The 57671-nt window shown below is 40.0% G+C and carries 38 protein-coding genes (1 of these 38 running past the window's edge); 25 read left to right on the top strand and 13 right to left on the bottom strand.

Annotated features, from left to right (window positions below):
- The 7 genes from HCZ11_RS11550 to HCZ11_RS11520 all read left to right on the top strand — a co-directional run.
- Positions 1-733: the final stretch of a poly-gamma-glutamate biosynthesis protein PgsC/CapC gene (locus HCZ11_RS11550; RefSeq protein ID WP_167658473.1), read on the top strand. Its footprint begins 2381 nt before the window's first position; the window shows 733 of its 3114 coding nt (coding positions 2382-3114); its start codon lies beyond the left edge, outside the window; it ends in the stop codon at positions 731-733.
- Positions 720-2987, top strand: coding sequence for a hypothetical protein (locus HCZ11_RS11545; RefSeq protein ID WP_130051931.1), 2268 nt, complete (start codon positions 720-722; stop codon positions 2985-2987). Before HCZ11_RS11550 ends, HCZ11_RS11545 begins: the two co-directional genes overlap by 14 nt.
- A complete protein-coding gene (locus HCZ11_RS11540) occupies positions 2977-3720 on the top strand; it encodes a hypothetical protein (RefSeq protein WP_167658472.1) in 744 nt (247 codons plus the stop codon). Before HCZ11_RS11545 ends, HCZ11_RS11540 begins: the two co-directional genes overlap by 11 nt.
- Positions 3705-7979 (top strand): TonB-dependent receptor, encoded by a 4275-nt coding sequence (locus HCZ11_RS11535; RefSeq protein ID WP_167658471.1) that lies wholly within the window; start codon positions 3705-3707, stop codon positions 7977-7979. Before HCZ11_RS11540 ends, HCZ11_RS11535 begins: the two co-directional genes overlap by 16 nt.
- Positions 7972-12066 carry a poly-gamma-glutamate synthase PgsB gene (locus HCZ11_RS11530; RefSeq protein ID WP_167658470.1) on the top strand — a complete coding sequence of 1365 codons (4095 nt, stop codon included), beginning with the start codon at positions 7972-7974 and terminating at the stop codon, positions 12064-12066. The genes HCZ11_RS11535 and HCZ11_RS11530 overlap by 8 nt, the downstream gene beginning before the upstream one ends.
- 252 nt (positions 12067-12318) lie before the next feature.
- Positions 12319-13560: a DUF642 domain-containing protein gene (locus HCZ11_RS11525; RefSeq protein WP_130051935.1), complete on the top strand. Its 1242-nt coding sequence runs from the start codon at positions 12319-12321 to the stop codon at positions 13558-13560.
- A 318-nt stretch (positions 13561-13878) separates the two neighbouring features.
- Entirely contained in the window at positions 13879-15123 is a 1245-nt protein-coding gene (locus HCZ11_RS11520) for a DUF642 domain-containing protein (protein WP_167658469.1), read from the top strand.
- A 59-nt stretch (positions 15124-15182) separates the two neighbouring features.
- On the opposite strand, the gene HCZ11_RS11515 is transcribed toward HCZ11_RS11520, so the two are convergent.
- Positions 15183-15713 carry a thioesterase family protein gene (locus HCZ11_RS11515; RefSeq protein WP_130051937.1) on the bottom strand — a complete coding sequence of 177 codons (531 nt, stop codon included), beginning with the start codon at positions 15711-15713 and terminating at the stop codon, positions 15183-15185.
- A gap of 109 nt (positions 15714-15822) precedes the next feature.
- Between HCZ11_RS11515 and HCZ11_RS11510 the strand changes: the two genes are divergently transcribed.
- A complete protein-coding gene (locus HCZ11_RS11510; RefSeq protein WP_167658468.1) occupies positions 15823-16311 on the top strand; it encodes a hypothetical protein in 489 nt (162 codons plus the stop codon).
- A gap of 229 nt (positions 16312-16540) precedes the next feature.
- On the opposite strand, the gene tyrR is transcribed toward HCZ11_RS11510, so the two are convergent.
- The 3 genes from tyrR to bcsE all read right to left on the bottom strand — a co-directional run bounded on the left by tyrR (position 16541) and on the right by bcsE (position 21567).
- The gene (tyrR, locus tag HCZ11_RS11505; RefSeq protein WP_130051939.1) at positions 16541-18097 is read right to left on the bottom strand and encodes a transcriptional regulator TyrR; all 1557 of its coding nucleotides are present in this window, start codon (positions 18095-18097) and stop codon (positions 16541-16543) included.
- Between the two features lie 94 nt (positions 18098-18191).
- The gene (bcsG, locus tag HCZ11_RS11500; protein ID WP_167658467.1) at positions 18192-19772 is read right to left on the bottom strand and encodes a cellulose biosynthesis protein BcsG; all 1581 of its coding nucleotides are present in this window, start codon (positions 19770-19772) and stop codon (positions 18192-18194) included.
- A gap of 169 nt (positions 19773-19941) precedes the next feature.
- Positions 19942-21567: a cellulose biosynthesis protein BcsE gene (gene bcsE, locus HCZ11_RS11495; protein ID WP_167658466.1), complete on the bottom strand. Its 1626-nt coding sequence runs from the start codon at positions 21565-21567 to the stop codon at positions 19942-19944.
- Between the two features lie 121 nt (positions 21568-21688).
- On the opposite strand from bcsE, the gene bcsR reads away from it, so the two are divergent.
- From bcsR to HCZ11_RS11435, 12 genes are all read left to right on the top strand, one after another.
- Positions 21689-21916 (top strand): BcsR/BcsP family cellulose biosynthesis protein, encoded by a 228-nt coding sequence (bcsR, locus tag HCZ11_RS11490; RefSeq protein WP_130051942.1) that lies wholly within the window; start codon positions 21689-21691, stop codon positions 21914-21916.
- Entirely contained in the window at positions 21913-22635 is a 723-nt protein-coding gene (bcsQ, locus tag HCZ11_RS11485) for a cellulose biosynthesis protein BcsQ (protein WP_167658465.1), read from the top strand. Before bcsR ends, bcsQ begins: the two co-directional genes overlap by 4 nt.
- The gene (gene bcsA / locus HCZ11_RS11480; RefSeq protein ID WP_167658464.1) at positions 22625-25291 is read left to right on the top strand and encodes a UDP-forming cellulose synthase catalytic subunit; all 2667 of its coding nucleotides are present in this window, start codon (positions 22625-22627) and stop codon (positions 25289-25291) included. The genes bcsQ and bcsA overlap by 11 nt, the downstream gene beginning before the upstream one ends.
- Positions 25288-27537, top strand: a complete 2250-nt coding sequence (bcsB, locus tag HCZ11_RS11475) for a cellulose biosynthesis cyclic di-GMP-binding regulatory protein BcsB (RefSeq protein WP_167658463.1) — start codon at positions 25288-25290, stop codon at positions 27535-27537. The genes bcsA and bcsB overlap by 4 nt, the downstream gene beginning before the upstream one ends.
- Positions 27537-28652: a cellulose synthase complex periplasmic endoglucanase BcsZ gene (gene bcsZ, locus HCZ11_RS11470; protein WP_167658462.1), complete on the top strand. Its 1116-nt coding sequence runs from the start codon at positions 27537-27539 to the stop codon at positions 28650-28652. The genes bcsB and bcsZ overlap by 1 nt, the downstream gene beginning before the upstream one ends.
- The gene (locus HCZ11_RS11465; protein ID WP_167658461.1) at positions 28643-32455 is read left to right on the top strand and encodes a cellulose synthase subunit BcsC-related outer membrane protein; all 3813 of its coding nucleotides are present in this window, start codon (positions 28643-28645) and stop codon (positions 32453-32455) included. Before bcsZ ends, HCZ11_RS11465 begins: the two co-directional genes overlap by 10 nt.
- Positions 32456-32699: 244 nt before the next feature.
- Positions 32700-34130, top strand: coding sequence for a peptide MFS transporter (locus HCZ11_RS11460; RefSeq protein WP_130051948.1), 1431 nt, complete (start codon positions 32700-32702; stop codon positions 34128-34130).
- 116 nt (positions 34131-34246) lie between these two features.
- Positions 34247-36970: a metallophosphoesterase gene (locus HCZ11_RS11455; protein ID WP_167658460.1), complete on the top strand. Its 2724-nt coding sequence runs from the start codon at positions 34247-34249 to the stop codon at positions 36968-36970.
- Between the two features lie 315 nt (positions 36971-37285).
- On the top strand, positions 37286-38332 hold the full coding sequence (gene hppD / locus HCZ11_RS11450; RefSeq protein WP_130051950.1) for a 4-hydroxyphenylpyruvate dioxygenase: 1047 nt from the start codon (positions 37286-37288) through the stop codon (positions 38330-38332).
- Between the two features lie 155 nt (positions 38333-38487).
- Positions 38488-39801: a fumarylacetoacetase gene (gene fahA, locus HCZ11_RS11445; protein ID WP_167658459.1), complete on the top strand. Its 1314-nt coding sequence runs from the start codon at positions 38488-38490 to the stop codon at positions 39799-39801.
- A gap of 152 nt (positions 39802-39953) precedes the next feature.
- On the top strand, positions 39954-41105 hold the full coding sequence (locus tag HCZ11_RS11440) for a M23 family metallopeptidase (protein WP_167658458.1): 1152 nt from the start codon (positions 39954-39956) through the stop codon (positions 41103-41105).
- The gene (locus HCZ11_RS11435) at positions 41095-41574 is read left to right on the top strand and encodes a polymer-forming cytoskeletal protein (protein ID WP_167658457.1); all 480 of its coding nucleotides are present in this window, start codon (positions 41095-41097) and stop codon (positions 41572-41574) included. Before HCZ11_RS11440 ends, HCZ11_RS11435 begins: the two co-directional genes overlap by 11 nt.
- Here HCZ11_RS11435 and HCZ11_RS11430 read toward each other — a convergent pair.
- Positions 41571-42047, bottom strand: coding sequence for a hotdog fold domain-containing protein (locus HCZ11_RS11430; protein WP_167658456.1), 477 nt, complete (start codon positions 42045-42047; stop codon positions 41571-41573). The two genes, HCZ11_RS11435 and HCZ11_RS11430, sit on opposite strands and share 4 nt — an antisense overlap.
- Positions 42048-42213: 166 nt before the next feature.
- Between HCZ11_RS11430 and HCZ11_RS11425 the strand changes: the two genes are divergently transcribed.
- The 4 genes from HCZ11_RS11425 to HCZ11_RS11410 all read left to right on the top strand — a co-directional run bounded on the left by HCZ11_RS11425 (position 42214) and on the right by HCZ11_RS11410 (position 46652).
- Positions 42214-43386, top strand: coding sequence for a multidrug effflux MFS transporter (locus HCZ11_RS11425; protein ID WP_167658455.1), 1173 nt, complete (start codon positions 42214-42216; stop codon positions 43384-43386).
- A gap of 223 nt (positions 43387-43609) precedes the next feature.
- A complete protein-coding gene (locus HCZ11_RS11420; protein WP_130051956.1) occupies positions 43610-45448 on the top strand; it encodes a S8 family serine peptidase in 1839 nt (612 codons plus the stop codon).
- A gap of 98 nt (positions 45449-45546) precedes the next feature.
- Positions 45547-46179 carry a LysE family translocator gene (locus tag HCZ11_RS11415; protein WP_130051957.1) on the top strand — a complete coding sequence of 211 codons (633 nt, stop codon included), beginning with the start codon at positions 45547-45549 and terminating at the stop codon, positions 46177-46179.
- Positions 46180-46187: 8 nt separating this feature from the next.
- Entirely contained in the window at positions 46188-46652 is a 465-nt protein-coding gene (locus tag HCZ11_RS11410; RefSeq protein WP_130051958.1) for a methylglyoxal synthase, read from the top strand.
- 30 nt (positions 46653-46682) lie between these two features.
- Here HCZ11_RS11410 and yegD read toward each other — a convergent pair whose 3' ends face one another.
- The 6 genes from yegD to HCZ11_RS11380 form a co-directional block, all read right to left on the bottom strand.
- Positions 46683-48050 carry a molecular chaperone gene (gene yegD, locus HCZ11_RS11405; protein WP_167658454.1) on the bottom strand — a complete coding sequence of 456 codons (1368 nt, stop codon included), beginning with the start codon at positions 48048-48050 and terminating at the stop codon, positions 46683-46685.
- 67 nt (positions 48051-48117) lie between these two features.
- Positions 48118-48957: a DNA ligase gene (locus tag HCZ11_RS11400; protein WP_175580445.1), complete on the bottom strand. Its 840-nt coding sequence runs from the start codon at positions 48955-48957 to the stop codon at positions 48118-48120.
- A gap of 77 nt (positions 48958-49034) precedes the next feature.
- Entirely contained in the window at positions 49035-49691 is a 657-nt protein-coding gene (locus HCZ11_RS11395; RefSeq protein ID WP_130051960.1) for an HAD family phosphatase, read from the bottom strand.
- A gap of 65 nt (positions 49692-49756) precedes the next feature.
- Positions 49757-50056 (bottom strand): hypothetical protein, encoded by a 300-nt coding sequence (locus HCZ11_RS11390; RefSeq protein ID WP_054561952.1) that lies wholly within the window; start codon positions 50054-50056, stop codon positions 49757-49759.
- A 110-nt stretch (positions 50057-50166) separates the two neighbouring features.
- Complete coding sequence (locus HCZ11_RS11385) at positions 50167-52428, bottom strand: TonB-dependent receptor (RefSeq protein WP_167658453.1); 2262 nt, start codon at positions 52426-52428, stop codon at positions 50167-50169.
- Between the two features lie 368 nt (positions 52429-52796).
- A complete protein-coding gene (locus tag HCZ11_RS11380; protein WP_368484048.1) occupies positions 52797-54491 on the bottom strand; it encodes a mechanosensitive ion channel family protein in 1695 nt (564 codons plus the stop codon).
- A gap of 156 nt (positions 54492-54647) precedes the next feature.
- Between HCZ11_RS11380 and HCZ11_RS11375 the strand changes: the two genes are divergently transcribed.
- Positions 54648-55199, top strand: coding sequence for an HdeD family acid-resistance protein (locus HCZ11_RS11375; protein ID WP_130051962.1), 552 nt, complete (start codon positions 54648-54650; stop codon positions 55197-55199).
- A 53-nt stretch (positions 55200-55252) separates the two neighbouring features.
- Here HCZ11_RS11375 and purF read toward each other — a convergent pair whose 3' ends face one another.
- Both purF and HCZ11_RS11365 read right to left on the bottom strand, forming a co-directional pair.
- Positions 55253-56779, bottom strand: a complete 1527-nt coding sequence (purF, locus tag HCZ11_RS11370; protein ID WP_130051963.1) for an amidophosphoribosyltransferase — start codon at positions 56777-56779, stop codon at positions 55253-55255.
- Between the two features lie 18 nt (positions 56780-56797).
- Positions 56798-57292 carry a CvpA family protein gene (locus HCZ11_RS11365; protein ID WP_130051964.1) on the bottom strand — a complete coding sequence of 165 codons (495 nt, stop codon included), beginning with the start codon at positions 57290-57292 and terminating at the stop codon, positions 56798-56800.
- Positions 57293-57671 lie beyond the last annotated feature (379 nt).

Below are 57671 nucleotides of genomic sequence, written 5' to 3'. Positions count from 1 at the left end.
GGCAAATGTTCTTGCAGCAAATAATGTCGGTTCATTATTCAATGTTGTTCATCAAAGCTATTCACGTTTTAAAGCACAACAACCAAGCTTAAATATTCAGATCCGTAGCCACAGTGCGCCATCATGGATCCGCCCTAACGCAATTGCATTTTCAAATACCCAAGTAAGGGATATTGCAACTCCTCTAATGGAAAAGCTCACTAAAGACTTAAGCAGTCTAGGAGTCAGCTATCAAGTAGTAGAAGGTCAAAAAGCCACTAGGGGCCTCGAAATTGGTAGTTCGCCACAATATGGATATCAACAGTTTAATTCAAACAGTGAACTGGCAACCTTATGGATTGCATCTGACTTTAAAGAACAGTTTTCAATTGATCAAAACAGCCTTCTGATGCGCCTTCTCGCTATCTCGAATAACCCGACTGTAACCACAATAAATCTAGCTACTTTGTCGCCTTCAAACTGGGCAGCGCTCACTAGCCATGATAAACAAATAATCCAACGAAAAATTAATAAATATACTGCTGATAAACAAACTGCGGCCTTAAAGACGATATGTTCTGAACTAAATGAGTGTGTATTACAGACAATAAAATTAGAACAGTTGAATAAATTCGTACTGATGATCAAAAAGCAAAATAACCTCATCGCCATCTATAACCCAGCTAGCAATCAACTGATTGATATAGATGTTTTTAACAACATGATGGTTGGAGGCTTTAATGTATCTAATTAAACGCTTCCTAGCTATCTTAGCTATTATCACTGTTTTATTAATCGCCTTATTTACTTGGAATAGCTTTTTGATTTGGCTGGATTCAGCAGAACCGGTAAACCCAAAAACCAGTAAAGAGACTCGCTCAAAAGTTCAATGGTTAAGTACTAAAAAGCCACTGACTTATACATTTTCTAATCAGCGGACTCACTCACTGCGTATACTTTCAAATGCTGTATTTGATCAATCGGTTACTCTTGATAAACCAGTTAATTATGCCATCAAATATACTCTTTATAATGATAAAAAAGAGGTGATCTTAGATGAAACTTACCACCACGCTTCAAAGCTAGTTAACCAAAGTGAAGAGCAACAGATCAAACAAATCATTGAGAATAAACAATCGCTTAATGTTGCGTCTGGGCAATCATTTTACCTGCCAATAGCTCATTACCCTACGGCAAAAAGCGTAGCGTTATTACTTATCCCTGAAGAAAAATCAATTCAAGGCGTGGTAGTTCGAGTTCATGCGAAAACCCCCGTTCAAAACGTTGATCCACTTAATAGTTGGTTAAAACGGCCTCTAGATAGACGTAAGCGCGCAACTGATTACCTTACCATGGGTGAAAATACTCTAACAAATACTGAAATAACGAATGCAATGGCATTTTGGTGGCAAAAAATTGCACCACAAGGTATTCCTGAAATCGACTTTAAGTCAGACATCCTATACGAAAGCTTACCGTATAATGTAATTAGTTATGACTTCAGTCAGCAGCAGTATAGCCTTGCAGCTTATTATACTAGAGGTAGTTTGTGTGCCAGTGTCAAGTTAGATGAAAGTGATAGCTTAATTTTCACTGTCAGTGATAACCAAAAACCCCCTTCATTGATCTGGTATGACAAACTTCAGTTTGAAGCGCCAAAAAAAATAAACTTTACTCAAACTGATGAAGTAAACACGTACAAAACCCCATTACTTAATGCGGGGTTAATTACAATCTGCAGTGAAAAAGAATTGTTAACTCAATGGCGAACAGAGTCTGGGGCAGTTATTTTAACAAGTTATGCTGGCAGTTATTTGATAAACCCAAAAGTGTCAGTTGAATTTGATATCGTCCCTGAAAGCCATCTAAATTTAGAACTTAGAACATTAAATAGCAGCCAAATATACGTAACTTTATACGACAATAATAAAAAACAAATCGAACGATATGCCGTCACTATAAAAGGTGAAGCATCTAAATTTGACCGGTTAATTGCTAGCAATACCCAGAGACAAGCGGTAGGCATGCTCACATCGTATTACCTACGTACACCGCAACAAGCACGCTATATTAAAGTTGAATCTAGCGACGATGTATACCTGCGTGTAAAGTCAAGACTCGCTAACTTTCATTATCAACGCCGCACTGCACATCAACCGCTTACGACTGAATCAACAGATGGCTTTTATGATATTGCAGCCTGGTATGAGCAAAAAGCAAGTAACCATTACGACTTGGCGCAGCGAGAACATTTCGTAAATATTCGTACTTTCACTCCACCTAGAGATATTGAGGAAACAACAACATACTACCAATCTAAGGAATTATTTAATGTTTTGCCATTATCAAATGTGGCACTTGGTTTAAGTCCAAAACGATATTATGAAAAGCCAGAGCCATCACAAGAATTTAATTTTGGGATCTATAATAACAATCACTACTTCCCCTCTTCTGGCGAAAACGATAACCGACTGATATTAAAAATAAATAACAATAGTGCTAATGAAGTCAAAACCGGTGATATCTCTTTGTCAGAAAAAATGAAATTAATTGATGAAGCAAATACTGTTTATCAAAATTGGTACGGTCATCGCCCTTGGGTAAAACAACGCCTTTACCAATTAGATAAAAATAAGCCAATTAAGCTGCTTTATTCGAAGAACAAACACCCAATAAGCATTGTCTTTAAAGCATTTCGTACTCAAAGTAATAAACCTATTACATTGAGTCTTGAACATACTGCTAATTACAAACTTGGCCTGACTAGTGAGTACAGTATTGCAAAGCAAAGTTATCAGCTACATAACTCTGAGCTATTAGAATCATTTTTAATTCACCCTAAAAAGAGCCAATTAGCTAGCTATCCTAGCGTTACATTCAAAGTCGCTAATGATATAGATTCTTTGCAGTCCGTGACTTTAACCTCTTCCGAAACGATTTGGCTATCAATACTTGAAGAGTATCTTGTAAAGGATCAGAAAGTAAGGTGGTGGAATAATGAACAATAAAATTATCGTTACTGTTCTTATATTATTTACCGCTGCATGTTGTGAGGCCGCTCAGCTAGAAAAACTCACTTCCAGCCTACGAGTTTGGTTGAATAACCAACAACGTGTACCAGAGCACTTTTCCATTAAGAATGGGGCTTTAGTAGCCAATAAGTCTCTTTTTTCGGGTGGTGAAATACATTTTAAAGCAAAAGGGAACACCTGTATTTCTTATGCTCCACATAGATATTTTGATAAACACACATTGCAAATTGCTAAAGCCTTATTTAGTGAGTGCCAAGTGTTATTGACTAATACGAAACACCGAAATAGCCGTGATTCCGATGGCAAAATAATCGATTTTAGCAAATATAAAAATAGCAGTAGTAACGCATTTATACTTGCGTACAGCAGTTCAGTTAAATCATTTTCGATTTATCAAATCCATGGATTTGCAAAGGAAAAGCGAACCACAGAGCAAGGACGAAAAGCAGATATTATTTTAAGCGAAGGCCATGTATTCGCCTCTAAACGAACTTTAGACATTGCTCAATGCCTCATTAATAAGCTAGGTATTAATGCATTGGTTTATGGGCGCGATGTGCATGAGTTGGGTGGAACACACAATGTTCTTAATTCGCTGGCTCCTGTTAATAGTCAGTTTTTCCATATCGAGTTAAGTCGCGAGCTGCGAGAGCAGTTAATTATTAACAACCAACTTTTAAAGCAGTTTAGCCTATGCCTTACTTCATAATAGCCTTTATAACATTAACGCTGCTAGCCTATAAACCAGCTCTTGCCGTACAACAAGAACATGCTGTTCTGCAGCCTCCTATCTGGTTAAAAACCTCTCCAAAGCTAGACGTGCTCGCAACCACACAAGAGATGCAATTTGATTCGTATGAGCATCAATATTTATGGCTACCCGAAGGGCACTGGTTAGAGTTCAACCCTGAGTTATTCGACAAGTTCATTATGAGTGTGGGTAACACACAATATATACAGCAACGAGTTCAAATGGATCGTGACTTATTATGTTTAGAAAAACGGTGTCAACTTCCTGCTCTTGGGCATAACCGTGTTGTAGCGATTCAAAACCGTCAAAATGAGCGGGCTGAATTTTCTGCGCAAGTCGGTCACTATCAAACCACTGTTGATAGCTTTAAACGAGCCCTAAAACTTGCTAAGCCATCAGTATTACTTTCTTCAAGAAAAGGCAGCGAACGGTTTTATAAGTTCGATAAAGGTGATGAGGTCACTCTATATTTTCCTGATGCAAAAAAAATTAAGCTTTCGGTCAGAAAGAATATGGACTCTTTAGATAGCCATGGTGCTGTCTATGCCTACACAGATGAAGTTCTTACTGCAAAAGTTAACATCATCAATAACCCGGCCCTTGAATACCAAAACCAAAATGTTGGCTTGGTGAATAGTGACTATTTAGCTATTGATGCGGGCCAATATTTAACCATTAAAAGCTATGCCGATTCGTATGTAAAAATATCGCAAAGCCACAGAGCCATATACGATGATTCGACAGCCATAAAAGTTGAAGAAAAACTACTACTCCCCTACTGGTTAAAAACTGCCAATGATGCAATGGAATCAGTTTACAATGAGTATTCACTGAATGTTTTTAGTGACAGTGTATTTACAAAAAATAACTCCCTCGCAGTTAAGCGCTACTATGATTTGCTTGGCTTAATGTCCACACAAACTTTACTAGAAGGGAGCAGCGTAGTTCATGCTTCGAGCCAATCAAAAAAACGGCTAATTACTGAACTTGAAGAGCAAAGATTAGTTGATGATCAATTTTATCCACGCATTAATAAACAGGTCAGACATATTACGTCGCTTTCACAGATGGCTTTGAATTTTGACTTATTAAGCCAAAAACGAGTCACGCCGTGGCTTACCTTTGTTGCCCGTAGTAATAAAGACAGTCAATTTAAACTTATTGTTGGTGATAAAAGCTGGTTGGTTAATGTTAAAGCTACAAAAGAATACCAAACAATTCACGTCTCAGTGCCATTAAACAGCAAAACGATGACAATTCAGAAAACCACTGATGATGTGCCTGGTATTGATTTTGCTGTTTATGCCAGGACACTTACAGATTTTCCAAGTAATGAAGTACTTTATTTACAACCGGGAATCCTTTCTGAAAAAAGCCCTATTACAGCAGAGCTAATAACTGAGCACTTAAGGAAATTATATAGTGACTATTTAGCGCTAATTGAGCCTTATGCCCCAGCAAGAAGAAAAATTAAATTAGTTAATTGGCAGCAATCTTTGCTAACAGCTAAAGACTTAGCTAAGTCTGCACCTTTAGATGCGCTTGCCTTTTTAAAACCATTAACTCAAAACCCAAATCCACAGGTTGCTATTGAAGCATGGCAAATTAAAATAAATATTTTGCGTGAACAACAACAGTTTCATCTTGCAACAAGTTACTTAGAAGGACTATACAAGAGTACTCAACAAAGGGAATTACAGGAGTTTGCTTTAAAGTCTCTATTAAAAACCTACCAAGATGAGCACCAAGAAATAAAGTTGTTTGCTCTGTGCGCAGGAAACCAAAGCTTATTGGAAGAATGTAATAGTATTCTCACTAAGCTTGCAACTAAACAACAGAAAAATAGACTCGCAATATGGCTTTTAAACAAAAAGGATGAAACTCACACAATTAAGCAAGCTTATATGGCACTTGACTACCACAGTTTAAGTCCTGGATTTAAAGCTGAAGATAAGCAATATGAATTACTTTCTGGAGCCCAAGAAACATTAATAAACTCTCAAGGAAAATTGCAAAACACTGTGCTTTCACAGCATATGCCCTGGAAGTACACTGCGATAGAAGCGGTTAATTTAAGTATAAAAGCGCGCACAGAAGCCAAACAAAATGGCGAGTATCAAACTGCTTGGTTAAAGGCTGATAGTCAATACCAACATAAATTAATGCCAATATACAGCGATATTCCATCAACAACACTCATTGTTGAAAGCCAAAAAGCGGCTTCTGTTGCATCAACAATGATTGTGAGTCTGAAAGCAGGAGAGACACTCACTCTATCAGCTGATCAGAAAGCCTTTATAGAGTTTAAAAATATACCTGACGCATTATATGAAGCTTTTGATTACCGCTCTGATGCTGCAAACCAGCTTGCTACAGACGATATTATGTCATTAGTTTATGCCTATGATGCCACACAAAACGACCTTTTAATTAATGGCTTATATCTATTATCTAAAAAGCGTTTAAACAATAATGAATATACGCAACTATTACAGCGAATAGCTACAATTCCTGCGAGTGCCGCATCGACCTTTTTACAAAATAGAATAGAAAGTTTTGGCCACTGGCAACCCTTAGATAGCCTAATCGATTATGCAGGTACGCGTCTTTTTAATATTCAAAGTGCAGCACAAACTAGCTTTGCTGATAGGTTTAACCAATTCAAGACGCATCTAAAAAATAATGATGGTTTATTGATTCGCCCATTTCATACCCTTTATATAGATTTGGCCGAAACAGAGGCAGAACAAATTCGCTTTGTATTTAATTTTTCTACCGCAGAGCTTGCCCAAGCTAATGTGGCAAACTTATCCATACAACTGGCTAACAGTTTAAAAATATGGTCTGTTACGGAGCAGCAAAGCATTCCCTTTACATTTAATAAACGGGAGTTAGATAATAATGTCATTGCCCTACACTGGCTTAACCCCTATTTATCTCAACAACTAAAAGTTGAAGTACAGCAATATATTGCGGGTCGGTGGAGAAAGATAGAATTACCTACAACGCTACTATTTTATTCTGTTATTCCCACTACCCCTTTGCTTGCGACTTTAAATGCAGATCGTTTAATCAAGTTAGAAAAGATAAATAGCTATAGTCGAAGTGAACGCCAATTTTTCCATCCTGCAGGCAAAATTGAAGTCAAATCATCGGAACTTGAACATGTTCGCCTGTATACTTGGGAGCTTAGTGATCTCAATAATAAGATTTCAGAATTTACACAAGCACAAATTCCTTTGCCTGATTTAGTAACTTATCGAGTACCAGAAAAGCAAACAATTGTAAGTGATCAAAAGTCATTTCAAAGTGATGATCTTAATTGGCAAGGTTTTATACAATTTGACCAACAAGAAATATTTCAAACCGCTGAAAATATCCCAACCCAACAGAGCATTGATATTGGCGCTCGTTTACGTATTAACGACGACAATGATTGGTACCAATTAGAAGGTTACTACTCATTTAGTAAAGAACAAACGGATCTAATTGCACTCAATGGTTACTATTCATGGCAAGATGATACAACTCCTTGGTATGTTGATGCGCAAATTCAAAGCCGTTGGCAACCAAGTCATAATGGATTTGATCTTCAATATGCCCTTGATAGTAGTTTCAGTGTAGGACAAAAATGGCAACGTGATTCTTCGCATCGTCACCAATGGCAGCTAACTCCATTTATTCGTTACAGTAGTGCTGATTTAAATGATTACCTCAGTGACGACCTACTTAATTCAAATGTATTTAATTTTTACCGTGAAAACCATGCCTCGGGATGGCAAGGGTTTTATCAATATCGTTATCATCCTTGGGTCGATAATTATTTAAATTTTGGTGTGTCATCAAGCTCAAACGATGATTGGACGAGCTTAGACTATCTGCACTTCAACACCAGTTGGAATCAATATTATCAAGATCACATTTTCCAACTTGGCATTGATAGCTATTACCGCTTTAAAGATGACAACCGTGCCACAGCTACGTGGCAATACATCACACAGTTTGCTTGGCAAACACAAATTAGTTTAGGTGATTTTTCACATGGTTGGCTAAAGGTGCGACTACAACAGGATTGGGTATGGGACAACCACAATATTAGCATCGAGTTTTCATCTGGTAACAACCAACATACCGGATTTACCCCTTTTGCCCATGATGAAATCATTTTCCCAGCACTTCAATTAAATCATTTGCTAGAGCACACTGACTATGAGTAACCACTTACTTACAAAACGCCTTGAAAACTTGCTTTTCGCAGACATTGCCAGTTTTTGGTTAGACTTATATCGCCAAAAATACCGCGAACTAGTTGATGAATTAAGTGAATGGGAATTAATAAAAAATCAGCCTGATGACTATGAGGAAGATGATTGGTTACTACTGCAAACTATTTCATTTTTAACTCATAAAATTGATACCCTACAAAGTCAATTAATCAAAATTGATGCCGATCACAGGCGCTTTATCGAGCGTTTAAATCATGCCGAATTAAAAGCTGAGCGTGAGTTTCATATTCTCGATTACGCGTATACTTTAGGTGCAAACCGAGAACAATTAAAAAAAGATCAAGATGCTTTTCAACGCTGGTTTGATGAGGGAGCTATCATCAACAGATACCAAGATAAACTCTCTGAACTTGAGCAATCTCTTAAGTTTTTAATAGGTAAACTGGGTGATTTAACTAATCGCTATTTACGGATCCACTCGGGGGAAATAACCAAATCATGGTTAACACTCAATTTAGAAAGCTTCTTTTTGGGGCTACTAGAAAAAAGTGAGAACGAAGCTATTCGTAACTCTATTTTTCGCGCCCTTGCCAACCAGGTAAACTTAATTAGCGAATATGTAAGTGAAACTCAATTCGATTCTGATCTTGTTGAGCTGTTATTACTATCTCTTGAAAAACAATCAACCCCACATGCTGCAAAAGTAGATATTTTAGAAATTCTGATCAATTTAAGACCCACTTTTACTCACTATTTTATGCGCTCTCAAATTGATTTAGATGTTTTACCAAATGAAAAAATCGAAGCTCAGCACCTGTTTTTATTGGCGTCATTTTCAAAAATTATATGTAAACAGCCTAAATTAAGTGAGGCTAATTATAAGCTTCTCATTTTACTTGCTAAGCATACTTACCCTCGAGTAAGGCAAAGTGTCATTGAACAATGCGCATTATTACCCAGGGCATTTGCTCTCAAACTATTAACAGTTCGGCTCCAAAAAGAAACCCATGAAGCGGTACGACTAACACTCATTAAGCAATTAACAGATCCTCGTTTAACCAAAGAGTTGCAAGTTTTTCACATATGGCGAAAACAACTGAAAATTGCACAAAGCTTTGCCCAGAAGCGTTTATTACTCGAGTTAACGCCAAGGATAATGTTCAACTTACAAGTTGATTATGATCAGCAAAGCCAAGCAGATATATTGTTTAAGTCTTTTATCAATGTCTTAAATACGCAGCTTGAAAATGAGAAAGATACTGCCGTAAAGCGAATTATTAGCCGTGTCAGAGAGCAGCTTGTCAGCTTTGTGTACCAGCAACAAGTCGCTGAGCTCGAGTTTAACTTAAACTCAAACTTTACCATTAATTTAAACTCTGAATGGGTTGAGCAAGATTTATTAGGCCGACTTTTGAGTAAGCAAGCGCAGAATAATGAAGCCTTTAATGTAGCAATGAAAAATAAAGGCTGGCAAATACAACGAGGTTACAGGCGGGGCTTTCGTTTTTGGCGGCTATGGCATGAATTTAAAAATCCAAGTACAGGTAAACGCCAAAGCTTTAATCATGTAAAAGCCAGAAAACCAAGTGCATTTATGCATGTGCCGAGCTGCACCGTCGCGGAGATTAGCCAAACGGAGGTACCTGGAGAGCCCCGGTTTGATGCTAAACAGTTTAGTGCTCGACCTCATTTACCTATGTTAGATTTTCTACTGAGTACATTGTCACAAGACAATCTGAAAACGCCAGCTAAATCGTTCACTCCTGATGGTATTTTAATCGTCACCCCTCCCTGTAACGTACTCCAACGCATGTTTGCGTATAGCTGGATTTCTTTCAACTTTGAAAAATTAGATGATTTACGAAATGGTTCTGACCACGAACAACAAGACTTTCTAGAGTTAATAAAAGCAAGAGGCTTCACACTTGATTTCCAACAATATGGATCAGTGCTTAATGCCGAATTCCCTGTTGAGCCGAGTATTGCCAACTTATATCAAAAACTATCCCTCACGCCCTTCTTGTTTAATATGTGGTCAAGCTTTAAAGAATATGCCTATTCGCTTTATCAAAATAGTATTGGTCAACTGATCTTTTTCGTTATGGCTTTCGCAGCCTACTTTTGGGCTCGCCACATAAAAATAAGTAGGCAAATAAAGTCAGATAGAGCCAAAATTCCCGTTTCAATCGGGGGTTGGGGAACACGAGGAAAGTCAGGAACTGAACGATTAAAAGCAGCATTATTTAGTAGTTTAACTCTTAAAGTGATTAGTAAAACAACAGGTTGTGAAGCAACTCTTATTTATGCAAGAGCAAGTGGAGAGCAATTCGAAATTCCATTATTCAGACCTTTTGATAAAGCGAGTATTTGGGAACAAAGCGATGTTTTGCATTTTGCAACAAAAGTAAAAGCCGATGTATTTCTTTGGGAATGTATGGGATTGACCCCGCGCTATGTAAAAATATTAAGGAATTGGATGGATGATAACTTTTCAACTATTACCAATGCTTACCCAGACCATGAGGATACATTAGGTCCAACAGGAATTGATGTTGCAAATGAAACAAGCCATTTTATCGGTGAGAATAGTTTAGTGTTCACCAGCGAACAAAATATGAACCCAATTCTTGAATTAAATGCAAAACAAAAAAACGCTAACTTAATTCAAGTTCACTGGGCCGATGGTTTGCAAATAACTGATGACATTCGCTCTTTATACCCCTACCAGGAACATCCATCCAATATAGCACTCGTGTGCAAAATGGCGGAACATATCGGCTTAAATAAAGATTATGTATTCAAAGAAACATCCGCACGAATAGTGCCTGATATTGGCGTATTAAAGCACTTTACTGAAGCGCCTATCGGAAAAATTAGTCAATCGTTCGTCAATAGCATGTCTGCAAACGAACGCTTAGCTACATTAGAAAACTGGCAGCGCCTTAAGCTTGAAAGATTAAATAACGACCCAAAAAACCAGGTAATCGCGCTTATAAATAATCGTAACGACCGTGTCGCGCGCTCAAAAGTTTTTGCTGCGATGCTCAGTAATGACCTACGTTTTGACCGTGTTGTGGTAATAGGAAGTAATGTAGAGGGATTCTACAGTTACTTTCTCGATGCATTTATAGAAAGAGTAGAAAAGTTAATTGAAATTAATGATCTCGAAAGCCTAGATAAGCTTCTAGAGCAATTTAATTTACTCACCAGAGCTGAAGTTAGAGCAAGGTTTAGAATTGCATATGGCAGTGTAGCAGCTGAGAATTTACTTACACTTAGCGAGGGGGTTGTTAATAAATCTTACATAAAAGAGATCACAGGAGAGATCCCTGATCAAGAACTAACCACAATTCTCTATACCCTGCGTATTTATTATCAGCGTATGCACCTGGATTACCTAAAAAGTGATATCGCAAAGAATAGTAAAGAAATAAAAGAACGCTTGATTTCCATCCTCCAATCTAAAGTCACATTACTTGACGATAGCAATATATCTGCAGATGAAATAACCAATTCGATTGCGGATTTAGCTTTGCCCAATACTCATCAGGTCGTTGTTGGTATGCAAAACATTAAAGGGGCAGGGTTAAATTACGTTTATGCCTGGCAGCAATGGCAAAAAATATCACAAACTATTACGAATATGCTGAGTAAGCACTGCACAGCTAAAGAGTTCAGAACGGCATTAACTAGTTTAAATATGATAGTGTCATTTAACTTACTTGAAACTGACTACTTAAAACAAAAGTTAGATATATTGAAGAAAAGTCAGCTTGCTCAAAATGAGTTCTGCCAAGCAGAAATAACGACTCTTCAAGAAAAAGTTAATGAGGAGTATTTAAAAGTAGACGAAGAAAATTCGCAATCTCGCCCTACTCGTTACTTTAACCAAGTGATCGAATCATTTTTAGATGCAGGTGCTGCTGTAAAACGTAAAAAACGTGCTATTCAAATATACAATGATATAGCAGAACAGCGCATAACATTAGAAAAAGCAATTAAATTACTTAGCGAGATGAACCGTAACCAAAAGTCAGGTTGGTTCACAAATAAACGAAAACTTTACGACAAAAAATAAGAGAACTTTATTATCAATAAAAATAAAAATAATAATGAAAAATAATAAAAATAAATTCAAAAAAGAAAACACAAATAAAACAAAAACAAAAATAAGAAATTTCCTACAAACAAAAATAACCAGCCTCATCAATATATTATGTGCAAATTAAAAATAAAACAAAATAAAACAGCGTACCTAAATTGAAAATAACTTTATAAAAGATAAAAATATAACTGATAAAACATTTTATCTAATACAAAGGATAGTTATATGAAAAGTTTATTTTATAAGTTAGCTGTATTACCACTTGCTATTACCTCTGCACTTGCCGTGGCTAACACAAATTTGATCGAAAATGGATCATTCGAAGCCGAGGTTGTCACTGATCATAATGGCCAATGGCAATTATTCAATGAAATCACTGGTTGGACACGCAGCGAAAACGCACCTTTTGAAATACAAACGAGTAGTCTAGGAATTCTCAAAGCGAAAGAAGGCCAAAAATATTTAGAACTTGGCTCTACGCAGCAATATAGCGTGTCTCAAGCCGTAGCTACAACAGCTGGTAAAATGTATGAAATTAGCTTCTATTACTCAGCACGTGTGTCTGGTGATGATACAGCGAGTACAGTTGAAGTGCTGTGGAATGGTGAATCCTTAGGTGTTGTTAATGCTAAATTTAAAGGTTGGACTAAGTACAGCTTTACTGTAGAGGCAACTGGCACAAGTTCAGAGATTACATTAGCTGGCGTTGGTAGCAGAAGTAGTGTGGGTGGCTTCATCGATAATGTTTCTGTAAGTGAAGCTACAGAATACTGCTCAGTCCAAGCGGGTTTGTATGCAATTAATAAATATGGTTCTGATTCAGAAGGCTATATTTACCACTTAGACCCTGAAACATCAGCTGTAACAAAAGTTGCTGGTGTTACTAATACAGCTGCAAACATAGCAGGTATGGACGGTAAGCTATACTTTATGGAAAAGCTAGATAGTGAGACTAGAGACTCAAAAATTTACAGTCTAGATTTAGCATCAAATACGCAAAGCGAAGTCGCAGATACTAACTCTTATACTATTATTCGTTCTACAGTTTCTCCTGATGGTCTTAACTTACGTGCAACAAGCAAAACCTACATGTATGACTTCAACCTTGAAACTGGTGAAAAGACAGTTCTAGGAAAACTAAGCTACGAAGGTGAAGAGTTCATAGGTGGTGATATTGCATACTCAAGTGACAATAACGTACTTTATGCATTAACTGAACAAGCACTATACACAGTTGATCAAGATACTTTAGAACTTACGTTAGTAGGTGAGCATGGAGTTAACTGGGCATCAGGCCTTGCAGTTGCCGATGATGGTACGATCTATGTTACTGGAAGAAAGAGTGGTCAAAGCGCGAAGCTTTATACGCTAGATCAAAACACTGCTGAAGCAACATATATAATGCGAGGTCCAGCTAATCTAAATGATCTAACATTTATTAGTGGGTCAACTTGCTCAACACAGTAAACTTTTAATATTATAAATGCCAGTTAAATACTGGCATTTATAACTATAAAAACTTCAACACGAAACACTCACCTAACGCCCTCAAAAAAATAAAAACAAAATATCAATAAAAAACCTTAAAGCAATAAAAAAATATCAGACAAAAAATCATAAAAAAACAGGAAAGTAAAATAAGAAATTTCCCACCCCAAAAAACAACATTAAGATTCAAACACTTAAACACAAAAAACAATTAAAATAAAAAATACAAAATATAAATATTTGATATTTAAATTAATAACATTAAAATTTTAATATTAAAAAATAATGGAGAAATTCATGAAAAACTTTGTTACTAAACTAGCTGTTTTACCTCTAACTATTGTATCGGGTATTGCAATGGCTGGCACAAATTTAGTAGAAAACGGATCATTCGAAAACACAGATACAGTGACCGAACACAATGGTCAATGGCAGTTATTTAACGAGATTCCTGGCTGGACAAGAAGTACTCATGCTAAATTCGAAATTCAAACAAATAAACTAGGGATCGTGACTGCACAAGAAGGTAACCAATATCTAGAGCTTGACTCAACAGCCAATTACAGTATTTCTCAAAATATTACTACACAACCAGGCAAACAGTACGAGTTAACCTTTTACTATTCTGCCCGTAAGGAAGGTAATGAAACAACAAATAAAGCTGAAGTTTTTTGGAATGGTAGCTCTTTAGCTGTTGTTAATAGCTCAAGTAAAGGCTGGACAAAATATAGCTTCATCGTTGAAGCTGATAGCACAAGCTCGGTATTAAGCTTTGCAGGTACTGGTACATCTGATTCAGTAGGTGCATTCATCGATAACGTAGTAGTCACTGAAGTTGCTGAACCATGTGCTGTTGCAACAGGTTTATATGGTATTAATAACTTTGGCTCTGAGACTGAAGGCTATGTATACCACTTTAACCCAGAATCAAGCGCTGTAACTGTTGTTGCAGGCCTTAACAATACAGCATCAAATATTGCCAACAAAGACGGTATGCTGTATTTCATGGAGCAACTTGATAAGAATAGCAAAGCATCAAAAATCTATAGCCTAAATTTAGCCACTAACACACAAGCTGAAGTTGTAGATGCGACATCATTCCCTATTTACCGCTCAACGGTAACTGCAGATGGCCTGTTTTTACGTGCGACAAGCAAAACGTATTTGTATGACTTTGATCTAACTACAGGTGAGAAAACAGTATTAGGTAAGCTTTCGTATGAAGGTGACACATTTGCAGACGGCGACATCGCATACTCAAGTGACTACAACGTACTTTACGTGTTAACAGGAAAGGCGCTATATACTCTAGATGAAGGTAGCCTAGAGTTAACACTAATCGGTGAGCACGGTATAAACTGGGCATCAGGCCTTGCAATTGCTGATAACGGGACAATTTATATCTCAGGTAGAGAAAGCGGCGAAAATGCAAAAATCTACACCTTAGATCAAAACACCGCTGAAGCGACATTCGTAATGGATGGCCCAGCACACGTAAACGACTTAACGTTTGTTAGTGAAGCAGTTTGCGCAGCAGAGTAAACTGTGTTTAAAGCCATAAAATGCCAGCTTAGCTGGCATTTTTTTACTGACCTTTGGCATCACTTATTTGTGAGTTTCTTTTGTTCTAACATTTCTTTCCAGTGCATTACTTCTGCAGGCAGAATAGGTGCTACACCATTAAAACCAGCAACCTCAAGCATCTCTTCGACACTTACAACGCCTTTTTTGCGTTTAAAAACACCGCGCACATAAGCAATCGCGTGCAGGCCACGATCAGAGTGAAACTTTTGCTCAATATAAAAGTATTTATGATCCCAGCCAACCAAACGTGTACTAACCGTGTACCTTTGCATTGGTTTAATATCGCGAATATAGGTAATTGCAGTTGCGTTAACGATTGGAAACCAACGGCGTTTCATAATGTGCTTTAATAAACCTACTCGCTCAGTCATCCAGGTACGGGCAAGATCCATCATCGCTAAATAACGAGAATTAGTCAGATGGAAATTAATATCGCAATCCGTTGGTAACGCTTTGAATTCAATATCAATTGTGTCTAACAGTTGTTGATAATCACGATTACGTTTAATTTTAAAAAACAGTAGTATTAGTCGAAAATAGAGGTTCACGGCAAAGGTCTAACCAGTTGATGATGCACAAAGTGTATCACAGCATATTGCTAAGGCGAATATTCTGCTCTAATCTGTGCATATATTAGTATAAAAAAAGAATAACCTAATGAAATTTTTTAGTTTGGTAACTTTATTTAGTGCGAGTTTATTCACCACTTCAGCATTTGCTGACTTTAACTTTCCTGGTGAAGGTACTTTAAAATACCCAACGGGTGTAGAAAAGGCCTTTAATTTTGGCTTTGCGTGGCAACAAGATGCTGAAAAATTCTCGATTGGTGATAAAAGCTATGACATGTCTCTGCCAGAGTCATATTCAGTGGCAATTACACTTAGCAAAGACGAGGAACAAGTATGGGTGCAGGAGTTTAATAATGGCTTTATTGAGGGATTCACTTGGCAAATTGCCGATCACACCCTAAAACTCGAAAAGCGCAAATTTAGCGATACTGTAAAAGGCGATTATGTTATTAGCTTGGATAACCGAGATTACTTTTTTTCTCGCAATAACATCAGTATTGTTATTAAATTCGACAATGATGGTATTAAGAATATCGCCATTGATGGTGTCACCAAAGATATGGGTACCAAACAGTAATACCATTCGCTTAATTAATTGGTCTATTTTTAGGCAATAAAACCTCGTTGATTTCAAAAAATTTGTTATTTAGTAGTTCTAAATCAGAAATTTTTAACGCAGGTAGCGACAGCTATAATACCTCAAAATGGTTAAGTATTATTGCGGATTGGTATGATATTGAACAACAAAGAAAAAGGCTTGAGTTTTCACCCAAGCCTTTTTTATTTAATAAATTAAGTTAGTATCATTAAACCTTTACAGTCTTACGATTAATCCCATAATCTCGAAGCTTATTTGCTACTGCTGTATGACTTAAACCTAACCGCTTTGCAAGCTGACGAGAGCTTGGATAAGCAGGGTAAAGCTTGCGAAGTAAAGTCGCTTCAAAGCGTTTTACCGCTTGGTCTAAGGTTCCTTCAAAGTCAGACTCTAGATAACCTAAATCATGGGTAAACGTTGGTAACTGCAGATGCTCAATGCGCAATTCATTATCATCTAACAACGACACAGCACGATAAATCGCATTTTCTAATTGGCGCACGTTACCTGGCCATGGGTAATCTTGTAAAAAACGTAAACAATCTTCAGACATTACAGGCACAGAATGACCATTTTGCTGGGCATACTTTTGAATAAAATGCTCAGCCAAAGGGCCAATATCTGCTTTTCTATCACGTAATGGCGCAATTTCAAGGGTTAACACGTTAATTCGATAGTAAAGATCTTCTCGAAATGTTCCTTCTTGGACCATTGCAGGTAAGTCTTTTTGTGTTGCTGCAATAATCCTCACATTAACTTTAACTTCGTTTTCATCACCGACCTTACGGAAGGTACCGTCTTGTAAAAAACGTAGTAACTTAGTTTGCAGCTGAGTCGACATTTCACCGACTTCATCTAAAAACACTGTACCACCATCAGCTTGCTCTAGCACACCACGTTTAGGTGCTGCATTCTCTTCATAGCCTGCATAACCAAATAATTCTGACTCAGCGACATCATCTGGCAAAGAAGCACATGATAAAGCGATAAATGGTTTTACTGAACGGTTTGATGCGTAGTGGCAAGCACGGGCGAGTAACTCTTTACCTGTGCCTGTTTCACCAGTAATGAGGATCGGCGCTTCAAGCTGTGCCATTTTGCGTGCTTCACGAACAACACGACGCATTGCAGTACTAAAATTATGTATAGTTGCAAAGCTTTCTTGGCCATAACGGCGAAACGCACTTACTTGCTGACCTAGTCTACTTTGTGATTTGATATTGATAACTGCACCAGCTAACACATCCCCTTCTGCACCTTGTGGTACTGAAATTGGCAGAATATCAGCAATAAAGTCTTCGCCAGCTACTTCGACACGTGTTGTTTGGCCAAGTACTTCTTTACCTTCTAACCAGCGAGTAAAGTTAAAGCCTTTAAGCAAGTTATTTATATTAGCGCCAATAACTTCGCTCTCAGATAATTGCAAGTCGCGACACGCGGCATCATTACATAAACGCACCCAGCCTTTAGCGTCAATAGATATAACACCATCAGGTAATGCACGCAGTAATGTATTTAACTCATTATGCTCTCGCTCAGAAGGTAAGAATGCAGTCGTACGAACGTCTTTCACACCATCTATCAAGCGGATAGATGGCATAATTTTTTGGAATTGTTCAAATTCAATAGGCGGAAAGCTGACATACATTCGACAATTAACCGAATCTACTTCGATGCCTTTTAAATCAACTTGGTAACTCACCAAGATATTGAGAATCTCTTGTGCGATACCAATTCGGTCAGCACAGTGGATATCTAAACGCATTACATCCTCAAAAAACGGGAACCTATAGTATGAGAATGATACGCTAACTCCCTGCAACTGGGTAGTCTATTGTAAACAATTTAGGACAAATAACTTAATTAGTCGGGTACCTGGTCCATTCCCCTCCATCTAATTGAATGTAGGGCTGCCCTTTTATGTACATCATGACCGTATCTTCATTCTCTGCGACCTTGGCTGAAGTTGGTAAATTATCAAGCACTCGGTTAATTGGTACCGTCCCTGTGAACAAGTCAAGCTTCATCGTATTGTTGATTAACTCTGACAGTGAAAAATAACTCATTGTTTCATCGACGACATTCAGCCCCCCATGCTTTATATCAGGGCCGATGAATTTAACCGCAGTTGGCACTGAAACAATTGAAGGGCTCGGAATTTCGCGCAAACCAGAGAATTGTAGTTTATCACCCTGTAAGGCAGCCCCATGCTCTGGTACAACCACCAGCATTACATTTCGACCTTGTGCTTCTAACTCAGTTATAAACTTATCGATATCATTAAATAAGCGCTGTTGTCTAAGCGGATAGCTTTCAAAGCTATTCATACGTTCACGACCAGCAAGTTGATTACCATCGTGTAAGCTAATGGTGTTGTAATAAAGAGCCCTAGGCTGCTGACTTGTACCTTGTTTATTCAACCAGTTAGTGAGTATATCCGCATCAGAATAAATGGGTTTGCCATCAAACCCATATTGCGCAGCACTAAATTGACTAAAATCCAGTTTCGGCACAGAGACACCACCGTATTGTCTGATCAAACCAATAAAGTCATCAAAGTGACCATCGTGGTTAAGAGCAACGCTAGTCTTATAACCAAGTTTTGCAAGATTAGTGAATAACTGACATTGCTCGTCAACAGGTTTAAATAGTTGCTCTTGACTTGTTTGCCCACAACTTGCTCGTAACAAACGAATTGCCGCAGGACCACTGTACGACGTTGCTGAATTAAATTGGCTAAACAAGATATCAAAATCAGCAAATAAGTTACGTGGCTCAACACCTATCGCTTTTAAATCGGCCGTCGCTAAAGAGCATATATTAAGCACAACAACATCAAATGGTTGACCATTAAATACATCTGGAAACTGGCTTTGTAGTAAATTCTGTTGCTGGTAAAAGTCTTGTAACTGTTGATCTGGTGTCTTTTGTTTTGCTGTATCAGAAACTAAAACGGGTACTTGTTTTTTTGTAGTTTGGTTATTGCTTGCAACTTGAGTTGTAACCTCATCACTCGTAACAGCCCCACCTAACCAAAACGCATACATAAAGCCAATTATTGAAATACTGGTGTAACGCAACCACTTCACAGTAAACCAATAAAAAACCACTAAAGCAAAGAGCGCAAAAATCATATCGAGGCTAACAACGCGCGCTGTGATCTCAAAAAAGTAGCCGATGCTAAAGTCTTGTACATTGCCAGCTTGCTTGGTGAGCCTAGAAATCGGGGGCAACCACGAATCGTAATATAACAAGGCCGCACCTACCACCACACTCACAGCGTGTTTAAAACGAGACAACCATATATGTTGAAAAGAGATAGCTAGAAAAGCAAAAAATGCTAAGTTTGCAATTAAATCAAAAGAAATGTCACCTCGGCTATACAGAACAAACTTAACTAAAAAGTATAAATTCCAAACACCTAATCCTGAAAGCCTCACTTGTTATCCTTCTTGTGTCGTTTTGGCGTATAAGGGGTTAATAATACATGCCTAAATGTTAGTTTTCGGTAGAGCACTACGGCTTTATTAAACAATGCCTTACCTATATTACTCAATAAAATACCGATAAGCATTGCAACAATAAAAGTGATAAAAAACTGATTTAAGCTCATGATAGATCACCTTTTAAGGTCACTTTTACTGGCTCGGATATTGGTCGAATCACTTTTTTGAATTCCGGTGTCTCTGTATTTAAAGTCGCTATATCTGAACCTTTTGCATCAAAAATATAACTCACATTTTCTTGTAATTGTTGAGTAAAATCAGTTATTTCAACATTTGCAAAATTACGTTGTATACGGCGACATTCTTGCTGAATATAAAAATGATCGGCGATGACATTTTTAGACATAAAAAAGTCACTCACCTGTAATTTAAATAAATGCTTAATCGCACTTTCTACATCATGCTCTCGACAAGCATGCAGATATAGATAAATCGTGCCATCTGCAAAACTAAAAATATCTCCTTCACGTTTCACATGAAATAAATGCAATGGGTGTATAGCATCAATGCGAGGTAAAAGCTCTAGCATAACAAGCACCCCACTTACACCAAGATTTGCCGCAGAATCGCTATGTTTGGTAACCTGCTGTGCAAACTTGGTGATTGGTAGATAGCCTTTTGCTAAGGTATTTTCACTGTATTTCAGAACATCATCAATTGATTTAGGGAGTGGTCTTGAAAATTGAAATCCTTGAATTGACTGAATTTGTGATAGCAAACGCGAAGGCTCAGAATAACTATATAAAATAAGGTTAACCCCTAAAGTTAAAAATAAGCACTCGTCCTGATGACGAATTATGCCATCAACATTTTGAATTACTAATTTCAGTCGGCGACCACATTTCTTTCGAAGAGAGAAACAATCTTTGGCTAACGCTTTTAAATCAGTATATCGGGTAACTGCAAAAACTAACGTCGCTGATTTTTTGGTAAGCCCTTTAGAAAAAAGAGCATCATTATCATCAATTATTTTATAAAACACGGGTAGCTTTGTACCCTCAGGTACAGCACTCTGAGTTAGCCATACCTCGTCTTCATCAAAGTCTTGCTCCGTTGCTTGCGACTTATCATCAGCCTCTTGCTCTACCTCAACTAATGCAAGTTGACCATCATGAAGCTGTAAATTAACCGAACGCCCAGCGATAACTCCTTCTTTATGACACCAATAATCATACTCAAGAGTGCGAATTGATGCCTCTTGAGTTATATAAATAAGGCCATCAAAGAAACGGTTTAAGGCTAATAACTGACGTCTCAATTCACTGACATAAGCACCTGACATTAAAAACACTAAAGTGACATTTTTTGATTGTGACAAAGCAACATAGAGCTTGAGTTTTTCACCAAGCTGCTGTTCGTTCAAAGAGACTAAATGTTCTGAATCGACATGCACGATAACCGTACTGTTTTTCAGTTGCTCATACTGTTTTATTTCGTTAATAACACCACGGGAAAAATGCAAACTTTTTGATACATTCTCATTATGATGTAAATGGAATGGGTGAAGCACCTTTTGTTCGAACAGGGTAAATAATAACTCGCTTCCCTCTCCTTCGAAAAATAATTCGACTTGTTCAGAAAGCAAAAAAACCGAGTCTTTATGATTGGTTAAAAGATGCCTTGTTAACTCTAATAGCTGATTATCTAGCGGGGCAAGTAAAGCATAGTTTGCGCCTCGCTTTAGCTCAGAGAAAGCTCCGTTTAGTCCTGTAATATTTAAATGAGGCACCAACAAACCCTTAAAAAAGATACTTTAGTACTAGTTTTAAACGCTATTCTATATATAATGCAGATTATGTCCATGGATCGTGAACATTTTTAAGCTAATTTTTCTCATAACGGTTTTTTAGATGAATGACTTTGCAGTAAAAAATTCACACACCTTAACTCAATACGATATTGAAAAGTTGTTACGACAATTTGGCGGCAAGGAAACGGATTATGTTGAAATTGTTGATGTTGAAAAAAATCGCAAAACGATTGAAAAGTACCCTTTGCTTAACGATATCGCATTAGCAACAACACAAACACAGAGCACGAAAAAAGTTAACAAAAACGCAATAAAGAATCATAAATGAAGCGAATTTTTATAAAAGGAATTAAAGGTGGCACTGGTACAACATCTATTGTGGCCAACCTTGCTTGTGCTTTGAGAAAATCAAATGTGCCTGTGTATGCCATCGATTTAGATCCAAAAGGCGACTTAGGCCTACATCTTGGTCTTGCGTGGGAGCATCAGCTAGGCTGGAGTGATTACCCAAACTTTGCCTCTGCATGTGAGCAGTTTCACCAAGATAACGATGGCGTAAAGTTTTTACCCTATGGCAGCCGTTCGAACTTAGGGTTAGACTTTTCATGTATTATAGAGAGTTGTCAGCAGCTTAATGACAGCGATGACAGCTGGTTTTTATTTGACTGCCCAGCCCATGTTGATGTGCACCGCTATTCGCTAAATGAAGACGATATATTCCTTGAGATTATTAATTGTGATGCAATTTGTCACAGCTTTGCTTTCAAACGTTTAAACACTCTAAAGCAGGCTGAATCATCATGGCAGCATTATTTTTTAACCAATAAATATAATTCAGCCTCTGAGCTTGAATCAGATTTATTGCAGCTTTGGCAAACTGAATTACCATTAATTGCACCTTTATATATCAACAAAGATGAAGTTATCAAAGAAGCAACTGCATTTAGAAATGTGGCAATTAACTGTGCTCCATACAGTGTTGCTAATGATGACTTTGAAACGCTAGCCGGTTGGCTTGTAAGCCGCGCGAGTCAGAATGACCAATAGCACCCATTCACTCGGTGTCACACACCGACTACTTAAAGGTATTTTAGGGTTGTTTTTAACGAAGCAACTTGTCCGCTTCGTATTTATAAAATTTTATAGTTATTACAACCAACACAAAATGAGCCTATTGGGAGCGATTTTACTCCCCTTCTTTGTGCTTTTTTTGTCATTGTTTATTAAATTAGATAACAATAAAAAACGTGAGTTAAAGCTTAAACTTAAACGCTTGTATCCTCATGTTTCTCAACCAGTACTTACACCAAGCAATTGCATTCGGATTGCATTGCAAAGTGTGTACCTTGCGCTATTCAATACCACCACAACCTCACAGCAACATATCGCCGTTGAGCAGCGTAAATCTTGGCGTAAAATCACGCGATCAGCTCGCTTATTGAGACTGGCAGACAGTAAACTAGTACGCTCTTTTAAAGGGCTTTGGTTAGTTGCTAGAAAGCAAACAAAAACTAAATCATATAAAGCAGTGAGTCGCTCTCCACTTTGGAGAAACAGCACCTTGAAGGTCGCTTTTTTCACTCTCATTATTTTTGCGGTGGCTATATTTGTAACCGTGCCATTTAGTATTGAAGCGCAAGCAGTGTTCATTAGTTTAATTTTGGTTGTTGCTTATTCTCTAAGGCGGGTTGAAGGGAAAATGGCCACTATTGTGATGATCACCCTTTCTGTGACAACCTCTACACGTTATCTATGGTGGCGCTACACTGACACTCTTAACTGGGGTGACCCTTTAGCCCTTACCCTAGGGATTGGTTTACTGCTTGCTGAAAGTTACGCTTGGTTAGTACTAATATTAGGCTTTTTCCAAACCATCAATCCATTAAACCGTAAACCAATCGCGTTAGGAAAAGACACAGCAAACTGGCCAACAGTTGATATTTATATTCCTACTTATAATGAGCCGCTTGATGTTGTGAAGCCAACAACAATCGCCGCGCAAAGTATTGATTGGCCTGCAGATAAGCTTAACATTTATATTTTAGATGATGGTAAGCGCCCTGAATTTGCCGAATTCGCAAAGCAAATTGGTGTTGGTTATTTAACTCGCCCTGATAACAACCATGCCAAAGCCGGTAACATGAACCATGCGATGAAAGTAACTAATGGCGACTACATTGCTATTTTTGACTGTGACCATATCCCTGCTCGCTCATTCTTACAAATGACAATGGGACAATTCATCAATGACAGTAAAGTGTGTTTAGTACAAACACCTCACCACTTTTTTTCTGCCGATCCATTTGAGCGCAACCTCAAAAACCATCGTAAAATCCCAAATGAAAATATGTTGTTCTATGGCTTAATTCAAGATGGCAACGATATGTGGGATGCGACCTTCTTTTGTGGTTCGTGTGCTGTTTTAAGGCGCAGTGCCCTTGAAGAAATTGGTGGTTTTGCCGTAGAAACCGTCACTGAAGATGCCCACACTGCTTTGAGAATGCAGCGCGCTGGCTACAAAACAACATATATTAATATTCCACAAGCCGCCGGCCTAGCTACAGATAGTTTATCTGCCCACGTTGGTCAACGTATTCGCTGGGCACGCGGCATGGCACAAATATTCCGATTAGATAACCCGCTGTTTGGTAAGGGCCTAAATATCGCGCAGCGCTTGTGCTATTTAAACGCTATGTTGCACTTTTTATCAGGCATTCCTCGAATTGTATTCTTAACAGCGCCACTGGCATTAATTTATTTTAATGCGCAAATTATCTATGCACCGTTTGTTGCCATCTTTCTTTATATTGTGCCAACCCTGTTACAGGTAAAAATAACCAACTCTCGAATTCAAGGTAAATACCGCTATTCATTTTGGGGCGAAGTTTATGAGTCAGTACTTGCTTGGTATATTTTAAAACCCACGACAGTTGCGCTTATAAACCCGAATAAGGGTAAATTTAACGTGACTGAAAAAGGCGGTTTAAACAAACAAGATCACTACGACTGGACGATTTCAAAGCCCTATATCATCTTGTTACTTGTTAACGTGTTGGGTATGGCCTATGGCGTGTTCAGATTGTTCTTTGGTGACAGCTCACAAATAGGTGTACTGGTCATTAGCATGTTATGGGCAAGCTATAACGTGATAATTCTAGGTGCAGCTGTGGCCGTTGCCGCTGAAGCAAAACAAGTGCGCAGCTCACATCGTATAAAAGCAAACTTCCCTGCAGCCATTCGTCTGGCTAATGGCCGTACCATTAAAGTTAAAATTACTGATTACTCAAACAATGGTGTTGGTCTGGAAACTGAACATACCCATCTTTGCCGTGTAAACGATAAGGTAGAGCTGTTAATGAGTCGTGGCTTAAAGCAGTTTTCATTTCCAACTTATATCTGTAACACCCGCGATAAACAACTGGGTCTTACCCTCAGGGATTTAGATTTAGAAAAACAAAAAGCCTTTATTCAATGCACTTTCTCACGTGCTGATGCTTGGCTTGATTGGCAAGAAAACTTTAAACACGACAAGCCTTCATACAGCTTTTCTCACGTTTTTTATACCAGTCTAAGAGGCTTTAAGAACTTGATTTTCCATGCCCCAAATGAATTAAGACCCGCGATTGCGTTTGCATCAAGAGTCTTGTACTTTGTGGCGTCGTTATTACCTAAAAAACCAACAAAAGTACTAAAAACATCATGATAAAAACTTTTTTAACCTTGTTATTAGCTTTTGGCACACTCGGCATATCTGGCTGGGCGATAAGTGCTGAGCCTCTCTCTAATAAAGCGATTTTTGATGATGGTTACCCAGAACAAGCACCAATTGAAAGCATGACGCTAAGCTTTGAAAAGCTTGGTTTAAGCAAGTTCAAGCTTGATGGAGTGAGTAATAGTACCCGTGTTGATTTTACAAACCGCCTCGATAAATTAGGGAAAAAACTGACTCTAGACTTTTCATACACAACTTCACCATCACTTATTGGTCGTGTCTCACATTTGAAAATTTTCTTAAATGAAAACCTTGTCACTGTGCTACCTATTGATGATAAGACAACGCCAATTGGCACAGTCTCTGAGCGCAGCATTGTTCTTAACCCTAAGCTAATTAAAGACTTTAACCAAATTCGCTTCGAACTAGTCGGTTTTTACGATCTGGTTTGTCAGGATGACTATAGTAAAACAATATGGGCCGAGCTTAGTAAAAGCAGCCGTATTTCTATTGACCGTCAGTCACTTGCTCTTGAAAGCTTACTTGAGTATTTCCCTGCACCATTTTTTGACTCACGTGACTACAATAAGGTCACTTTACCATTCGTTTTTGCATCACAACCTGATGAAAACGCACTCGAAGCAGCGGCTGCACTATCAAGCTTTTTTGGCGCACAGGCAAAATGGCGCAAAGCGCAATTCCCAGTGCAAATTAATGCAACACCAACAGAACATAGTGTCGTATTCGCAACAAACGACAACAAACCTGATTTTTTATTGAATTACCCTGATGTTGAAAAGCCTACCGTAGAAATCATCAGCAGCCCGACTCAGCGTTACGCCAAAATACTTCTGGTTTTAGGTAAAGACACCGCGCAATTGAAAGAAGCCGTTGTTGGTTTAGTCTTTGGCTATAAAGTAATGACAGGTCGCAGTGCAATCATCGAAGCAATTAGCAACTTACCACTTAGAGAAGCTTATGATGCGCCACTGTGGGTGCGTTCTGATCGCGCAGTGAGCTTTGATGAGTTTATTGAATACCCAACCCAACTTCAGTCAGAGGGTTATCGCGGTCTGCCAGTTCGTTTAGATTTACGCTTTGCACCAGATTTATTCACTTGGCGTGAAAACGGTATTCCTATTACTTTGAATTACCGCAACACACCAGTTGAGAAAAACATGTTGTCGCGTTTAAATATGCTGATAAACGATAAATTTGTGGATGGCTTTATTCTTGATAATGAAGGTGGTAAGACTATTACAACCAATACCTTATTGCCTCTACTTTCAGATTACAACCCAACAAAAACTCGCCAAGATTTTGAATTAACAGGCCTTGATTTAACAACTAAGAATCAACTAACTTATGATTTTAATTTTGCAGTAGTAAAAACAGGTGAGTGTAGTGCCATTCCTGCCGGTGGTGAGTTTGGTGCAATTGATGGCAGCTCAACGATTGATGTAAGTGACTTCCATCACTACATTGCCATGCCAAACTTACGCGCTTTTGCAAATGGTGGTTTTCCATTCACCAAATATGCCGATTTACACCAAAGTACTTTAGTAATGGAAGCTAACAGCTCAGTTAATGCGATTAGCTTATTACTTAACTTCACAGGTCATTTAGGCGCTATTACTGGCTATCCTGCGCACCGTTTAGACATTCAATTTCCAAGCAACCAATTTGCGCTAAAAGATAAAGACATTATTATCATTGGTAAGCCTGATTCTTTCTTAACATCGCTTGCCGAAGACAGCGCGTTAAGTGTGCTGTTCAACAACAACCAACGCATTGTCGATCAAGCTATCTACAATGGTGCATATGACACCAAAGGCGCTGAAAAAATTAAAGTAAACATAAGTAGCATTGGTCGTTTAGCCGTGATGTCAGGATTCCAGTCACCGTTCGATTCAGACCGCTCAGTAGTTTCTTTGATTGCCAGTAATGAAAGTGCTTATGCACTACTAACTGATGCCCTATTAAATGAAGAAAAAACGGTTCAAATTACAGGTAGTTCAGCAATTATTAATAGCCAAGGCATCAAAACGATTAAAACCGATGAGCAGTATTTTGTCGGTCACGTGCCTATTCATACGCTCATTTGGTTTCACTTTTCAGACCGTCCAGTACTGTTAGCGATTTTATCGCTACTAACACTATTACTTATTTCATTTATGTTGTGGCGAGTGCTCGCACTACTAACCAAAAAACGTTTATCTGAAGGAGATAAAGCATAATGAAAACTATCGCTTCTTTATTATTCGTTTTTATTTATTCTACCAATGCATTGGCTCAGTTAAGTTGTAGTACATGGCCGCAGTGGAATAACTTTAAAACTCACTTCATTACACCAGAAGGACGAGTGATTGATTTAGGCAGTGAATACAGCATTACCACTTCAGAGGGGCAATCTTATGCGCTATTCTTTGCTTTACTTGCAAATGATAAAGCCAGCTTTGATAAATTACTTGAATGGACCGAAGTGCACCTTTCTGAAGGTGATTTAAGCACCCGTTTACCAGCATGGCAATGGGGAATAAAGCAAAACCAAGGACAAATCCTTGATTCAAATCCAGCGTCTGATTCAGATTTATGGATTGCTTATAGCCTTTCACAAGCTGCAATATTATGGAATGAAAGACGCTATGCAGTGCTCAGCTCAGTACTTGCTGAGCGCATCATTCGCGAAGAAACAGCGCAGATACCAAACCTTGGTCTGACTCTATTACCTGGGCCAACAGGCTTTAAAAAAGACAGTCACTGGAAGTTAAACCCAAGCTATGCACCGCTATTTATATTTGCGCAATTTGCGCACCTATACCCGCATTCACCTTGGCAAACATTACACGATAACTCTGCGCAGTTATTAATAGATACAGCACCTAAAGGTGTTAGCCCTGACTGGGTTAATTACAGTGTTGAAAAAGGCTTTTATCATGATAAAAAAGCTCCAGCAACCGGCAGTTATAATGCGATTCGTGTCTACCTTTGGGCTAGCATGATGGCTAATAATGCTGCATATAAAAAAAACCTCACTGAACAGTTTAAACCTTTTGTTGATAGCATCGTCTCTTCAGGCAAAGTGCCACTTGAAACCAATGCGCTAACGGGAAAAACATCAGGCAACGCCCCAAGTGGCTTTATTGCGGCATTACTACCACTGCTTGCAGAAGATAATGCTTCACAAACTGTCACTGCGCTACAGCAGCAAATCATGATGGATAAACGCTTTACCAACAGCCGCTATTACGACAGCGTATTGTATTTATTTGCTAATAGCGCCCTGAATAAGCGTTTTAGTATTGATAAAAACGGGGCTTTAACAACTAACTGGAGCAATGAATGCCGATAAAGTGGCTACTTGCTGCAGTTTTAGCAAGCTCCAGTGCATCCGCAGCAAATAACAAGGACCTTAATAGTCAATCAATTGATTGGTTAATTAGCCAAGTACAACTTGGTGAAATTGAGCGTGATAATCAGTTAATGGCCGACAGCTTAGAAAAGCTGCAAAGCATTGCACCTAAAAATACTCAAGTGCAATGCGCCGAGGTGCGTGTGTTATATAGCCTCAAAGAAACCGACAAAGCCAATGTGCGCTTAGCAGAGCTTAGTAATCTGTCGCATCCGTGCGTAACAAGCTTAACCCTACTTGCACGCGTCAATAATCAAGACAAAGAAGCGGTTCAACAAGCCAGACTTCGTGCCAGGGCCGGACAATACAGTGACGCGGTAAAAATCTACAATCGGCTATTTAAATCCGCCTACCCTAATATTGAATATGAGCTGGAGCACATAAACTGGCTTGCTCAAGATCCAAATCAATATCAGCAAGCATTACGTGGTTATCGTTCTTTACTAAAACGCTACCCAAATAGCGGCCGTTTTGAGCTTGCCTATGCACGTCACTTATTAAAGCAAAACCCAACAAATAAAGAAGCCATTGCATTACTGAGCCATTATGCACACAGTAACCAATACGGTGTTGAAGCTGAATTTGCTTGGCTTGCGGCACTTGAAAATATGCCGCTTAATAAACAAACTGAACGCGAATATCAGCGTTACTTTGCTGCTTACCCAAAAAGCAGTAAAGGTCAGTTGCAATTTAGTGACTTTAAAAAAGCACATTTAGCTGAGCAAAAGAAACAAGCCGATCCAGCTTACCAAACATGGCTTAAAGGCAGCACAGAGCTTGAAAAACGCCATTTTAATACAGCTGAAAAACTATTTAAAAAAGCTCTACAAGGCCGACCTCAAGACCCTGAAATATACAATAGTCTTGGGTTATTAAATCTTAGACAAGGTAGAAATGCCAAAGCGTACCAGTACTTTAAAAAAGCCCAACAATATAGTATCGATACAAATCGTATTACTGTATTTATAGGTTTGGCCAATACCGCACGTTTTTGGCAATACATAGATGAAGCTAAATCGGCCATAAATAGCAATGAATTGAAACGTGCAGATCTCAAACTTGATTTAGCTGATACCTTAAATGAAGACCCGAATACCGTGCTGTTTTACCGCGCAGAACTTGCTAAGCAAGCTGGGCAATACCAAAACGCGATGAATTTCTATAAGCAAGTGCTAAAAGACGATCCCTTGCAACAGGCTACCTTGAGCGCCATGCTCGAATTAACTGCCTCAGATGGTAATTATGCTCGTAGTCATCGTTTTTATAACCGCTTAAATCAACAACAACGGGCATTGATTACTGAAGATTACACGCTATTACAAACACAACAATTGCGAGCCCGCGCTGATGACCTTACTGCCAAAGGTAAGCTAGATGAAGCAGTTGATGTGTTACTTTTGGCAATCAAACAAAGCCCTCGTCAAAGTTGGCTCTATTATGACCTTGCAAATTTATACCAACAACAAGGTTTGGTTGATCATGCCAAAGCTCTTTATAAAAAAACCTTGTGGCAATTTCCGTTAGATGCAGAGCTACGCTATAGCCATGCTTTATTTTTACGTTCGTTGAATGATTTTCAAGGAGCATTGGCAACCTTAGATTACATTCCAAATAACGCGCGTACTGAACAAATCAATGTACTCACAGAGCAATTGAGCATTAATACCAAGCTTGAAAGACTCTCTGCCAATAATACAGCCACTAATAAGGCCACGGTGATTTATAAGCTCACCGAGTTAGAAGCACAACCATTAACGCCTTTAATGCAAGCAGAGCTTGCCAGCCAATGGCAACAAATTAATGAGCAACAATATGCGATTAGGCAGCTGAAAAAAGCCCTAATTCGTGATCCAAGCTTGAGTCCTTATTGGCATATGACCTATGCAGCTTGGCTTATTGAAAGCGACGATAAAAATGCCTCTGATATCTGGTTTGCTAACTATCAACTGCCGAGTAACGCAACCGATGCTGAGCAGTCACAATGGCTAGCACTGCAAATAAACTATATTAATCGCTTTAGCGATAGTAACCAAAGAGTTACCAAGCTGTCTGCCCTTGCATCACAATACCCTGATAACTCAGAACTGTCAGAAGCATTAATCAATGCTCATATCGAGCAAAGCAATAGTAACGAAGCTATTACTCGCTTTGAGCAGCACATCGCTAAAGGTCAAACAGTGTCAACGGATACCGCTTTGGCTATTGCAACACTTGCTCGTCAGCAGCAAAGAGATGATCTAGCTGATCGCATCATTGCTGGGCAAATTAATCAAGTTTCGAGCGAGCAAAGCTATCGTCAGCAGCAATTAATGGCTGCACTTGAACCATTTGAAGATACTCAGAGCGCAATAAATCTAGCTGAGCAATTGCTGGCTAAATCCAACAATAACCAAGAGCTCTATTATCAAGCTGCTGCGGTTGCACAAGCTAAGCACCAGAATAAGCTTGCTCAAAGCTGGTACCGTGCGGCAGTTGACCCATACGCTGCTACGAGCAACTTAAGTGATGAGCAGAACTATGAGCTTTATGCCCTTGATGAAAATGAAGCGTGGTATGTCAATAATGCTAAGCGCCAATTGCAAGGCATCGAGCGAGATGAGCAAGCGTATATTACCGCCGCAATCAACTTAAGTAGCCAAACCAGTACGCAAAATGAGTCAACCCTCGGCGCTGGTGCAAGCCCTATTGAAGCAGGTTTCCCTTTGTGGGGTGGCACAGGGATTGTGAAATTAGACCCGATGACAATATCAAGCCAAGAAACCCGCTTTGATGAAACCTTTGCTGGTAGTCGCTATGGTCAAGGGGCCCTCTGTATTTTTGATTGCCCACTTTTAAGTATAAAACCAAAGCAACAAGGTATGGATATTGGCCTTGCTTGGCAAAACGAGCAATGGCGCATTGATGTTGGTACTACTCCACTTGGCTTTCTAGTCGAAGATATCGTGTGGGGCGTTAATTACAAAGGTGATTTAGGCGACTTTGGTTATGGCGTCACGTTTAATAAACGCCCAGTAACTAGCTCTGTATTATCTTACGCCGGACTTGAAGATGTCTTTACCAACCAAGTATGGGGTGGCGTTAGAGCAACGCAATTACAACTTAGCCTATCCCATGACCTAGGCCTAGACTGGGGTTTTTGGGGCAGCACCAACTATCAAATCTTGCAAGGTAAAAATGTAAAAGACAACCAAAGCTACAGCCTAATGGGTGGTAGTTACTATCGCTATATTCGCGAAAGAAACGCCGAATTAAGCCTAGGTCTTAACTTATTACACTGGTCATATAAGTATAATTTAAGTGAAGAAACCTGGGGACATGGTGGCTATTACAGTCCGCAAAACTACTTGGGTGCTTCTTTACCTGTTATTTTTGATAAACGGGTTGGTCATAATTTTATTTATAGGCTTCGTGCTGGGGTATCTTGGTCTACCACTACCACTGACGACATCGCATTTTTCCCGAACGACCCTATTTTGCAAGGCCAAGCAGAAGCTCAAACAGCCGTAACAGGTGTTGTGCCATACTTTGAGGGCGATACCAGCAGCGGCTTATCGTATAACTTAGGGGCAAGTTTTGAGTATCGATTCACTCCTCATTGGTTCTTTGGTGGTTACTTCAACCTAGATAGAGCCGATTTTTACGAACCGAATTACGCTCAGCTGTACTTCCGTTATTACTTTAATCCGGTGTATAGCGAGCTGGCATTCCCTGGGAAACCTGTTGTGCCTTATGCAAGCTACTAACCATCGCATCCCAAGGGGCAAGTGTCGCAAGATCTTCCCCTCACCATAAGGTCTATGTATACTGTAGCGCACTTGTAGCTAGGATAAGGGTGTGTCTCTTACCTTCAAGTATAAAACTTGAGCAACAAACCATTATCTTAGCTGCATCAAAAAACATGGCCGCCCGTTCACTAAATAAATACATAGAACGACCAAAGCAAAAACAATAAGGCCTCAAATAAAAACTTAGAGTTAGGAAGTAAATATGAGTTCATTACCAAAAGCAGGTGACTTTTTAGGGCATCCTAAAGGGTTGTTCCTGTTGTTCGGCACAGAAATGTGGGAACGTTTCGGTTATTACGGCATGCGCGCCATCTTAGTTTTATACTTAGTAGCGCTTGTTCAAGAAGGTGGTTTTGGTTGGTCAAATGCAGATGCATTAAGCCTTTATGGTACCTTCACAATGGCTGTATACATTACACCACTGTTTGGTGGTTGGTTAGCCGATAACGTATTGGGGCAACGTAAAGCAATTATCCTTGGTGGTTTATTAATGGCTGCTGGCCACTTCACTATGGGTATTCCGCACAGCTACTTAGCTGGCCAAGAAGAAAACGTATTCTATATTGGTTTAACCCTTCTTTGTATTGGTAACGGTTTATTCAAGCCAAACATCTCAACCATGGTTGGCGATTTATATAAAGAAGGTGACCAACGTCGTGATGGCGCATTTACTATCTTTTACATGGGTATCAACTTAGGTGGTGCATTAGGTCCTCTAGTTGCGGGTTATGCTGCTGCAGCAATGGGCTGGCAATGGGGTTTCATCGTAGCTGGTGTAGGTATGGTTTTATCTGTACTTTTACAGCTTGCATTAAGCAACAAATACTTAGGCAACATCGGTGTTGTACCTTCAGCTAAGCTTTCTCAAGCGCAGTCTGAATCAAATACTAAAGAGCCATTAACTAAAGTTGAAACTGACCGTATTAAAGTTATCTTCACTATGAGTGTATTCAGCATCATCTTCTGGATGGGCTTTGAACAAGCGGGTGGTTTAATGAACCTTTTCGCTAACGATTACACTGACCGTATGTTACTTGGTTTTGAAGTGCCTGCTTCTTGGTTCCAGTCATTAAACTCAATTTTCATCATTGTATTTGCACCTTTAGTTGCCATTATTTGGTTAAAGCTTGATAAACGTGAACCAAATTCACCAGTTAAGTTTGCTATTGCACTTATTTTCTTAGCACTTGGTTTCATTACTATGATCCTGGCGCTTATGACACAAGGTCAAGGTGAGCACCTACAAATCAGCATGATGTGGTTAGTATTATTCTACTTATTCCACACGCTAGGTGAGTTGTGTTTATCTCCAATTGGCTTATCTATGGTGAGTAAACTTGCACCACTACGTTTAGCTTCAATGCTTATGGGTATCTGGTTCCTATGTACAGCCGTTGCAAACAAAATTGCTGGTTTCGTAGGTTCATTCCTAGGTGAAGGTGAAGAAGCGTTAGACAACGCGATGGGTATCTTCATTGGTTTAGGCGCAACTGCGGTTCTTTCTGCTGTTATCATGTACTTACTAAGCGACAAGCTTGTAGCTTGGATGCACGGTGCTGAAGGCCAACACGAGCCACAAACTACTGAGCACATCCTAGCTGAAGAGCTAGAAGTGACAGCTGAAAAGCAATAATATTTATTCCCCGTAGCGCCCGCTGCGGGGAATTTCTCTCTCCCCTATTCCCTCTGCGCCCTTAAAACTGATACTATATTCTTATACTAATTTGGTATGGCAAAGGAACTGAGTAAGTGCGCTCTAACACTCAACTACTGGTCATTATTCTGACTAGCTTATTACTGACAGCATGTGGTGGCGATAAAACAACAAAAGAAGTCGCAGCAGCTCCTGATCAGTCTGGTTTAATTATTTCTGTTGAAAATGGTTTATCGGCTGAATTTGCACAGGGCGATGTCACACTTAATGCAATAAGTAACACGGTTACAACAGACACCACATTTACTTACACTGAGACAAGCGCTTCAAGCACAGATATAGAGCAAGGTATTGTCTCGAGCATTCATACCTTTCGCCCCAATAACCTGATATTTGCTGAGCCATTAAGTTTAGCGATTAAGTTACCAAATGAACAAACCAACCTTGCCTTTAGCATAGTGCAGTTAGTCGATGAGCAATGGCAAACTCTCACTACTGAACAAAGCGATGATGGATTTGCAGTCAGTGCTATCACAGAATTTGGTAGCTTTGCTTTAATTTCTCGCACCATTCCTTCGGTTAGTAAAACCATTGGCGAGCAATGTAATGACACAGCCAGTAACCAAACTGTACGCTTTATTCATGTTGCTGATTTACACGCGCGCTTTGGCTTTAAAGAGCAATTATTCAGCCGTATTCGCAGTTACTACGACAATGCAAAACTTGAAAACCCTAACACCTTATTCACCAATGGCGGTGACGATTATGAAAAAGGCACTGTAGCTGAACAAACCTCACAAGGGTTAGCCACAGTCGAAGCAATAAAAGCAATGGCCTTTGACGTACGAGTGATTGGTAACCACGACTATGCGTGGGGACCTGAGCAACTGCTGGACTTTGCCGATGACGATAATGCCATCGTGCTTTCAAGTAATACCGAATATGATGGTAGCAGCGATACGCCATTTGCCGGTGTCGATTTTTCAGTTGTCCAAGTTGGTTGTCTTCGAATTGGCTTTTTTGGTATGACTTCAGTGCCTTGGAATGAACTTGATGATCCTATCGAAGAGGAACCGATCCCTGATTTTATCGCTAATTTCAAAATGAATTGGCAGTGGCAAGAAGTGGCTGAGCAGATTGTTAACCAATACCGTCAAGATGTTGATTACATGGTCATGGTGAGTCACTTAGGTGAAGGCACTGACACCCGTATTGCACAAAATGTTGCAGGAATTGATTTAGTACTTGGTGGACATACCCATGGCGGTGAAAGCTATCAAACCTTAGATAACGGCAGCATTGTCATTCAGCCAAACTTTTTTGCTCAAGGGCTAACTGATCTTACCTTAACCTTTAACCTTGATGACAACACGCTTGCAGATGTTGATTACAATACCGTAGCAACAACCAGCATTACGACCCGAGATGAAAGCACTAAAGCCGCCATTGATGAAATCATGGGTCGCTATGCCCCAGATGCAAATACCGAAATTGCCGTTTCAGAAAATTACCCCACTGCAGAAGAACTCACGACGATTACTGCCAAAGCTGCCATGCAGCAGTTCCCTGCTATTGATGCGGCCTTGCTTGATGCAAGCCAAGTACAAGATCGCTGGCTACCAGGAACGTTAACCCAAGAAGACTTCCATGCCGCGTTTAAGGTTGAACGCCAACCATCGAATACCCCGGGCTTTAATTCAATTTATCAAGTCGCGGTGACTGGCAGCCAATTAAAAAACATGCTCGAAAGCCGACCTGAATGGGTCTCTTTAGTGCCTGATAACATTAATGATGCAAGTAATTACCACGTAGCTCTATTTAAAGGCCCAGCGCTTAATAGCGAATTATTCTTCCCAGCTCTGCCAAACTTAGAAGCGCAATTGGTCGCTGAAAGTTGGTGGCTGCTTGATAATTACGCACGAGCACGCACCAGCCAGTGTTTATATCTCGATACCGATAACACGCTTAATGCGTGTAAAACGGATGATGCAGTCACAGTATGGAATTTTAATAATCCTGAGCAAGGGTTTAGCAGTGACTTTGGCCCTGCAACACTCAGCTTTTATGACCCTGAAGACAAAAACTGGGGGCCAGAGAATAGCCAATTTGCGACCACCACTGAACTTGAAATTACTGATTTACCAAGTGGAGCCTCTGGCGTGTTGTCCTTTGCTCGTCATAGCCCAACACAAGGCTTAACCTTAACGGCTAATAGTGCTGCTAATGGTGATTATCAAACAGAAGGCCTTATCGCTGATTACACCTTAGTGATGGATATTATGTGGCCAGAACAAAGCACCAATGAGTGGCGCTCATTACTACAAACCGATATCACTAATAGTGATGACGCTGACCTTTACGTCAGCCGAGATAACGCCATCGGTATTGCCACCAGTGATAGCGGTTACTTTGGCGAGCTTACAGCAAACAGCTGGCACCGTATTGCTTTTGTGTTTTATGCTGCTCCAAACAATGGTGCACTAAAAATTTATCTTGATGGCGAGCTAATTGGTATTAAAGATGAAGGTGAAATCAATGAGCGCTGGGCAATAAACAATGCGGCCTTACTTTTAACCGATAATGACTACGAAACTAAGTCGGGTTACTTAAACGCCTTGTTATTTGCAGGTCGTGCGATGACTGATGCCGAGATTGCCAATATGGGTGCTGCCCAGCAACAACTTAATTTTACGCAATCAACCCGTACCTTAAACCAAGTAGTTGAGCGTCATTATCAAGCTGCACCACAAATTATGAATAACCCTTGGTTACAACAACGCAGCAAGTTTTTTAACAAAGCGCGCCAAACCGTAAACTAAACTATACAATCACATTAATAAAAAAGGCCGTTTCAGGCCTTTTCTATTGCCTGAAAAACACTGAAATTTACTATTAAATACATATAGATAACCATAAAGATGGTTTACCTCTTTTAGTCAACCTAGTGGCTTACTCACTGCCTTTGTTAGGGCAATTGCTGAAATTAAAATCATTGTCCCATTTAATTTACAAAGAAGGCTTTAGCTAAATAGTGCTGGGATCTTCCCCTTATCGAATTTCTGGTTAATCATCCGCTCATTACAGAACAATAATTCTTTTTTAGCGCAGTGCTTATAATTGCGGGAGTAATGACAATGAGCGAAGTAAATAATCCATTAGGCCTAATGGGCATTGAATTCACTGAATACGCAACACCTGATGCAGATTACATGGACAAAGTGTTTACTGATTTTGGCTTTTCAAAGCTAAAAAAATTCAAAGGTAAAGACATTGTTTACTACAACCAACATGACATTCATTTCTTACTAAATAATGAGCGTGATGGTTTCTCTGCTGAATTTGCTAAAAGCCACGGTCCAGCAATCTGTTCTATGGGTTGGCGTGTAGAAAATGCGCAAAAAGCATTCGATGTTGCTGTTGAGCGCGGTGCAAAACCTGCGACAGACTCAACACACAAAGATTTACCTTACCCAGCTATCTACGGTATCGGCGACAGCTTAATCTATTTCATCGAGCAATTTGGTGACAAAGGTTCTATCTATGAGTCAGACTTCGAAGATTTAAGTGAGCAAAACATTGTTGAAGACAAAGGCTTCATCCGTATCGACCATTTAACCAATAACGTTTATAAAGGCACTATGGAAACATGGGCTAACTTCTACAAAGACGTATTTGGTTTTACTGAAGTACGTTACTTCGACATTAAAGGCCAAAAAACAGCGTTATTATCTTACGCACTTAAATCTCCATGCGGTACTTTCTCGATTCCAATCAACGAAGGCAAAGATAACAACAACAACCAAATCGATGAGTACTTAAATGAGTACAATGGTCCGGGTGTACAACATTTAGCATTCCTTACTAATGACCTAGTAAGCTCACTTGATAAGCTTGACCAATCAACGATTGCTACGCTTGATATCATCCCTGAGTACTACGATACAATTTTTGACCGTGTGCCTTGGGTTAAAGAAGACAAAGAGAAGATCCGTAAGCATCAAATTCTAGTAGATAGCCAAAGCGAAAATTGTTACCTACTACAAATCTTCTCGAAGAACCTATTTGGTCCAATCTTTATCGAGATGATCCAACGTGTAGATGACGGCGGTTTCGGTGAAGGTAACTTCCAAGCGCTTTTCGAATCAATCGAACGAGATCAAGAGCGTCGTGGTGTAATCTAAATCATCATTATGAATAAAAAGCAGCGTGTGGTTTGGCTATATTCACACGCTGCTTTTTGTCGTTTTAAATTCTGTTTTAAACTAACTGTTTAAATTGCGTTGATTGCCTCCATATAGATAACTAACACATCAGCGCGAACAAATAAGGAAAGAGTATGAGCCTAATTAACGAAACCCACGATATTAATCTAAAAAGCTGGGTTGCATCTGCTAACGAAGCGAACTGTGACTTCCCAATTCAAAACCTTCCTTTTGCAGAAGTACGTCGTAAAAATTCAGACGAAGCGTTCCGTGGCGCTGTAGCAATTGGTGATCAAGTTATCGATTTAGCGAAAGTAAACGACCTTGGTTTATTCTCAGGTGATGCACAAGTTGCCGTTAAAGCAGCGAGCCAAACTACATTAAATGAATTTATGGGCCTTGGTCAGCAATATTGGTCAGCACTTCGTCTTGCGTTATCAAAAGCACTCCGTGAAGGTGCCAGTGAGCAAGCGCAATTAAGCGAAGCACTTATTGCTCAAGCAGATATCGAATTTGCGCTGCCTTGTCGCATTGGTGATTACACTGACTTCTATACCTCTATTTACCACGCAACAGCAGTAGGCAGCCTATTCCGCCCTGATAACCCACTTTTACCTAACTACAAATGGGTACCAATTGGTTATCATGGCCGTTCATCGTCAATTGATGTATCAGGTCAAACGTTCCACCGTCCTAACGGTCAAACTAAAGCACCAGATGCTGAAGTACCGTCATTCGGCCCTTGTAAACGCCTAGACTATGAACTTGAATTAGGTATTTACCTTGGTAAAGGTAATGAATTAGGCGATGCAATTGCCATTGAGAATGCTGAAAACCACGTATTTGGTTTCTGTGTATTCAATGACTGGTCTGCACGTGACTTACAAGCATGGGAATACCAACCACTTGGTCCGTTCCTTGCGAAAAACTTCGCATCGACTGTATCTCCTTGGATTGTTACTACAGAAGCACTGGCGCCATTTAGAACAAACTGGACACGTGATGAAAATGACCCGCAACCAATGGACTATTTAGAGTCTTCTCATAACCGTGAGTTTGGTGCATTCGATATCAAAATGGATGTACAAATCGAAACTGAAAAGATGCGTGCAGCTGGCGAAGCGCCAACACAAGTATCTAAATCTAGCTTCAAACACTCTTACTGGACTGTGGCGCAAATGGTGACTCACCACACTGTAAATGGCTGTAACTTCCAACCTGGCGACATGTTAGGTTCTGGCACTCAATCAGGCCCAGAGCACGAAGAAGCAGGTTCATTGTTAGAGCTATCACGCGGCGGTAAAGAAAAAATCACCCTTGCTAATGGCGAGCAACGTACTTTCTTAGAAGATGGCGACAACGTAATCATGCGTGGTTGGTGTGAAAAAGACGGTTTTGCACGCATTGGTTTTGGTTCAGTTGAGGGTACAGTGCTACCTGCCAAATGAAAATAACTCGCTATTTTCATTTAAAAAACAAGTATTAAGGGCATTATTTGCCCTTTTTTATTTGCCATTTCTCTCTTGAGTTACAATTTTTTTCTGGCTTTTTTAAATCAGATTGCTATCTTAACTCGGTTATTAGTTAAATTTTGTACGCCATGTTAGTTAAACTTAAGTCTTTTTACCGCACGATTTTTCCAGCTAGACAGCTGTTGATCCGTCAAAATGGCGAAGTAAAGCACTTAGTGTTAGCGCCTTGGTTACAATTAACAACACTTCTGGTCATTTTAACTGCTATTGCTTGGTTAAGTATTTCAACGCTCCAGATCATGTCACAAGCCGACCAAATCATCAGCATCGAACAAAACCAACTCAGCAAACAACAACAATGGCAAAAACAACGCTACCAGCAACAAGCTGCCTATGAAAAACAATTAGAGCAGTTGGCTATTCTTGAGCAAAAACAAGCGTTATTGCAAAGCATGATTGAGTCGCTACCAGAATCAATGAACAAACCTGCACTACCAACTAATGCAGAGCCATTGCTTTTACCTGTTAAGGAACACTCTGAGGAATTTCATGCTCCTTTAGAAGGTGAACAGCAGCCAAAACAAGTTAAACGCTTAGAAAGTATTCCTGAACGCTTAGTGCGCCTTGATGCCGCTTATAACAACAGCTTTGTGGTATTGGATGAACAAATAAAACTTCGCCATCAAGAAATCGTTGCCATATTAGAGGGTGCAGGCCTTGATAGCAGCCTTGCCAATGCCTCGGTACTAGAAAGTTCAGATACAGCTCAAGGTGGTCCACTCGATTTATTTGATGAATCAAAAATACCGGCTGAATTTTTAGCGATTGCAGATAACTTATTAGCATTAAACAACCTAGAAAGTTTGCTGAGTGAATTGCCACAAACGCTCCCTGCTGCCGATTACTACATTTCAAGTAGTTTTGGCCTTCGTAAAGACCCATTGAATGGTCGTCGTGCATTTCATAAAGGGGTTGATTTAGCTGGTTGGCATAAAACCGAAATTTTTGCGCCCGCTAATGGTACGGTTCTTCGTGCTGGTCGTAATGGTGGTTATGGTAATTTTATCGAACTACAACACAAAAATGGTTTCATCACTCGCTTTGGCCACCTAAATAAAATTAAAGTAAAAAAAGGCCAAACGGTAACAAAAGATGATGTCATTGGCTTAATGGGAAGTACTGGCCGTAGCACCAGTACGCACTTACATTACGAAGTTTTAGTGAATGGCAAACATGTCAATCCAGTTAAAATAACAAAGGCCCTTTCTCGTGTTCGGTAGAAAAAAGCAACCAGCAGCTAGCTCGTCTGGCTCATCTTTAAAAAGAACCAACCATACTCCTTCAATTATTTCTGAAGACGTCCGTTTAACTGGTAGCCTTACTTGCCAAGGTGAAGTCCAACTTGATGGTCGGATCGATGGTGATTTACATGTTAAACACCTAGTGATTGGTCATACTGGTGTGATTGAAGGCGTGATTGAGGCTGATAGTGTAACTGTCAAAGGTAAAATCTTCGGAACACTCATCGCCAATCAAGTGGTAATTGAAAGCACCGCAGAAGTCCATGGTGACGTATTTCATGACACCCTTAGCATTGAAGCGGGAGCAATCATTGAAGGCAGCTTAAAACATCGTCATGAAGAAGATAATGTGGCGCCTATTAAGCCTGAAGAAACCAGTTCATCATTACTCCCCGATGATGACAACGACTTGTCGTTTGTAAACAAACAAGCCGCTGATAAGTCTTAACGTTTTTTAGCAGTTACATACATTGTGATATCTGCTGTAAACACCAATTCATCGCGGCTGTTAAAAACCTTCACCGGTACTAACAAATCTTGCTTTTCTAACCACTCACTCGGTACTTCTATATCTGCAACTGCACGCATGTCTGTGTCAATTTTTGCTATATAATTCACTGTCATGCCTTTTGGGATCCAGCGGTGTGTTTTTGCCGGCACCGTCGCATCGACCATTAAACCTGCGCACAACTCAGCTATATTACACTGGGCAATAGCATGGATAGTACCAATGTGATTATGGATTGCTCGGCGGTTTTTAACGGTTGCACTGCAATGCCCTGCTGTTAAACCTGTGATCAATGGCTTTATTGAGCCGAAATAAGGAGCTTTAAAACAGACAGCTTTACTAAACAACCAATTACCTTTTGGCAGTGACTGACATTTAGTCCAAATTTTTAATAATGATGATTGTGAGCTCACGACGTTTATCCATTATTTTTATGATGTGAGATAAAAAACTAACACATCAGACCAGATAGCGAAATGGAAAATTTTTGTAAGCAGTTTTAAAGATTACACTTTTAGCTAAGTGAATGCTTTTCTTTTCCTTTAGGGGCACATAAAATACCGTTTTAAAGGAGAGCGAATGCAGTCACGCCAGCACAAAAACCTCAGTTTATTATTTATCCTCGGCCTTCTGGTTGTTTTTTGCCCATTAGGTATTGATATTTATCTTCCAGCATTTCCTACTATCGCTGAACAATTGAATGCGTCAGAAAAGCAACTTCAGCAAACCGTGGCTATTTTTTTGCTTACAGTCGGTCTTGGGCAGCTTATTGCGGGACCACTTGCAGATAAATTTGGCCGTAAACCTGTTGCGATTAGCGGTGTTACGATTTATGGGCTAGCTGCATTCTGGGCATATTTGGCGCCAGACTTTACCACCTTAATGATAGCAAGAGCATTACAAGGCTTAGGAGCATGCGCAACTTTTGTCGTCGCTTTTGCAATAGTTAGAGACAAATTTGGTAGTGAGCGTAGCGGACAAATCATTACTTACTTAAATGGCATTGTCTGCTTTATTCCTGCCCTTGCGCCTATTCTTGGTGCTTGGTTAACCGTACAATTTGGTTGGCGCATGAACTTTTTATTCATGGTCAGTTTTGCACTTGTTGGCCTATTTATAGTTTTGTTTCTCTATAAAGAAACCCGCCCTAAAGACAGTGTTTACAGTGGTCATATTCTCGACTTAAGGCGCTTTATACCTATTATCTCCACACCACTCTTTCTATTTCATAGCTTAATTTGTTTAGTGACTATGTCCGCTATTTTAGTCTTTGTAACCCTTGCTCCGGGTTGGATAATCACAGAGCTTGGTGGCAGTGTCACCGACTTTACTTTTTGGTTTACCTGTAATGCCGCCCTGAGCATTTTTGCAAGCTTCGTCATGCCCATATATATAAAGCGCCAGCCCAAACGAGCCTTAAAAGCAGGACTTATGTTGTTAGTATTGTCTGGCTGCATAATGCTGGCTTTTAGTCAGCAAAATTCAGTTTTAGCTTTAATGTTTCCTATGTTCTTGGCAGCTTTTGGTTATGCCTTAACACTTGGCTCATCGGCAGGTCGTGCATTGAGTATGTTTCCTAAACAAGCAGGCACAGCTTCTGCACTTATCGGCTTGATGCAAATGAGTGGCGCAAGTTTATTAGTGTTTATAACGCAATTTTTAAATTTAACGACACCTGTATTAATTGGCGTACATTTTTTGATGCTCACTCCTTTTACTTACTTATTACTTAAACATAAGCGCTTGTCATAAAAAAGTTTTACCATACTTTTAGCTAATATGGGTAAATGAGAATCGTTATACTTCATTTGCCCATTTAGCCATCCTTTTATATCTCACAGTTATAAAAATCACCTTTCTAGAATAATTTGTTCCGTTTTTGCGGATTATTTTTCTTGTACCCAACCACATATTAAACTATTGTTTACCCACGTTAACAATTGGTTAACTAAATGACATGTTTGGGATACGAATTATGAAAAAGAATAAATTAGCATTAGCACTGATCATCAGTGGACTATGTGCAGCAGGAACTGCAAACGCAGCAAATGACCGTTACATCATCCAAGTAGACAACAATAAAAAAGGCGTAGTCAAAGCACTCGCTAAAAAGCTCGGTGGTGATATTAAAGTTGATGGTAATGGCTTCATTGCAGCGCAATTCTCAGGTCATGACCTAGCGAGCGTGAAAGGCTTATTAAACAACCCTCACATCAAACTGATTGAAGAAGACCAAAAACGTGTGCCAATGGCGCTTTATAACGATGACGCGGGTAATGCTATGCAGCAGCAGCTGACCCCTTACGCAGTTTACCAATCACAAGCAGACCAAGTTACTTTTGATGCAAATGCTGGCATGAAAGTGTGTGTAATTGACTCAGGTCTAGATGCTTCGAATCCTGATTTCATTTGGGGTAATATTACTGGTGACAACGACAGTGGTACTGGTAACTGGTTCGATAATGGTGGTCCTCATGGTACTCACGTCGCCGGAACAATTGGCGCAGCAGATAATAATGTAGGTGTGGTTGGTATGGCACCTGGCGTTGCAATGCACATCATCAAAGTATTTAATGCTGAAGGCTGGGGTTACTCTTCAGATTTAGCACACGCAGCGGACTTATGCTCTCAAGCAGGTGCAAATATTATTAGCATGAGCCTAGGTGGTGGTGGTTCAAATAGCACCGAGTCTAATGCGTTTGCTAACTTCACAAGTGCAGGCGGCTTAGTCGTTGCTGCGGCAGGTAATGATGGTAATAACGTACGTTCATACCCTGCAGGCTATCCATCAGTAATGATGGTAGGTGCAAATGATGCGAACAACCAAATTGCAGATTTCTCGCAATTCCCTAGCTGTACGTCTGGTCGTGGTAAACGCGCTACTACAGATGAAACTATCTGTGTTGAAGTAACAGCAGGTGGTGTTGATACTCTTTCTACTTACCCTGCAGGTATGGCCACTTCGGCTAGCTTAGCAGCAGATGGTGCGGGCTTTGCAACTTCATCAATGGAGAACTCAGGAAATGCATCAGGCACGGCTTATTACATGGGTACTGCTGAAAGTGTAGATTCTGGCGCAGCTGGCAAAATCTGTATGATTGACCGCGGTAATATCTCGTTCTATGACAAAGTGAATAACTGTGAAAACTCAGGTGGTATCGGCGCTGTTATCATTAATAACGAAGCAGGCATGTTATACGCTACATTAGGCGATACTAACGATACAACAATTCCTGCTGTAGGTGCAGCACTTGAAGACCGTTCAGCACTTCTTTCAAGTACAACAATTGATATCGCAATTGGTACCAGTGATTATGGTTTCATGAGCGGTACATCAATGGCGACGCCTGCTGTATCTGGTATTGCAGCACTAGTTTGGTCAAACCATCCTGAGTGTACTGGGACAGAAATTCGTGATGCCTTAAAAGCGACAGCACAAGACCAAGGCGCTTCTGGTCACGATGTTTACTTCGGTCACGGTATTGTCAAAGCCGCTGATGCAGATGCATACCTAATGGCAAATGGCTGTGCAGGTGGCAATAATGGCGGCGGCACAACTCCTGGTAGCGATGATATTAGCCTTTCTACGTCAGGTTATAAATCAAAAGGCACTGCGTATGTTGATTTAAGCTGGAATGGCGCAGCAACAAGCACAGTTGATGTATACCGTAATGGTAGCAAGGTAGGCTCAGTGGCAAACACTAACAGCTATACTGACACTATCACATCGAAAGGCGGTGGTACTTACACTTACCAAGTATGTGAAGCACAAAGCACAACTGTTTGTTCAAACAATAGCTCAGTGACGTTCTAATACTTTCCCCAACCCAAATCAGCGGGCATTGATTGCCCGCTTTTTCTTTTTCTAAAAGCTTGTTAAGATCAAATACCTAGCTTTTTAACTTTGTGCCAATGATCAATCCAGAATCGTTACTGTCGTTTTTAGGCGCCAGTTTTTTAATTGCCGTAGCTCCCGGCCCTTCTAATGCATTTTTAATGGCGCAAACCTTTGCAAATGGCCGTAAAGCCGGAATGCAAAGTGCCTTTGGTTTTGCCTTAGGTGGTGTGGTGCATACTATTTTGGCAGTAGTAGGTTTAACGGCAATTTTAAAAGCATCCACGGTAGCATATACCACAGTTCAGTATTTAGGCGCGGCCTACCTTTGCTACCTAGGTATAATGACCTTAAAGGATACCTTCACAGGGCCTGAACCAGACTGCAGCGAAAAGCCTCATGTTAGCACCAGTAAAAAACAAAATGTGATGTTTCAAGCCATGATGACCGAGGTACTCAATCCGAAAGTTGCCTTATTCTTTATTGCTTTTATTCCTCAGTTCGTCGATCCGAGCTTGTCTTCAACGACATTTCAACTCGCTTTCTTTGGATTACTCTACCCGCTTTTTGCTTTTCCAATCGACTGCACGTATATTTATTTCGGCGATAAGATAGCCAGTTATTTTCGTGAACATCCACAAGCCCAAATTTGGATTGATCGGATCACGGGACTAGTTTTTATTGCGTTAGCAATTAACCTATTGATATAAGAGCACTTATGGAACAAAAACAACAAGCTTTACCCGCCAAAAAGAATATTGCCCTCGTAGCCCATGATGGCAAAAAAGCAGCCCTTCAGGCATGGTGTGAAAAGCACCTGGATATTTTAAGTAAGCACACGCTATACGGTACAGGAACAACGGGTCATTTAATCGAGCGCACAACAGGGCTTGAAGTGATAAAGCTATTAAGTGGTCCTATGGGTGGCGATCAACAATTAGGTGCTAAAATTGCTGAACATGAGGTGCATGTGTTGGTTTTTTTCTGGGATCCACTTGCATCGCAGCCCCACGACCCTGATGTAAAAGCATTACTTCGTTTAGCTGCGGTTTGGAATATTCCTGTTGCCTGTAATGAAGTTAGTGCCGATATGCTATTAAGCTCCCCTATGATGGAGACAGAGCTTTGCCGCACGTTGCCAGATTACGAAAAATACCTCGCAACGCGCCAAGTGACTCTTTAATTATTAAAGTTGTATATCTAAGTGGGGCGATTAGCTATACAGCTTGTGCGCCCACTTAGTTAAACCTGCAGTAACACTACCAAAGTGATCCCCGTTCAGCATATTAATATCACCTAAATGTGATTTTAACGCAGCCTTGATCAGCGGTGATTGCGCACTACCACCCGTTAAGTAAATTACATCCGGTGTTGTGCCTGCCTCTTGAATCGCTTGTTTAGCTAAGCTCACTATCTGGCTTATTGAGTCATCAACAGCTAAAGCTAAGTCTTTTAGCGTTAAGCATTGCATTAAATCTGAATCTAAGAAACGCAAGTCTGTGGTAAATTCGTTCGCTGACGAGAGTGCAATTTTTGCCGCTTCGCCTTGCTGCACTAATTGATGACCCTGCTTATTTTGCTGCAATTGAATTAAGCGTTTAAAAAGCGCAGGCTCTTTAACTTCACGAACTTGAGTCAATAACTCACGATGATGGGCATCGCTATAAAACTGGCTTTGCAGGTTTACATCATTGATTTTACACGCTTGCCAAAACGGTTGGTTCGGCAGCGGAAGACCCGATTTAAACTCAGTACCTAAACCTAATAATGGCATTAAACCATGAAAGCTCAGGGCAATATCTAAATCATTTCCACCCACACGCTTGCCGCTGTGGGCTAAGAAATCATTATCACGACACTGCTTTTCACGGAAGCTCGGCCCCATTTGTACGAATGAACAATCACTAGTACCCCCGCCAATATCTACAACCAATACTTTTTGGTCTTGCTGTAATGAAGTTTCATAATCAATCCCTGCCGCTAGCGGCTCATATAAAAACGACACCTCTTTAAAGCCTGCGCGCTTTGCTGCTCGTTCTAAAATTCCCAGTGCTTGCTGATTAGATTCTTCACCACCAACTGATTGAAAGTTTACCGGTCGTCCGATTACCGTTTCTGTTAATGACTCTTGCAGTGACTGCTCTGCACGCTGCTTAATTTTTAAGATCATCGCCGTAGCAATGTCTTCAAAGAAGTTTATTTGACCTTGCTTTAAGCCCACAGCACCAAAGAATGATTTAGGTGATTTTACAAAGTAACCTTCTTCAGGAAATTGCACATACTCGCTAATTGCTTCACGACCGATGAATAAGGTCTCATCACCTGCTTGAATATCTAAATCTGATTTAATGCGAGGAATGGTATTTAAAAGCGCATTGCGCTCAGTTTTAAAGTAATGCTCAAATGGGCTACCAGTGAGGTGCTTTGCCACAAAATCGACAACTAAAGCACTGTGATGAGTATAAAGTGTTGAGGGTAAATACTGCTTACCTTGTTCAAGCGGCACTAATGACACTTGTTGCTCGTTATCCATTACACCGATTGCACAATTTGAGCTACCGTAATCAAAGCCTGCAAACATTCTAGCACCTATACATCAATAAAAAGGCCGCGAAATTTACCATAGTCGCAGCCATTTTTGAATGACGCTAAGGTGTTTCATGTAAAAAGCTTGCAAATCGTGGCAAACCATTTTTAGTAAAACCATGATATTTATAGGTAATGGTACTACCTATGGCTGGCGGTGACTTTCTTTGCTGATCAGAAAACCCCGAGCCAATTTTAAATTCAGTACCATCACTGTTGCGCACCTTGAGTGCGCCAAGCATATTTTTATACTTACCTTTTCCTGCAACATAACCGATTACAACCGCTTCAGCGTCAAAATAGGGTTTTAACTTTAACAATGCATCACTGCGTCCCGCACTATGCTTAGCAGCCGCTAGATGCAGCATCACGCCCTCAGCACCTTGCGCTATTAGCTCATCCATAAACAAACTAAGTTGCTTGTTATCGTTAAAGTGCGTTTGCTCCACTGCTTTAATATGTTCACTTTGCAGCTGATTTACTAACCGCGAGTAGTCCTCAAAGCGCTGACTAAATGGTTTTGTCGCATCAGGCATATCAAATATCATATAGCTTACTGTTTGCCATTCAGTATCAATAGGAATGGCTTTTCGAACGATACCGCTCAAAGTGGCAAAATCTTGGCGCTTAGTCCAAAGTTCTCCATCAAGCCAAACCCTAGGAAGTGGCTCAGTAAACCAGTCAGGGGCATAAATTGGGTTACCGTTTCGGGTTACTAATTGACTACCAGTCCAGATGGCCCGAACGCCATCATATTTTTCACTAACTAAATACTCGCTTACATTGACCTTGTCAGCTTCATAGACGTTTGCTAAAAGTACTGAAGGGGCTTGTTGAGCTTCGACCGAGAGGCTTAATAATAAAGTGATTGCGCACATCAGCGCACGAGTGATCATAACCATCATTGCTTCCTTGCAAATTTGTAAGTTTTAAGTAGCTTTCACGACTTAATAAATGCTGCTTAGTAATAGCCGTTTAATTATAGGTTAGTTTGTAGCCATTTGAAAAATTCGCCCAAATCAGCAAACACCCCCGCCGCTTTACTAAAGTCATGTTCTAAAGTGAAATGATTCGGCACCGCATACACAGCAACAGCGGCATTACTTGCGGCGGTGACACCGGTAAAGGTATCTTCGACTGCAACGGCTTCATTAGCGGTTATATTTAACGTATCAAGTGCCAATTGGTATGGGTCGCCAGATGGTTTAGGGTTGTTAACATCATCTTTGGTAACCACACAATCAAACCAATCAAAAATGCCATAGCCTTTTAAAATAGGATAGGCTTCATCTTTTGCACTGCCTGTTACTAATGCCATTTTTAAACCACTGGCTTTTACTTGCTCAAGCACTGCTTTTGCATGAGGCATATAGGCGGGTAAATTAGTACTAACAAAGCGCCCAAATGCAGCATATTTATCATCGGTTAGCTGCTGTGGAGTGATACTAAGCCCATAATTTTCAACAACTTCCTTTGCAGCTTCAAGAGTTGGTCTACCAGAAAAGCGCTGACAAAACGTGGCCTCATCATACTGCACGCCAAAAGGGGCTAGTAAATCATTCCAAATATTAAAATGCACACTTTCAGAGTCGACAAGTGTGCCATCCATATCAAACAATACTGCTTTTAAAGTCATCCTCATTCCTTTTACAGTCTAAAAAATAAAAGGTGCCATTCGGCACCTTCGATAAATATAATTTGTTACTCAGTTAAACCCGCAGGTGGCTCAGCAAACGCTTCTTCGCCTGTTTCTACATCAACCAGCTCGTAACCGCGTTGTTTTCTTACCACTTTTAATACTGGCTTAGAAAACGCTGTTTTTAAACGATCAGCGTCTGCTTCAAGTTCTTCGACTGTATTACCAAATGGCGCTGCACCGGTTTCTGACCAGTTAGTCACTTTGCCATTTAAGTTATATTCAACTTCATGTATTTGATATTGTGCCGCTTCATCTTTTGTTGCTTCACAAAAAATTACACGGTAGTTCCAAAATCCAGCCATACTTCTTCTCTTTCTCAAAATTTAATGCTGCCACTTTAGCAGTTACAAACACGATTATAAACGAAAAAACCCGCTATACAGCGGGTTTTGATAGGACTTATTCTTTCAGCTTAGAAGAAGCTTACTTTGAACTCAGCACCGATGTAACGCTCTTCGTTCACCATTGCTGTGTTGTTATTGAAATCGATAGCGCCGATTGATTGTTGCTCGTCGAACATGTTACGAACGAATGCTGATACTTCATATTCGTTGTCGCCTTCAGCCCAAGCGTAACCGGCACGTAAACCAACTTCAGTTAATGGCTTACCTTCAAATTCAACTGACTCGTATAAGAAGTAATTGATTTCGCTACGGTAAGACACGTCAGCGTATGTGAAGAATTCACCGTCAGCTACTTCGCGGCTATAACGTAATGTTAGGTTAGAGATCCACTCAGGTGCGTGCGGTAAACTATTACCATCAAGAATAGCTTGACCTGCGCTGTTTAAAGAATTTGTAACAGTACACTGAGCACATACGTCAACGGCTAAATCTTTATCGTCAAGCTCAGTATTGTTGTAGCTTAAGTTAAATGTTGCGTTTAGGTTGTCAGTTAATACCCACTCAGTGTCTAACTCAAAGCCGTAACCAGTTGTCTTATCAGCATTAACTAAACGGTTGAAGTTTGCACCACCACCTACAGCTGTTAATTGTTGGTCATCCATTGTGTAATAGAACACAGTGGCATTTACACGACCTTGGCCGTCAAGAACGTCTGATTTGATACCTGTCTCGAAAGACGTCACAGTTTCAGACTCAGCAACAGTTACTTCATCACCGAATAAGATACGACCCTGAATACTTGGTGCACGGAAGCTGTTCGCAACACGTGCGTACCAGTTTACGTCGTCGTTGATCTTATAGTTAGCAGATAGATCCCAGCTAACGTGATCGTCACTTGGGTTTTCTGTAAGGAAAAGCGCACCGCCACCAGCAGGGCTTAAAGTACGGTTCGCAGAGAATTCTTTCTCGTCATCTGAGTAACGAAGACCCGCAGTGATTTTTAGATCATCAGTGATTGTGTAATCTAATGAGCCGAATACCGCCCATGCTTTGGTATCTTGTTGCTGGATAACATAGCCGTTTAACTCACCTGGCGTTGAACCATAAGTGTCGTAGCTGAAGTTTTCGATCGTTAGCGCTTCATCAAAGTAGAATACACCTACTTGGAAATTTACGTCGCCAGCATAGTTGCTAGATAAACGAAGTTCTTGCGTGTACTGGTCTTGATCTGGAATACCGTCAGCACTTTCAGAATAGAATGGAATAAAACCAGGACCCATATCTGGTAAGTAGCTAGCACCGTAACCGCCGTCGATATCAGCGCGAGAATAGATTTCAGCACTTTCCCATGCAGAGATTGACGTAAGTGTTAAATCGTTGATATCCCACTCAAGCTTTAAGCTTGCACCTTGAGATTCAACTTGCTGAGTCGCACGAGAAGCAGCATCGTGGTAAACCACGTCGTGCTCAAAATTATCTACTAAATCGTTAGTACCAGCTTTGATAGCATTACCACGGAATGCGATTGGCGTACCATCCATATCACGTACATGGTAATTGAAAAGACCAGTGAAGTCGTCGCCTTCATATAAGAATTGAACACGTGCCGCTTTCTCAGTGTAACCACCTAATACGTCATCTTGTTCAAAACCTGGTGCACGATTATCAATATAATCATCTTTTTCTTGCCAAAGAACAGAAACACGTGTTGATAAACGATCTGTTAAGCCACCGCCAACAGCACCTTCAAAATCAACTGCGCCACGGCTACCGTAAGATACTGAGCCATAGCCTTCAAATTCTTGTGATGGTTTAACTGTATCAAATTTAACAAGACCAGCCGGCGTGTTACGGCCGAATAAAGTACCTTGTGGGCCACGTAGAACTTCTACGCGTGCTACGTCAAATACAGGGAAACCTTTTAAGATAGCGTTCTCTTGAACTACTTCATCTACCACTAAAGAAACAGGTTGTGAAGCATTTAGGTCAAAGTCAGTATTACCTAGACCACGAACATAAAAGCGTGGGAATGAACGACCAAACGAAGATTCAATTGATAAGCTTGGGATCTTCGCGTTCATGAAACGAATATCCATACCAGCTGAGCTGTAAGCATCTAAGCTGTCACCTTGTAAAGCAGATACAGCTACAGGTACTTCCTGTGCGTTTTCTACACGTTTACGAGCGGTGATTTGAATAACTTCTAATTGGTTGTTTTTTGCTGCTGAGGCTTCGTCTGCAGCAAGAGTTGAAAATGAAGTACCTGCTACGGCAGAGAACAACGTTGCATTGATAAGTGTTGCTAACGTAGATCTTTTCATTGCTTTCATGTCGGGTTTTAACCTTTTTTATGCACTCTTATTCAACGGTGATGATGTTGCGTCAATTCATTTGACGGGCTCGGCCAATTTTTCGCGCCTTGTAATAAGCTGCGCGGACCTCTTAATCGAGAGTGCAAAACGAAGTAAAGAGGCTGAACGAACGCTGACGATTATAACACTTTATGACACTTTTACTGCATTAAAAATTATAAATATACAATTATTTTACAACAATTAGCGGCAACATCGCCGCATTTAGAAGATTTTATGCAATTATTTTTGATTAAAGCGGACATATGTCCTGTCCATCTAATTACGACAATGTGTAGACATCATGCACAAATGAGAGCCACTTTCATTTACCCCTTTTTTAGCAACTAATCAGTTACACGTGCGAATTCTGGATTAGCTAATTCGCACTCATGCTCATTTAATAAGCCTAGAATTGCTAAGTTTAATTCTTCTATTACTTCCATATAAAATGCAAAGTCGACAGTCTCTACGTAGCTTAGTACATCCACTTGTAAAGCCCAAGGCGAGAAAGCTTTAAAACGAACCCTGCAAGGCTCAAAGGCGATATGTTTATGTTGTTCTAAAAGCTCTCTTACCGCTTGCATAAACGAGATTAGATTTTGTTGCTTGGTATTCGCACTGAGCATCAATTTCGGCCTATAAGAAATACGCTCTCTTTCAGAAACATTCTCAAGCTGCATATCAACGAACTTTGCATTCGCCACATATATTACAGAGCGGTCAAGAGTGCGAATTCGAGTTGCTCTCAGTCCTATTTCTTCAATTGTGCCTAGCTGGCTACCAAATTTACATAAACTGCCAATTTTAACTGGTGCTGAAATATAAAGTGTGATGGCCGCTATAATATTTTCCACCGTTTTTTGCGCAGCCAGCGCGATGGCTAAACCACCGATCCCTAAACCAGCTAATAGCGTTGTGGCATTGAATCCTAAGTTTTCAAACCACATAAATAGCAAGATAATTACAATTGAGGTTTTTACAACGTTACTAATTGGGCGAAGTAAAAAAACCACTTGGGGCCTATCTTGCTTAATGAAGCGCTGACCAAGTCTATGCTTCACTATGTCAACTGTACGAAGGCATATCCAACCCCATGCAATCAAAAGTACTGTTGCACCATGAAATAAAGCGAGTACAGCAATCGTTACATTCGACTGATCACTCAAAGAACGCGACATTAATACAGCCAGCAATAAGCAAACTGGCCCATTGATGAACGCTATCACATCTTTTTCGACTGGCACTTTTAAATGGGCAAGTATAAAAGTAATAATACGCGTCAAGATGATTGCTATTGCAAGGAAAAGCAAAAAACTAAAAACAAAATATACCCATTGCCAAAGTAGCACACCTAAAAACTCAACATCTGGCAAGTTTTTATATAACCACTCGCCGACATGGCTATAGCCATACTCTTTCGTCAATAAGGGAATTTGGCTTACCGTCGCATTCGATATTTTCCAGATGCGATTGCCACTTTCTGGGTCTGGAATCAACTGTAATAAGATTTGCACAGTACCTTGTGAGGTTGAGATTTCCCCCACTAAATCACGATAACTTGGCACACTTTCTTTTTGTTTTCCTTCGGGTTTATTACTTAAGTTATCAATGTCGACCCAGAGTGTACGATCAAGTACTACAGATAAGTTCTCAGCTAGTTGAAGCTGCCCTATAATAGATACATCCTTAGGTAAATTTCGAAAATCAAGATACTGAGCAGCCCGTTCAAAGTCACGAGCTCTGGCCGCTTTCAAGTAACCCTGCATTGAACTTCTTGGTGTCATTCGACCAAATGTGTCGAAAGGTAAATCATCCTCTAAAGCCGTTTCTTTTTCTTCGCTGGCTGCAGGAGAACTGACTTCAGGCTCTTGCTTAGCTGCTTTTTGTTCACTTTGCTCTTCCTTGTTGTCTTTATCTATTAAGGACTTAACGGTAACTTCAGGTGTGGTTGTTGCCCATAATGGCGCATTGAACAACAGTAAAAAACACACTAATAACTTACTAAATTGTAATGAAAACTTTGTATTACAACGGCTCACACTTTGTTCCTTGTCTTATAAACATTAAATCGCTGAAATAATCAGCTAATTAAATTAGAGCACGGTTTGTGTAACTGTACAAAAAATAATTAAAAATCTTTGCAAGTAAGCGCTGAGATGTTAGTTATATAGAGACTAAAGCAAAGGAAAACGATAATGCAGATTTCAAGTTCACTAATCCCCCATTGGTCATCATTAATGATCCACGGTGTCATCGCTATCATTTTTGGTATTTGTGGTTGGTTTGCCCCAGAAGCCTCATTAGCGATTTTGATGTTTATTTTCGCCGCTTACTTTTTTGTCGATGGTGCCATTAGAACTTGGTTAGCTATTGCTTCAAAAAATGAAAACCCACTTTGGTGGATGCTATTAGTTGGTGGTCTAATTTCAATTGCAGCTGCACTTGTGACTCTGTTTGCTCCCAACGTAACGGCTATCTTAATGCTGTACTTTATTGCCGCATGGGCTATTGCTATTGGTGTGATTGAGATTGTTATTGCCAGTAAACTACGCAAAGAAATCACTAATGAGTGGCTGTTAATTGGCAGCGGTATTATTTCGATTATCTTTGGTGGATATCTGATATTTAACCCTGGCGCGGGCATAATTACCCTGCTTTGGCTCGTTGCCAGCTACGCCATCGTGTTTGGCATAATGATGGTACTATTAGCACTTAAGCTGAAAAAAATGCAACACTCTCAAATATAAAACAAAAAAGGAGCTGTTTAGCTCCTTTTTTATATCAATCAAATCAGGACTGATTAATCAGCGCTGTTTTCTTCTTGATTGTGTAACTCTAAACTCGCAGACATCGCATTTTCACGCGTTGATTTCGCTGAATCATTACGTAAACGGTCAATGTGGTTCAGGTAGTCTTGGTCGATATCACCAGTGATGTATTGACCATCAAATACTGATGTTTCAAAACGGGTGATTTCTGGATTTTCTTGGCTTACTGCCGAGATTAAGTCATCTAGCGATTGATAGATAAGACCATCTGCACCAATGCTTGCGTTGATATCTTCAACTTCACGGCCATGAGCAATTAGCTCAGCTGCCGATGGCATGTCGATACCATAAACGTTCGGGAAACGAATCTCTGGCGCAGCTGAAGCGAAGTAAACGTTCTTCGCACCTGACTCACGAGCCATCTCAACGATTTGTGCTGACGTTGTACCACGCACAATTGAATCATCAACAAGCAATACGTTTTTACCCTTGAACTCGCGGTCAATGGCATTCAGTTTTTGACGTACTGACTTCTTACGCATTTCTTGGCCTGGCATGATGAACGTACGACCAATGTAGCGATTTTTAACGAAACCTTGGCGGTATGGCAGGTTAAGAGCAGAGGCAATCTCAAGCGCTACATCACATGATGTTTCAGGGATAGGAATGACAACGTCGATGTCTTTATCAGCCCATTCACGTGCAATTTTTTCACCTAACTTAGTTCCCATGTTTACACGTGTTGCATAAACAGACATACGGTCAATCGTTGAATCTGGGCGCGCAAAGTAAACGAACTCAAAGATACACGGTGCGTAAGTTGCTTTTTCAGCACACGATTGTGAGAACAGCTGACCATCTTCAGTTACGTAAATTGCTTCACCTGGTGCAACATCACGAACAAACTCAAAGCCGTCGGTTTTTAAAGCAACGCTTTCTGATGCAAACATGTACTCAGTACCGTTTGCTGTTTCGCGCTTACCAAAAACCAGTGGGCGAATGCCGTTAGGGTCACGAAATGCAACAATACCATGACCAATGATCATCGCAATCGTTGCATAGCCACCTGTTACTTTATTATTAACTTCAGTTACCGCAGTGAAGATATCTTCCGCATCAAGTTTCAGCTTGTTTGATTTACTTAACTCATGCGCCATGATGTTAAGTAAAATTTCAGAGTCAGACGTTGTATTAACATGACGGCGAGCTTCTGAAAATAGTTGCTGCTTTAATGCTTCTGCGTTTGTTAAGTTACCATTGTGCGCAAGTGCGATACCAAATGGCGAGTTAACATAGAAAGGTTGCGCTTCTGACGAGCTAGAAGAACCAGCTGTCGGGTAGCGAACATGGCCAATACCAATTGTACCTTGCAGACGTTTCATATGACGGGTATGAAATACGTCTTTTACTAGGCCATTGGCTTTACGTAAGCTAAACGTGTTGTTTTCAATGGTAATGATGCCAGCTGCATCTTGACCGCGGTGTTGCAAAACAGTTAAGCCGTCATATAACGCCTGATTAACAGGAGAAGTTCCGACTATGCCAACGATACCACACATTAAATTTATCCTCGCCGATTAACGGTTTACAGAATTTAAAAAGCTCGAGTTGTTTTCGAGGTACGAGAAGAACCACTCAACAACAAAGCCAAATTCTGGAATCAAAATAGAGTTGCCCCACCAATGCGTATTAGGAGCACCGGTAAAAGCATCAAGAAAGAAGAGTAACGCGCTTACGACCAACACGCCACGAAGAGCACCAAACACTATGCCGAACACACGGTCTGTGCCAGATAAACCAGTACGTTGTACAAGTTCACCTAAAATATAGTTTAGTAACCCACCCAACAGGAGTGTCGCAAAGAATAATATGGCTATTGCGGCTGCATTTCTTAAAAGGGGTTCTGAAATACTTGTTAGGAAGGATGCTAAATATTGGTAAAACAAGCTAGAGATGATAAATGCGCCAGCCCATACAGCTAATGACATTGCTTCTTTTACAAAGCCACGTATTAAGCCGATGATAGTGGATAGTGCAATAATACCAAGTACGGCGTAATCAACCCAGATCATAAGAACCAACTAGTCGTTAATTTGGGGCGCATTCTATACCCAAACCACCTGTGGATGCAAGAATTCAGCATGAGATAAAACGCATTTAGGCAAGGCATTGATTGTAGGGAATGGTGTCCCCTTGTCAAAATCAATAACGCAGAATAAATGCGTTTTAGCCATGCCCTTCGGGCGCTTCACAGGGCTTCCACTACTGCGTTGTAGCAATTTGAAAGGTACCTACATTCCTGCATCGCCACGCCTTGTATTGAAAACCCTGTGATAGCGCTGAATCATGGATCCACAGGTGGTTTGGGTATTTGAACCACCTGTGGATGCAAGAATTCAGCATGAGATAAAACGCATTTAGGCAAGGCATTGATTGTAGGGAATGGTGTCC

The organism is Pseudoalteromonas sp. HF66, from assembly GCF_011806445.1.
In the GTDB taxonomy this organism is placed as follows: Bacteria; Pseudomonadota; Gammaproteobacteria; order Enterobacterales; family Alteromonadaceae; genus Pseudoalteromonas; species Pseudoalteromonas apostichopi.
Note: the sequence above shows the minus strand (reverse complement) of the source record. Positions and strands in the feature narration are given on the sequence as shown.

What these genes read in the sequence shown, in the direction of transcription:
- HCZ11_RS11545 (WP_130051931.1), top strand. Translation starts at nt 720, where the DNA reads ATGTATCTAATTAAACGCTTCCTAGCTATCTTAGCTATTATCACTGTT.
- HCZ11_RS11540 (WP_167658472.1), top strand. Translation starts at nt 2,977, where the DNA reads ATGAACAATAAAATTATCGTTACTGTTCTTATATTATTTACCGCTGCA.
- HCZ11_RS11535 (WP_167658471.1), top strand. Translation starts at nt 3,705, where the DNA reads ATGCCTTACTTCATAATAGCCTTTATAACATTAACGCTGCTAGCCTAT.
- HCZ11_RS11530 (WP_167658470.1), top strand. Translation starts at nt 7,972, where the DNA reads ATGAGTAACCACTTACTTACAAAACGCCTTGAAAACTTGCTTTTCGCA.
- HCZ11_RS11525 (WP_130051935.1), top strand. Translation starts at nt 12,319, where the DNA reads ATGAAAAGTTTATTTTATAAGTTAGCTGTATTACCACTTGCTATTACC.
- HCZ11_RS11520 (WP_167658469.1), top strand. Translation starts at nt 13,879, where the DNA reads ATGAAAAACTTTGTTACTAAACTAGCTGTTTTACCTCTAACTATTGTA.
- HCZ11_RS11510 (WP_167658468.1), top strand. Translation starts at nt 15,823, where the DNA reads ATGAAATTTTTTAGTTTGGTAACTTTATTTAGTGCGAGTTTATTCACC.
- tyrR (WP_130051939.1), bottom strand. Translation starts at nt 18,097, where the DNA reads ATGCGTTTAGATATCCACTGTGCTGACCGAATTGGTATCGCACAAGAG.
- bcsR (WP_130051942.1), top strand. Translation starts at nt 21,689, where the DNA reads ATGAATGACTTTGCAGTAAAAAATTCACACACCTTAACTCAATACGAT.
- bcsQ (WP_167658465.1), top strand. Translation starts at nt 21,913, where the DNA reads ATGAAGCGAATTTTTATAAAAGGAATTAAAGGTGGCACTGGTACAACA.
- bcsA (WP_167658464.1), top strand. Translation starts at nt 22,625, where the DNA reads ATGACCAATAGCACCCATTCACTCGGTGTCACACACCGACTACTTAAA.
- bcsB (WP_167658463.1), top strand. Translation starts at nt 25,288, where the DNA reads ATGATAAAAACTTTTTTAACCTTGTTATTAGCTTTTGGCACACTCGGC.
- bcsZ (WP_167658462.1), top strand. Translation starts at nt 27,537, where the DNA reads ATGAAAACTATCGCTTCTTTATTATTCGTTTTTATTTATTCTACCAAT.
- HCZ11_RS11465 (WP_167658461.1), top strand. Translation starts at nt 28,643, where the DNA reads ATGCCGATAAAGTGGCTACTTGCTGCAGTTTTAGCAAGCTCCAGTGCA.
- HCZ11_RS11460 (WP_130051948.1), top strand. Translation starts at nt 32,700, where the DNA reads ATGAGTTCATTACCAAAAGCAGGTGACTTTTTAGGGCATCCTAAAGGG.
- hppD (WP_130051950.1), top strand. Translation starts at nt 37,286, where the DNA reads ATGAGCGAAGTAAATAATCCATTAGGCCTAATGGGCATTGAATTCACT.
- fahA (WP_167658459.1), top strand. Translation starts at nt 38,488, where the DNA reads ATGAGCCTAATTAACGAAACCCACGATATTAATCTAAAAAGCTGGGTT.
- HCZ11_RS11440 (WP_167658458.1), top strand. Translation starts at nt 39,954, where the DNA reads ATGTTAGTTAAACTTAAGTCTTTTTACCGCACGATTTTTCCAGCTAGA.
- HCZ11_RS11425 (WP_167658455.1), top strand. Translation starts at nt 42,214, where the DNA reads ATGCAGTCACGCCAGCACAAAAACCTCAGTTTATTATTTATCCTCGGC.
- HCZ11_RS11420 (WP_130051956.1), top strand. Translation starts at nt 43,610, where the DNA reads ATGAAAAAGAATAAATTAGCATTAGCACTGATCATCAGTGGACTATGT.
- HCZ11_RS11415 (WP_130051957.1), top strand. Translation starts at nt 45,547, where the DNA reads ATGATCAATCCAGAATCGTTACTGTCGTTTTTAGGCGCCAGTTTTTTA.
- HCZ11_RS11410 (WP_130051958.1), top strand. Translation starts at nt 46,188, where the DNA reads ATGGAACAAAAACAACAAGCTTTACCCGCCAAAAAGAATATTGCCCTC.
- yegD (WP_167658454.1), bottom strand. Translation starts at nt 48,050, where the DNA reads ATGTTTGCAGGCTTTGATTACGGTAGCTCAAATTGTGCAATCGGTGTA.
- HCZ11_RS11400 (WP_175580445.1), bottom strand. Translation starts at nt 48,957, where the DNA reads ATGGTTATGATCACTCGTGCGCTGATGTGCGCAATCACTTTATTATTA.
- HCZ11_RS11395 (WP_130051960.1), bottom strand. Translation starts at nt 49,691, where the DNA reads ATGACTTTAAAAGCAGTATTGTTTGATATGGATGGCACACTTGTCGAC.
- HCZ11_RS11390 (WP_054561952.1), bottom strand. Translation starts at nt 50,056, where the DNA reads ATGGCTGGATTTTGGAACTACCGTGTAATTTTTTGTGAAGCAACAAAA.
- HCZ11_RS11385 (WP_167658453.1), bottom strand. Translation starts at nt 52,428, where the DNA reads ATGAAAGCAATGAAAAGATCTACGTTAGCAACACTTATCAATGCAACG.
- HCZ11_RS11375 (WP_130051962.1), top strand. Translation starts at nt 54,648, where the DNA reads ATGCAGATTTCAAGTTCACTAATCCCCCATTGGTCATCATTAATGATC.
- purF (WP_130051963.1), bottom strand. Translation starts at nt 56,779, where the DNA reads ATGTGTGGTATCGTTGGCATAGTCGGAACTTCTCCTGTTAATCAGGCG.
- HCZ11_RS11365 (WP_130051964.1), bottom strand. Translation starts at nt 57,292, where the DNA reads ATGATCTGGGTTGATTACGCCGTACTTGGTATTATTGCACTATCCACT.